Origin of the sequence: Nostoc sp., from assembly GCF_036917395.1 — a bacterium.
Lineage (GTDB): Bacteria > Cyanobacteriota > Cyanobacteriia > Cyanobacteriales > Nostocaceae > Nostoc.
Map to the genome: position 1 here is coordinate 57,672 of NZ_JBALDI010000070.1, position 57,671 is coordinate 115,342.

Consider the following 57,671-nt stretch of genomic DNA (forward strand, 5'->3'; position numbering starts at 1 on the left):
ACACTCCTCTGCGCGATATTCCCCAGTCGATTCAAGTTATCCCTCGACAGTTGATTGAAGAGCAACGGATAACCCGCGTCAGTGATGCGTTAAGAAACGTCAGTGGTATCCAAGAACCGGCTAGTACGACCCGTAATGTATTCGATGTACCGATCATCCGAGGCTTTACCCCTAACAGTGATGCCATTTTGAGGAATGGTCTGAGAGAAAGAACAAGTAGCCGTATTCCTTCTGAGACTGCCAACCTAGAGCGTATTGAAGTTCTCAAAGGGCCTGCTTCGGTTCTGTACGGTCAAGGTTCGCTCGGAGGCACTGTCAATTTAGTCACAAAACAGCCCCTAAGTTCGCCTTACTACTCAGTGGAAGCTTCAGTTGGCAGTTTTGATTTTTATCGGAGTTCTTTAGACTTATCTGGGCCATTAACTTCGGATAAAAAACTACTATATCGCCTGAACGCAGCTGCGGAAACTTCAGCAAGTTTCGTCGATTTTTTTGAAAGACAGCGCTACTTTGTTTCACCCGTCTTAACGTGGCAAATTGATCAGAATACAAAGATATCATTTGAATCTGAATACTTAGCAACTCAGCAACCAGATGATTCCGGTTTGCCAGCTAGAGGGACTGTGCTTTCTAATCCAAATGGTCAAATTCCCCGGAATCGCAATATTGGAGAACCTTTTGATGTCTCAGTGTCAGGGAACAACCGTAACGTCTTGCGAGTTGGCTATAATTTTGAGCATCGCTTCAACGAAGATTGGCAAGTCCGAAATGCCTTTCAAGCTTCGCTTTCTAACTACCCCAACAACCGGATATATATCCTTCCCACCTCTCTGTCAGAAGATGGGCGCTTGTTGTCAAGAACTGTGAGAACGTTCCCAGCAGGAGGTTACGATAACACTTATTCTTTAGATAATTACGTTGTTGGCAAGTTTAAGACGGGCAGCATTCAGCACCAAATAGTAGCTGGTTTTGATTTATTCAGGGAGGTTGCTGGGGGTCAACAAATTGATCGTTCCATTGCGCCACTTGATTTGTTCAATCCAATATATACTCAGACGCTAGGAGCGATTATTGATGGACCATCTGATGATGAAACGACATCGGACTCGTTAGGCTTTTATCTTCAAGACCAAATCGCGCTCTTCAATAATCTCAAGTTACTGCTAGGTGGTCGTTTCGATATTGTTAATCAAACATATGAAGACTTTATAGACTCGTCGAATAATGATTTTCAACAAAACGAAGCCTTCAGCCCTCGCGTTGGGATTGTCTACCAGCCCATCCCAGCAATTTCGCTCTACGCCAGCTATAGCCGCTCATTTCAACAAGTTATTGGTACAACCTTTGATAACAGTTTATTCCAGCCAGAAGAAGGCACTCAATACGAGGTAGGCATCAAGACAGATTTGAGTGATAAAGTCTCGGCAACACTAGCGTTTTACAATCTGACTCGTTCTAACGTGCTGACTGACGATTTAGACAATCCTGGCGAGTCTATTCAAACAGGCGAGCAAAAAAGTCGAGGAATTGAGCTAAATATTGGTGGGGAAATTTTGCCCGGATTGAGCATTATTGGGGGCTATGCCTACACTGATGCTAGCGTCACAAAAGATACCGATGCTGAGTTTGTTCACAACATCCTGAATAATGTACCGAAACACGCCTTTACCTTGTGGACGACCTATAAAATTACTCAAGGTGACTTGCAAGGTTTGGGGTTTGGTTTAGGACTATACTACGTTGGCGATCGTCAGGGAGACTTAGCAAATACGTTCGAGTTACCCAGCTATTTACGCACTGATGCTGCTGTTTTCTATGAGCGAAATAATTTACGAGTAGCGCTCAACATTAGAAATCTGTTTGATATTGATTATTATGCATCAGCTCAACGTGACCTCACCGTTTATCCAGGAGAGCCGCTGACTGTACAAGGAACGGTTTCCTGGGAGTTCTAATCAGATCAGGAATAGTGTGGGAGCATTATCCATAAGGTCACTCAAATTACATCAGATTGCTTTTAACCTACACAGTAATTGTTGCAGTCCTTGATCGGCAATTCCTCCGGGGAACTACCAAAAGCATTGCAACACTTGATGCGTGAGCCAGAGCAACCTTACCACTTTCGCTCCAACGTCATGACTCCGATGATGCAATATAATGTGCAGCGTATATTGCATTGTCCTTATCAGGGTATCATTAAGCGCACGTACTTGGAAGGCAAAGTGCTGGAACTGTTAGCACTGCTGCTGGAGCAAGAAGCAGAAATTCACATGGGAAGCCGGACACAGAAGCCGCTGAAGTCGGGAACATTAGAGCGGATTCTCTATGCCAGAGACTTGTTATTGCAACAGATGGACAATCCACCTTCTATTGCAGAACTGGCACGCTTAGTCAAACTCAATGAATATGCACTTAAGCGCGGATTTCTACAGGTATTCGGCAAACCATTGTTTGCTTATCTCCACGATTACCGCTTAGAACAGGCGCGTCAATTGCTGGAAACGGGGGAAATGAAGGTGAGTGAAGTTGCCCAAAAAATCGGCTTTGCCAGTCGGAATCACTTTGCTGCTGCTTTTAGGAAGAAATTTGGCATTAACCCTAAAGAGTACTTGATGCAACACAAACACTCCTTCTAACGACCAAAAAAAACTCCCGCTAGCGACCAAAACAGCTTTCTTATGGCACTAGATTACTGATAGTGTTTTGTTGACAAGAATTCCTGTTCTAGTTTGGTGTGGGGTAACAAGTGAAACAAAAGCAGTTAGTAAAGATTTTCTTACTGACGATTTCCGTTTGGCTTTGGGGTGCAATCAGCGCAACTGCAACTGGTGTACCCAAAAAAGAGGTACAGAGTAAATCTGTTGCATCAGTACTACGCAATTCCTTTTCTATTAAACAGATTCGCCAACTCAGTGATCTGGAGCGTCCCAGCACTAGCGCAACCATGCTAGTGCAGTCACCAACACCAAGCCCAGCACCTGTAACTCAAGTTGTACCAATAACATCCGTTAAAGCCAATCCCACCGACAAAGGTGTGGAGATAATTTTAAAGACACCATTTGGGACTCAACTGCAAGTCATAAATCGCAGTACGGCTAATAATTTTATTGCCGATGTATCTGGTGGACAGTTACGTTTAGCTGATGGCAATGCTTTCGCATTCCGTTCGGAGAAACCACTTGCGGGAATTACTGAAATAACAGTCACAAATATTGATGCAAATACTGTGCGAGTAACAGTCATAGGTGTTGCAGCTATGCCCACAGTTGAGTTATTTGATGATAATGCCGGGCTAGTTTTTGGGGTAACATCTACGGCAACGGCAACACAGCCACCGCAACAACCCCAAACCCCTGCTAGTGAGACTCCACAAGAGAAACCAGCAGCACAACAGGATGAGCCAATTGAGTTGGTAGTAACCGGAGAGCAGGATGGCTATAATGCGCCAAATACGACAACAGCCACAAAAACCGACACCCCACTACGGGATATTCCCCAATCGATTCAAGTTGTACCCCAAGAGGTGCTCGAAGATCGTAATGTGAGAACTTTAAACGAGTCAGTGGAAACGGTCAGTGGCGTTTCAAATAGTGGAGACTTGAACGGTGCGACTGGCGGAGGCAGATCCATCAGAGGATTTGCTTCGGAAACAAATTTACGCAATGGCTTTTCAGAAGGTAGCGCTTCTTTCGACAACCTCTTGGAACCAGTTGGAACCATTGAGCAAGTGGAAGTTCTCAAAGGACCCGCCTCGGTTCTCTTTGGTGCTCTAGAGCCTGGTGGAATTGTCAACGTGGTCACCAAACAACCCTTGAGTGAACCCTATTACAAGCTCGAATTTGAGGCAGGAAATTATGGCCTTTATCAGCCCCTGATTGATTTCTCAGGTCCGTTGAGTGCCGATAAAACTGTGCTTTACCGCTTGATCGCCAGCTATCAGGGTGCAAACGGTTTTCAAGATTTTGTCAACACCCAACTGACCACCCTTGCACCCTCAATCACAGTGAACTTGGGCGATCGGACAAGCCTGAATCTGTACTATGAATACACTCGCTTCTTTGCAGATCCTCCTAGAAGTTTTGTTCCGCTCTTGAGCGATGGTAGCTTGCCACCCAAGAGCTTCTACGCCACCTATCCTGATTTATACTTTAGCGATATCACGACGCAAAAATTTGGCTACACGCTAAAGCATAAATTTAGCGACAACTGGCAGTTTCGGAATAATGTTGCTGTAGTTCTTAATAGTAATACCCGAAACGAAGCTCTTCCTAGCGCAATAGTGGATGATCGCTTCCTAACGGGCTATTCTGCTGCTGAGGGCGACATTAAAATTGAAAACTATTTTGGACAAATCGACGTGCTGGGAAAATTCAATACCGGATCGATTTCACACCAAGTTTTAGTGGGCTTTGATATAAACCGCTTTTTCACGGATGTTGTATACATTGGTTCTAGTATTAATAATTTACCCGATCTCGATATCCTCAACCCAAATTACGATATTCCAAGACCCGAATTTGATTCAATAGGTGTTGATTATACGACCAGGACTCGATCATACGGGGTCTACCTTCAGGATCAGATTGCGTTTAGTGATAACCTGAAGCTCCTGCTTGGTGGTCGCTATGATTGGTTGTCCGATGAAAATGAATCACCACTTTTTGATCAGACGGAACAGAATGATAGTGCCTTCAGCCCCCGGATTGGCTTAGTGTATCAGCCCAGCAAAACGGTTTCTCTTTATACCAGCTACAGTCGCTCTTTTAGGTCTTCAGGATTTGACCAATTAGAGGGGAAAGCATTTGAGCCGAGCCGGGGAACCCAATATGAAGTCGGTGTCAAAGCAGATTTTCTAGACGGAAAGCTTTCGACAACGTTAGCTGCCTATCAAATCACCAAGACAAATGTGCTAACCCCCGATCCCGATCCCGAACGACGTTTACTAGGTTTCTCCGTTCAGACCGGGGAGCAGCAGAGTCGAGGAATTGAGTTGGATATTGCGGGTGAAATTTTGCCAGGGCTGAAGGTCATCGGTTCCTATACCTATACCGATGCAAAAGTCACTGAAGATAATTTCTTTGCTGTAGGCAATCGATTAAACGGTGTACCAGAAAATCAAGTCAGCCTTTGGACAACCTATGAGATTCAAGAGGGTGATTTGAAAGGGTTTGGAGTTGGTTTGGGGCTGTTTTATGTGGGTGAGCGGCAAGGCAATTTAGCTAACGAGTTTACACTCCGAGATTACTTACGGACTGATGCGGCACTTTTCTACAAAAGAAATGGTTTTAAGGCAGCGATTAATGTGCGTAATTTGTTTGATACGGACTATGTAGACTTATCTTACGAGAGATATCTTGTTCAAAGAGCTAATCCGTTAACAATCACGGGTTCCATTAGTTGGGAGTTTTAACTCGCTCGCTTTGTTTGGCAGAACAGCCGTCAGTTTAGTAATTTGATGTTTTTAGATAGTTAACAATTAGTTTCAGGAATCTTGAAATGAGCAAGCGATTTTCTCACGTTTGTTTAGCGGCATTGGCTATTTTTGCCTTCCCCTATCAATATACCCAAGCACTTGAAACTCAGATTGTTTCTCCGAATGCTTATAAAGTTCCTTATTTGGGATATGACGGCGTTTTTTATCTGAATACGGAAAGTAACAGTTCCATGAAAGACCTGCGTAATCCCAAACGAATTGTAATTAAAAAAATGGAGGAGTTTAGCTTCTACAAAGATACCGAGGGAAAAACACCTATTGCCCACAACTGTCGTTATGCTTACCTGGGGGCTGTACCTGATTCCAAGTTTTACCCAGAATACAAAACAGCTATCTGGGATTTATTTGAACTAAAAAAAGATGAAAGTAAAGACCCCGCTTGTAACCAGTTAAAGTATCTGAGTTTCCAAGCTCCTGAAGGTGAACCAATCCATAGTCACTTTCGCTATGGAGATGAAAAATCCAGCTTTCAAACGATGATAAACATGAGCAATGATGCAGAAGATAAGGTGAAATTCAATCCTTGGTGGCCTACTTATTGCGGTGGTGGTAAGACTAGTTGTGATAAGGACGAATAGCATCAATTTTTGTCAATAACACAAGCGCGATCGCTTGCTCATAAAATAGCGATCGCGCTTGTTAATCATTGATGTTTTAGTGTGACTAAGCAATTTTATTGAGTGTGAGGGGATAAATGAAGTTAGATAAATTTTTTCAAATGTATAGAAATTTGAACTAGTAATAGCTACAATAAAAATACTGAGGCATCTTCATAAGAAAATGACAGATTTAACTCCAAATAGCACATTTTTAATAGCAGGAATCGTTTTTATAACGATTGCTGTCATCGGGCAATCTAAATTAGGTTTTATTGAAATTAATCCCGGTTTTTTTGGGAGATTTTTGGCTCTATTTATTGGTATTTCGAGCCTATTATATGCTTTGGGATTACTTAATCTTTCAGCCGAAACCCTTGACTTATTAAGAACTTCTCTGACAGAAAAAATTAAACAAAGCATAGGTTCAATCAATGAACTTATACAAGGATCGTAACGGGTCTGACAAATTGATTTATGGGTGCATCTGAATACTTTTGGTTAAGGGGAAAAGCTTAAATTTCTCTCTTAACCTTTAATACGCATAACTCTCTATTATATGAATGCCTCGTTAGCTATATTTATTTTATTTGTTGCAGATTCTTAATTGTGAAGAATATTTCATCATCAGTTATTCGACTATCATAATCAATATTAATTTGCGTTGGGTAGCCGATTCTCGGATCATATTGTACAGTCAGATTTGCCGCTTTCCGAATCAGCGCATTTCTAATGATATTAAAGAGTTTAGGAATAGTATTGTATTTTAAAAATAATTGTGCATCTACTGCTTTACCAGTTTCTTTAGAAGTAATAGAAGTTGTGACACCGTTCCGTACTTCAATAATCACCAGTTCTGTGGCTTTGGGTAAACAATTGCAACTTCTAGTGAATTCATAGCGATAGTTAGGAATTATTTGCCGTCTCCATAATCGGTAATTAATCTTAAATTGTTCAAAGGTAAAACTAGTAAACGCTGGTGTTTGCGCTACCTGTATAGGAGGTTGAGGCATAACAGGTGCATTCAAACCCAAAGACACCAGTAAAAAGGCACTAATTGCGATTGGCAAGCGCATATAAATCGATCCTTAATTCCAATTGCTCATTTTAGTGTGCTTCAATGTGATTGCCAAAACAGTGAAATTATTTGTGACACTAAGTGACTATGCTAGTAAAGATTTCCCATTCGTTTCGCTACCGCCCCTATTGATGAAGAGGACAAATAAACGTGCTTTTGTGTCCCTAATCTGTATAGGTAAATCTATCTTATTACTGATAGACACGGCAACAAGTTTTCATCTAAATTTACACTGCCACTATCCTGAAGCAGACTACAGACTTACAACCATCGGCAAAGTTAACAGCAACTTGTCACTTGTAGCGATAGGCTAAATTCACTACCAATTTTAGATTTTAGATTTTAGATTTTAGATTAAAGAACAAAGAATTATTTGGTTCATGCCCCGTACTCATAGTGGGCGGAATAAATCCAAAATCCAAAATCCAAAATCTAAAATTGATTGACATAGTTGTAAACCCGGACATAGTATCACTCCTCGGTTATCAACTTTCTTCAGGAAGTAAGGTTGTTTCATCCTCAGGGCGTTCGCCATCTAGAGATTTGACTTTAGTTATATACGGTTTGATAATTAGACTGACGCCAATTGTCCAACCTAATGTAACCATCCAACCTGCGAGAATGTCACTAGGAAAATGAACCCCCAGATAGATACGACACCACGCAATAGCTATTACGTATAAGCTGCCGAAAATGAGAACCAACCAGCGCCAGGAGCTAGCCCAAGTTAAGAATAGCAAAATTGCTACCAGAGTTACACTCGTCATGGCATGAGCACTGGGAAATGCAAAACTAGACTCAGGTGCAATGGACTGCCACAATTGTGGACGCACTCGATGCATTAATTCCTTTGCTGTACGGTTGATAATCACACTTCCCAGTGAGGCGGTGAGTAAATAAGCTAGCGATCGCCAGCGTTTTTGAAGTAATAATATTAGTGCGATCGCACCCAAAATCGGTATCGCCGTCCAAGGCAACCCAATTATAGCTAGCGTCACTGCTAAAACATCTAACTGTGGGTTTTCTGTAGAATGAACTGCTAACAAAATAGGCACATCCCACGGGAAGCCAGCTTGATTCTCCCATATCTTCACTGTCAGGATTTCAAAGACTTGCAAAGGTAAATAGACTCCTATCAACAGGAGTAAGAGCGATCGCCAACGAGCAATCAACAGGTTTTTGAGAAAATCAAGAGGCGACTGACTCTCTTTATTGGCTTTTTTCACTTTTTCCATATTTAAATTAAAAAGACTGATAAACAACTTCACTGATTACAAATTATTGGAATCTTGAGAAGTTCCCCAATCTTTACAGTATGACAAATGTTTATAAGTAAGATTATACAGTTTTGGCATTCAATGTACTGATAATAACCGCAGTGCGGATAGTCAGTGTCACGAGAATTTTATTGACACAATTGACATAGCGTGATTTTTTAACTCTGCTAGCTGCTTGGACTTTAGCATTAAAGACAAATTTTTTAAAAAATTGGATAATTCCAAAACCAATAATTGGAATCACTAAGATATAAATATAATTGTTCAGGAAAAGTAAACCACCAAAAAGGGCACTAATGATATCAAATAGAAATTTAAATATTGCACCTATTTGAAGAAATTAAAATATTTTAACGATAGAGTGGCGGCGCTTGACCCATCCAAGGGCGATCGCCGCCTTTTTTCATAACAACCTGAAGTTGACACAGGTGACAGCTGTGTCAACCAACTGAAACCTATTTCGCTGTGAAGTAGGCTTCTAGTGCCTCAGAACCACCAATTAATTTACCATCGATAAACACTTGGGGAACTGTTGTCGCACCTGTAACTGCTTTTAACGACCGTGTGGTGATATCCTTACCCAAGGTAATTTCTTCGTAATTAATGTCATGTTCCTTAAGCATCGCCTTAGCACGGGCACAGAAGGGACAACCGACTTTCGCAAACAGGGAAACTACTTCGGGCTTCACTGCTTGGGGGTTGATGTATCTGAGCATTGTTTCGGCATCGGACACCTTAAAGGGATCTCCTGGCTCATCTGGCTCAATAAACATTTGATCAATTACACGATCTTTCACCAGCATAGAATAGCGCCACGATCGCTTACCAAACCCCAAGTCTGATTTATCTACCAGCATTCCCATGCCTTCAGTAAATTCACCATTTCCATCGGGAATTAGTGTGATATTTTCTGCTTCTTGATCCTTTGCCCATTCATTCATTACAAAGGTATCATTGACAGAAATACAGATAATGTCATCGACTCCATTTTGTTTGAAAACCCCAGCCAATTCGTTGTAACCAGGGAGATGAGTTGATGAACAAGTCGGAGTATAAGCACCCGGTAAAGAGAAGACAACCACTGTCTTATCAGCAAACAATTTATCGGTTGTCACATCCACCCACTGGTTGTCCAAGCGAGTATGAAAAGTGACATTGGGAACTTGTTGTCCACGGCGATCGGAGAACATAATTTTGCTTCCTGAAGTAATCAATACCAGTCATAACCTATCATAGGAAAACTAGTACGCCACGGCGGAAATAGAGCAACCATTTAAAAACCCTAAAGAGCTTATTCCGTAATACTTTTGAATGAGTGACTTTTTAATGACTGACTTCCGCCTTGCGGTACTAGTATCATGTAACTATCAATCAGCTAAAAAACTTCATTAATAAATGGAGCGATCGCTGCGACAAATTCAGCGGTTGACTCATATGGTAAAACATTACGCCCATTTATTTTTATACCTCGACCTTGAGGCAAACAGGACAGGTAGTCAGCCAAGCGTTCATCTGGCGTTTCTTTTTTGCCTTCTTGGCTAATACTTGATGCAGTTTCCCCCATAACCGTTAATGTTGCTTGCCCAATAGAGGCGATAGAATTAGTATAATCCTGTCGCCAAAACCCTGCTAAAAAAGAAAACACTGCATGGCGACTCGCAGGATTTTCTGCACCTGCAAGCAATGTATCCAACCACTCTGCATCCACAGCATTATCAGAAGCAAAGAGTTGACGAGTCGAGAAAGAATGTAAAAATTTTCGGGTGCGTGCATAGCGATAAAAAGCACTCCCTAAAGGTGAATCTAACAGATTCCAAAGGACTTTTTGCTGCCATTGTGGTGATTTATTTGTGATCAAAGCCCACGTTGGAGGCCCAGAGAGTACAAGTCTGGCAATTAAATTTGATTCTTTTTGAACTAATGCGATCGCCACTGGTAATAAAGCACCTTGTACTACTACAATGACAGGTTTTTGCACAACTGTTTGTAAAAAGTACTGCAACTGTTCTGCCCAATCACTAGGAGTGTAAGCTACATGAGGCATATCACTTTCACCACATCCTAGTAAATCAGGGTTGTAAATTGAATTACGCTCACCTGTATTATACCATTCGCGACAAAATCGCTGCCAAAATTGCCGTGACAATCCGACGCCAATAGGATGAATTAGCAGTAAGGGAATGCCCTCAGGTGTTGTATTAATTGGTTGATGAACTTCGTAAGCACAACGATAATTCTGCCAACTGTAAAACTGGCTAGGAGATGCTGTCAAATTGATTGTGTTAGCTACAGTAGATGGTTGCATAATTCCTAGTTTTTAATGCTTGCTAAAAAATCATCTGTGGATGAATTAACTGGTATCCAGCCTCTTTAAGTTTTTCATTCGATACCCAAGCATTATATGGGCGGGTACTCTTGATAGAAGTATCCCATTTAACTTTGGGTAAATTATGTTTTTCAAATAGGCGCTCTAGCAAGTCTTGGCTGCTGAGATGTGCATCATCTACCAGATTGTAAATTCCTTGCAAACGACGGTGACGAGCAAATTCTATCGCACCAACAATATCATCCAAATGAATCCAATTTGTGATATCCTCGCCATTGCCAGGACGGGTTGCACCAGAATATCTGCTAAATATTTTCAACAGTTCTCTACCAGTTCCATAAATGCCTCCTAAGCGAAAGATACAAACGCGAAGATTTTCACTAGATGCTGATAGCAATACATCCTCTGTTTTTCGGAGAATCTGTGCATTTTGATTAGCGGGTGCAAGCGGTGTTTCTTCATCTACCCATACACCATTTCTGTCACCATAAACGGCATAACTCCCTGTGTATATTAATTGTTTCACACTCGGAATCTGCTGCAAGGATGAAATTAAAGTTTGAGCAGTTTTTAGATAAGTTTCTTCATAAACTTCCCCATTTTTTGCACCAACACTCAAAAGTACAACATCTTGATTGTGCAAAACTGATTTGAGACTATCTAGGTCATTCCCGCAGGTAACTACAACTCTTTGGGATACTGATTGTAGTGCCGGGACACGCTCAGGGGAAGTTGTGGTTACACTGACAACAAAATTCATCTTTTGCTGCCAATATTGAGCAACTTTATAACCAACATAACCACAACCAATGATTGCAACATTCATGATAAATTAGATACAAATAAATTAAACTACTCATCGAGACTAGATTCTAAATTAAGGGACTGGATGTAAATAAATTTAACAGTCCAGAGCTAACACTCAATAGTACAGAAAGTTTTCCCTAATCACTAATGACTCTTTTGCTAATTATTTCTCAATTATGGCAATTATTTCTGGTGAATTTGGCTGTACACTACTATTAAATCGAGCTATCACTTCACCTTGTTTATTAACTAAAAATTTTTCAAAGTTCCAAGCAATTGTTCCCGTTGGCTTAACTGCTTTGGTAAGTCGCTCATAAAGTGGATGCTGTTGCGAGCCTTTGGCATGAACTTTATCGAATAGTTCAAAGGTAACACCATATTTACTCGTGCAAAATTGCACAATCTCCTGATTGCTTCCTGGTTCCTGCGCTCCAAAATCGTTACAGGGGAACCCCAAAATATGTAACCCTGCTTCCCCATACTTCTGGTTCAATTTTTCTAACCCTTCGTATTGAGAAATATAACCGCAGTAGGAAGCCACATTCACAATTAAGAGTACCTTTCCGGTGTAGTCGTTTAATTGCTTATCCTCACCGTTGATGGTCTTGACTGCGATGTCCGAAATTGTGTTACTCATCTTGAATCTGATTTATCGGGAATATTGCCAAGTTTCCCATATTACAGGTACTCTAAACCCGGTTTCTTTAAGGAAATTAGGTTTTGTTAGCCTTTCCCACTACGATTCTATTTAACTCAGGCTATAAGCTTGTATGGGAGTTTCGATAGATGTTTCCCTCACTAATTGCTGCTTAATGGGCAAGGCGATGTCTAACGATAAGCCAGGATGCGGAGCGTTTTTGCTCAACTGGTGCAGCTGATCAATTAAGATAGCGATCGCCTATGAATTGACACTGACAACCAGATTTAACTAAGTGATAACTCTTCTATAAATAGCTCGACAATCTCATATCTCAGGATAGGTCTTAGAAATATGCGTGGCTTTTGATACAAATTTTTGTCGCAGAGATAAATTATGAATCCTGACTATTGCGTATACAGACAAATCTAGAGACGAAATATGGCAGGATACTTGCGAGTATTGACCGAATAATGTCACGATCAATCTGCGTGATCTAAATCAAAGTGAAAACTTAATTTCAGCAAAACTTATTTTACCTTGTGACAATTTTATGGTTAGAGGATTAAGAGTTAGTATAGTGTTATTGACAGTTCTGGGAAATCTGGCATGGTCATTTAGTGCCAAGGCTAATTTTAACGGCAAACTCACCGTGGAAATTGATGGCTTGAAGAATAAACAAGGACAAGTGTGTGCCAGTCTATTTGCAAGCAGTGAAGGATTTCCTAGCGATCGCGATCGCGTCTTACAAAAGCAGTGTACCAAGATTACTGACACTCCCTTACCCATTACCTTTGAGAACTTGAAAGCGGGTAGTTATGCCGTTGCTGTCTTCCACGATCAAAATAATGACGGCACTCTCAATAGAAATGGACTTGGTATACCAACCGAAGGCTTTGGATTTTCCAGCAACCCAGAAATTCGCACAAGAGCGCCCAAATTTAGCGAAGCAGCATTTTTGGTTGCAGGCCCAAACACTAATATCCAAATCCAATTGAAATATTTTTAAGCTGACAACGGATTTAAACTTGGTGCAGTAGACGAACTAAAACTCAAAACCACAATATCATGTCTGTTTAATAAGTAATCAAGCGGACATGATATCAGACACTACGCACAGTCGCTGACACAATGCTTATCAGCGTCAGGGATTGAAGGAAAAATCTCAAATCTAAAATCGAATGACTTTTGCTCTATTCTTGTGAACCGTCGTGTGAATCTTCTGGTAAACCTTGTTGTTCCGGTAAGCCACGCATTCGATTCATCTGAGTTAAAGCATATCGTGCTGTTGCTTGCACTTCGGCATCTGGGTCATCTAACGCATGAAGTAACATCTGATTCATTTGACCCATCGTATCGTAAACGCGCGTCAAGTCACGGATGGCATTTTGCCGTACTTCTGGACTTTCATCTTGGATTGACATTGCTAAAGCCCGGTTCATCGGTTTGAGTGTGCGGGTTCCAATTTCTGCCAAAGCTGCCAAAATTAAGCTGTTTTCTTGAGAATCAGCATCAATCATCAGGTCAACCATAGGCTGAATTGCCCGCGAATCTCCCTGCTGACCCAAATCCCAAATAGCCTTGCGTCGCTTCGTTGGGTCAGGACTGCGTAAGTCTTGAATTAATTCGTCAACGATATTGAGTTTAGCAAGCCGGGAAGTTTTTTCTGGTAGCAGCAATTGTGTGGTCAGTGGTGGGGTAGCTGTTTGTAGACTAGTTACAGTCTCTGGTGAGGGTGGGGTCATTAGGTCTTTGTTAGCTTCACTCAAACTTTTAGTATTTGATATTTCGGACTTTTGCACTTGTTTCACTTGACGAAACCACCTCAGCAGGTAAACAAGTGCGCCAATACTTCCTAGAACTCCGATGGCAAATATTAACCACCAGACAAAACCTCTCTCAGTCGGCTTGGGTGTTGCAGATGGTTTGGAAGTCGGAGCAGGAGAGACAACAAATGGAGAGGTGACAATCTGATTTTTGGCAGCCAAAGCTGCTTGCAGTCTGCCCCTAGTCACCTGACCCGTAATCCCATCTACTTTTAAACCCTTTGCTTTCTGGAATTTAGCTACAGCGATTTCCGTACTGGCGTTGTACTCTCCATCTACCACGCCGCTATAGTACCCCAACTGCTTTAATTGGGTTTGTAGTCTCTGCACATCTGACCCTTGACTACCGGGTCTCAAAACAGCCGGACTAGCAGTAACTGTCGAACTAGCTTGTGCAAGTTCTAAAATTTCAGGTGCTAGGTTAGGTGTGGCTGTACTTGCGCGATTTGGGTAAAAACCCACGCAAGAAAAACAGGTAAATATCAAGATTGAGGAACGGCATAGCCTCATATTACAAGTTTCAGCCTGAACGTGCTTTTGAAGTCTTTGATCCCACAATAACTTCAAGATGACCAAATGTTAACTGTTATTTGTCATTTCTTCTACTGCTCCCCTACTCCCTCATCTCCCCTTTAACGAGTTAAGGTAAAATTTCTGGTTCCTATTCTCTGATTGCTAAGGTTAGGAGGTTCAATTTTTTAGCCAATGCTTCTAAAACTAGTTGCTGTATATTAGCTATTTAGCCGACAGTAACTGTGTCGTTTTACCCTCTAAAGCATCACGTTGGTTAATCAGATAGATGCTGATTAAAGTAAGGAAAACACCGACCCACTGCAATGGACTGAGGACTTCTGAGAGGAAGAGATTACCAAATACTAGGGCAAAGATGGGTGTGAAGAAGGTCAGGGAACTAAGACTGGTGAGACTGCCACTAGAGGCAAAGTAGAAGAATAACCCGTAGGCGATCGCACTGCCAAATACGGTAGCATAACCCAAAGCCACTAAATCAGATGCTCCTAGATTCTCCCACTGCTGAGATTCAACAACTAATGAAACTCCCCATAGTGGCAATCCACCCAAAATCATGTGCCATCCCGTAGCAGTTACTGGGTCAGCATGTCGGCACACAAACCGAATCAACACTGTTCCCACAGCCATTGATAGCGCTGCTAACAGCATCAACCACTCGCCACTAGCAAACAAATCTTGCCAGTTCCCAATTGTGATATTTGCGCCTGAGTCGAGAAAATGGAAAATCCACTCATCAGGTAAGCCAATTAGACCAATGCCTGTGATTCCCAAGCCTAGCCCCAACCATCCCCAAAAACCAATATGTTCCTGGAATAGCCACAACGACAGCAAGGCAACAGCCAAGGGTTGCGAGTCAATCATCACAGACCCTAATCCCGCACTGGTTCTGACTAATCCCTCTGCCAAAAAGCCTTGAAATAGCGTCCCATCTACTAGAGCAAATAAGGCAATCCACAGCCATGCAGCCCAACTCTTGGGCCAGGGTTTACCCATGAATGCAGCTGCTATTAAAATTAACACTCCAGCTGGTATCAGACGCACACCTGCCATGAATAGCGGTGTGGTGTGGGGTATAACTCCTTTCATGGCTACCATTGCCGTCCCCCATAGGAAAAAGGGGGTAATTAACAGGATGGGGGCGAAAGGAAGTTGAGATGCACTGAGTTTCAGTTGCATGGGTTTAGTGATGCTTTTGTTTAACAAGCGTAAAATTTGCTTCACCTAATTTTACCGAATTATGTAGTTTTGCGATCGCGTAGCCTCTGGGAGAAAAGGAATTAATACTCAGGTGTAGCTAAGATTACACGAGGTTGAAGATTGTAATCAGACGGATAGCTTTAAAAAGCTTTATCAGGGAACAAGCACAAACGCTTCAAATCAAGCAGATATACAGTAGGTTTTATATCTAAAAATCCTACCGATAAAGTGCTTGTTTAAACTAATAATGCAAGTGATTTATCTCTCAGAGCAGTTGACTCAATTTAGTTTTGTCACCTCAAGAAATGCAGTAAAAGAAATGCAGGTAGAGGTTATTTCCGAAAAACTCTTTTCTCACAGTGAAGTAACGACTCTGTACTTTATTGCTCTATAAATATGCATTATGGCTTTGCTAAGTTTAAATACAATTTTCTCCAGAATAGAGCGTTTAGGATGTGCAAGTTTTCCGTGATCCTGAAAATATGTCAACATTTCATCCATGTTTGACTGTCCCTTTTGAATTTTGATCAGTTCAGTTTTGTTATTGAAAAAGGAAATACCTGACATCTCGCTCCATCTCACTGGCAGCCCTGCTTTATAGGCAGCTAGACCTATGGCATTACCTTCGCCTTCATAAACTCCATTTAGCTCAAAATATTTGGCAAGGATTTCCCATGTTTCTAAAAATTCAATTTCTTTTCCTGTTGACTTAGTAACAGAAAACAAATACTCATGAACAAACGTAACATTTTCACATTCTGGATCTAAATTTAAAAACTGCGCTGCTTTTTTTATGACTTCAATTTCTCTAGAAAAATACTTGTCAGTTTTTGTCAAAGCTTTAGCAAATTTTTTCGGCATATCCATACAAGCTCTAGCACTTATCCCTGGCTCTAAAAGCCATTCTATATATTCTGGTACGGGTGCCAAGATTCGCATATCTGAATCAATGAATATACATGAATTAAATAGAGATAAAGCCTTAGCAATAGCAAATCTTTTATCGTGGTAACACTTAACACCCTGCTGCTGATGCTGAAATGCCAAAACTTGAGGATATTTGCTAAACTCTTGAGGGTTATCAGTGAGAACTATAAAAGCAGTGTTAGGTGAATATAGTTCTAGGTCTTTTGCTAATAAACTAGCCAGCCCCCGATACACTTTGCCTAATGCTAAAGTGCAAAAACAGAATTGTTGTTGACTCATATTTTTATGATTTGAGGGTAAAAGCTTAAAAATGTGAAAGTACTCAATTACTCATCACCCATTCGTACATAATTCCTCCTGAATTCTGACTTATGAGTTCTTCTTATCTAAAACCTTTTTTACTCCTGACCGGAGTCTGATTTGAAAAAAATCTCATGAGGTAAGAAAAACCGCCAGAGGAAACCAGGGGGAAGGACGGCACTCGATTCATCATCTATAGGTAAATATTGAGAACGGTAGATTTCAATAGCCTGCTTTTTCTTAGATTGCACTTGATGAATTGCGACCCGATGAGCGCCTGCTAATTCATCAAACTTCAGACTGCGAAACAATAAAGACTTCCAAAGCAACCAGATAGCATATTGCCACAGTTCTACTGTCACTTCTGCTTTAGAAATAGCAGCTTGAACCAATTGATAAGTAATTTCATGATCTCGACTGCGATCCTGTTTATGAGTAACGTATACCTCTTGTGGTTGAAAACTACTTAATAATTGCGCCATTTCTTCAATGGTTTGCTGTTGTTCAGTTTCTGTCATTTTGTATAATGCGCCATCACATTTATCAAGAAAGTGAACATCTGTTGATTCTACTCCTAAAATCTTCAAAGCTGCTATCGCTTCTTGTCTACGAATTTGAACAATTTCTGAACGGGTAATCTTGGTATGACCTCGATGAGAACCTCCTCCATCTGTAACAAAAACAACTTTAATCGGTATCCCTTGTTCTCGCTTGAGTGCAATCATACCCCCACAACCTAGTGCTTCATCATCTTGGTGAGGAGAAAATACAATTACCGACTTCTGGTTAATATTTAGTAGTTTACTGCCTTGATACAGAAGCCAGTAGAACTGTAGTTTAATCAGTAGTTCTCGAAATCGGTATTTCAATAACCACCACTTATTATGCAGCCCGAACCTTAAGCGATGAAGAAGATATCTTATTTTCATAGCACCAGATATGATTTGAAATTACTATCTGAAAAATTATTACCCAAATGGTATTAATATTTCATCGCAGACATAAACATTGCCAAACTGCTAACTAGCATCTGGATTGAATGACAAAGATTAATTTGTATTCGATTTAGATTTTTATCTTATTCGATATTTTATTAAATGTGTGTCAGTACTATGGAAATTTTATGTTATTTATAAAACTTAAGTGCGTACAGTGGTCAGGGCGGCTGCATCATGTCAACAAAAAGATTTTATTCTCAATAATTTCAAAATAATCGCATTAATCGCTGCTTATTGAGATAAACTTAGGCGTAGACGTTCTGTGGGCCGTACCCTTCCCTACGAGACGCCAGGGGCGAACGGAATCTTGCTATACACAGCGTCTTTGAAAAGAGAAGGCATCGGTTTGAGTCTGGGAAACTAAACCAAAGGAGAAATGCTAATTTTTTCGTTAAATGTGCTGTAAAACCTTACTTTTGTGCTTCTTTGATCGAGAGTAAAATTAGATGACAGTTCTCACCTGTGCTAGTACAGGTGGAAGAAAGTATTGTAAATAAACTAAAAATTAAAGAAAGTTTGTCCAGTATAACTCAATAAATATTAAACTACTTTGGCGATCAAACTCAGATTAAATTCTGAGGAGTACTAGATGACGCAGTTTTTTAGGTTATAAATTTTAAGATATATTCCAATCTTCTAAAAGCCAATTAGGCACTTTTTCAAAATCTTTGCAGTTACGAATAACTCAAATCCCATTCACTGACAATGTAATTGCTGCAATGGGTAAATCTTGAGTACCAATGCGGATTCTTTAACGAATCAAGTCTTCCTAATAATGAATAATAGCATACTGGTCAAATCCTAGCGATCGCACATTTTTTAAAAACTCTAAAGTAGCCTCGGTTTGGGGAGGTTCAATTTCCAAAGTCACTATTTCTGGTTTTCGTTCTAAAAGTTGAATGAGTTTCTCTAGCGCTTCTTCTTTCGTCGCACCAGAGCTTTTAATATCTGGCAAGCCTAGCACTCTAGTACTGTAGCACTAACCCTGCCATCTAGTTCATTTTCAATCAGTACATCGTAAGTCAACTTAGGTACAGTTTTAGTAAGGGAAGTTGTCACGGATAAATTCATCAGATTTTATCTCCAGCTTTGATATCGATCATAGTTTTCAAAGCTGAAGAATTCTCACAATCAATAAATGCAAGCTATATGCTGAAGCCTGAGTATTCTCCAATGCATAAAACTGAGCAATTTAGCCTGCTTAATTGAAATTTCATAAAAGGATATCTAAGTTTTCCCAGCTTAGATATCCTATAGCAACATAACCTACATTAAATAGATTGTTAACTCTAGTCTAATTATAATTCTAATTTTTATTTTTAAACTAAGTAAGTAAGCATAAATAATTAAAGGTTGATAATAATGACTGAAACCCTTGCTACAAGCCAATTAATTAAATTTACATTGTGTAACATAGTTTGATTTATTCTTACCCACTAGGTAGTTAATAAATTCACCCTTAAGTATGATGAAAAAGTATATGATAATTTCACTAGAATTTTGAAAGCATATGCGTAAATCACAAATAATTTGTATTAGCGCATATATGTGCGCTTATACTTTATTTAGCAGGTGCGTTACACAGCATTAACGCACCCTAATTTCTAGTTTCTAGGAGAAGCTAGCAACGCTAGACTTTTCTAAACTTGCTACTAATTTTACACCAAATTCTTCCTCAAACACTGCTTTTTTATATTCTAAACTCCAGAGTTCTAAGGCGCAGTCATCATTAGGTTGAGATGGGAATATTAGTAAATTACACTGCCTTAATTGTGGATAATACTCACATTGCACTTGAGCGATCGCACCAATTTGTCGTCTATCTAATGCCACTGCCAATCTCAGAATCGCACTCAGTTGACTGACCATTTGTCGCTGCTGTTTAGTCAGCAAATTCTGGTAATTTTCATGTTTTTTCTTAGGCGGCGATTTGCGATGATAACGCGCTAAATTGGCAATGATTTCAATCTCGGTTTCTGTATAACCGAGTAACTCACCATTGCGAATTAGATAGTAAGAGTGCTTGTGATGAGACGAATGACTGACATAATGACCGCAATTGTGTAAGATTGCAGCTGCCCACAGTAGTTGTCGCTCGTCAGATCCCCAGTGATGTAGTGTACCTTGAGTTTGGTCAAATAAACTCTGGGCAAATGCTGCCACGCGATCGCTGTATTCTAAATTGACGTGGTATTTATTAGCGAGTTTTACAACATTGCGTTCCCGAACTGAACTTTGGTAGCGCAGCTTATCTTCAATTAAACCGTGGGCTAACATCCAGTCTACAATTACGCCTTCCCTCAGAGAACGCTCACAGACTGTGACTGATTCACTACCCAAAAGGGTCATCACTTCCTGTAATATCACTGTACCAGCGAGTATAACTTCAGCCCGCTTATCTGGCATACCGGGAATCGCCGCTTTTTCTGAGTTACTCAGTTTCCGCAAGCGATTTACCCACTCTCGCAAGTCTTTAAGACTGAACTGGTAGCCATTTAGAGTGGAAGGAATAACACCTGATTTTTCTCTTGCATGAATCATCGCCAGGGTTTCAATTGTGCCAGATGTACCCACCAAACGCGCAGATTCCCCAAGCTGGAGATTTGCTAGCACCTCATCCACGGAACGTTCCAACATACCACGTGCATAGGCTTGCAGATGGTGAAACTCAGTGTTGCTGATGGGATCAGTGGTGATTAACTCGCTAGTGAGTCGTACAGCACCGACTTTGGTACTGGTGAGAGTGCGCGGTTCGTGACTGTCGCCCAAAATTAACTCTGTGGAACCACCGCCAATATCAACAATCATGTGGGGCTGGTTGTGAAATTCCATGCCCGACAGCACGCCAAGGTAGATGCGTCGCGCTTCTTCTTGACCAGAAATCAAGTCAACGCTTAAACCCAACTCTGTTTCTATTCTGTGCAAAAAATCTTTCCCATTGGGGGCTTCCCGCACAGCACTAGTTGCCACGGCAATGATTGTTTCAGCGTTGATAGTTTTGGCAGCTTCTTGGAAGCGTCCTAAAGCAGCGATCGCCTTTTTAATTATCTCTGGTTTAAGTTCCCCAGTGGTAAGATTGCGATCCCCAAGTCTTACAGTTTCTTTTTCTCTGGCAATAATACTGAAGGCTGGTAGTGTGGGATCAATTTTGACTACTACCATGTGTAGAGAATTTGTTCCCAAGTCAATGGCAGCAATAATCCGATCTTGCTTAGGTGGTTGAGTTGGAACACTCTCCCAGCTAGCCGAAACTAAATTCAGCATCTAGTTTTCTCTCTTTATAAGAAATGATGGCAAACGGTGATATGTCGGGGTAGCTGGCACTGATATTTGTTGCAACACACTTGCTCAAACTGAGTGCTGTTAGCGGATAGCTATGGTTTAGTCCGTACTCAGTAAATTAAAAAATACTCAGCACTCTTCATTTTTGGTCGAGGGGAACTAAGCTAAGTATATTCACCCTACTGTTTCTAACCGTAGTGACTATTTAAAGATATTTTAAGTTGCCACTTGGGGTTATGTTTTTACAAATAACAAATAACGTTATTCTTTAGATGTAAAGAGATGTAAAGATGTGTGAATTAAAGAATAGAAAATCGGAATAGAATGTTACCTGCTGCATTGATGCTGTATTATTGGTATAATTCGGCGAATAGAGGCATGTTTTTATAAATATCAAATAACGTTATTGTATAGATGTAAAGATGTGTGAATTCATCTATCTAAAGTTATTTGTTGATTTCTATGTTAACGACGCCAGAACGCCCTCAGCAACCAGTTTGGCTTGTAATTATCCGGCTTTTGCGCTGGCATAAACCAGAAGGACGCTTAATTTTAATGATTCCTGCCCTTTGGGCTGTGTTTTTGGCAGCTTCTGGGAAACCGCCTTTGCCTCTGGTTGGTGTGATTATATTGGGTACTCTCGCCACGAGTGCGGCTGGTTGCGTTGTCAATGATTTGTGGGATCGGGATATTGATCCACATGTGGAGAGAACACGCGATCGCCCCCTGGCTTCTCGCGCCCTGTCTGTGAAAGTTGGGATTGTAGTCGCGATCGTATCGTTAGCATGTGCAGCTATCCTGGCCTTTTATCTTAACCCCCTGAGTTTTTGGTTATGTGTGGCAGCAGTGCCTATAATTCTGCTGTATCCAGGCGCAAAGCGGGTGTTTCCTGTGCCGCAACTGGTGCTTTCCATCGCTTGGGGTTTTGGGGTATTGATTAGCTGGAGTGCAGTGACACAAACCATCTCCCAACCAACTTGGTTACTTTGGGGCGCGACTGTACTGTGGACATTAGGATTTGATACACTTTACGCCATGAGCGACAAGGAAGACGATCGCCGCATTGGTGTTAATTCTAGCGCTCTATTTTTTGGGAATTATGCCCCTGTAGTTATTGGAATTTTCTTTGCTGGCACAATCTTGTTATTGGCTTGGTTAGGTGTGCTTATACATCTACATTTAGCCTTCTGGATTAGTCTTGCAGTTGCTACTATCGGATGGATTTGGCAGTCTCTGCGATTAAGACAGCGAGACTTACCTAATCCTGTTTATGGTAAAATGTTCCGGCAAAACGTGTGGATTGGTTTTATTTTACTTGCTGGGATGATTGCTGGATCTTTTTAACAAGTAAAAAGTAATGTATAGAATCCCCTGGAAGAAGTATTTATGCGTATATTATTTGATTTGTTTAGTCCCTTGTTTAAGTATGTGCGTACTTGGACAGCAATAGGTCTGCTATGTTTAGTTGTTGTCACCTGGTCAATTACTGCACAAGCTGCTAGCCGCACTGATCCGCAACTGGAACAGCAAGTATTACAAATTATCCGCGAACATCCAGAGGCAATTATCGAATCTGTTCAAGCCTATCAGCAGCAACAACAACAGAAAACAAAGCAAGTACAGCAAGCATTTTTACAAGATTTAAAGACGAATCCTCAAACAGTAATTGGTGAGTCTCCCACCACAGGTTCAACTCAATCAAAAACTGTGCTAATAGAATTTTCAGATTTTCAATGTCCCTATTGTGCTGAGGCGCATAAAACATTGAAACAATTGTTAGTAAAGTATCCAGATAAAGTAAGATTAGTTTACAAGAATTTACCGCTGACTTCAATTCATGCTGAAGCATTGCCAGCTGCGACAGCGGCTTGGGCAGCATATCAGCAGGGCAAATTTTGGGAATATCATGATGCGCTATTTACTAATCAAAAGCAACTAGGTGAGGCATTATATTTAGATATTGCTAAAAAACTGAAGCTAGATTTGGGTAAATTTAAACGCGATCTTACTCTTGCTACTCCCGCCATTACAAAAGATATCCAATTAGCAGAGAAATTGGCTGTTTCTGGCACACCTTTCTTTGTAATTAATAGTCCAACTGTTTCAGGAGTGGTGCAGCTAGCAGATATCGAAAGTATATTGACTGGTGCTAAGTAAGTGGGCGTCAATCAATTTTTGATAATAGAAAAATACAATTTAAATTAACCCCAGCAATCAAGTCACTTGCAAGGCATAAAAGGTTTGGATAATGGAAAAATAGAATTATTCTCGCGTTTAAATTCGCAAGTCTTAAACATGCATTAATGCTACTCAATCACTCTTAAAATTGCTGGGAAAAGCCGTCTATGATTATTATCGTAATGGGTGTATCCGGTTCTGGCAAAACTACCATAGGAAAACTGCTAGCAGACTCGTTAGACTGGGAGTTTAGCGACGCTGATGCTTTCCACTCGCCAGAGAATGTTGAAAAAATGCGACGCGGTATGCCTCTGAGTGAAGCTGACAGGACGCCTTGGTTGCAAGATTTGCAAACAGCCATAAAACATTGGCTGGAAGAAAATAAAAATGTAGTGCTGGCGTGTTCGGCTTTAAAAGACAGCTATCGGCAATTTTTGGTATTGGATAGCGATGGCTTCGCCAACGCCAAGGGCGAACGCATCAAGCTAGTTTACCTCAAAGGGTCTTATGAGTTGATTCAAATGCGGTTGCAAGAGCGTCACAATCACTACATGACCGAAAAACTCCTCAATAGCCAGTTTATAACTCTTGAAGAACCATTAGACACTATATCTATGGATGTTGCACAGCCACCCCAGGTAATTGTCCAAAACATTAGAACCGCTTTGGGAATTTAGCTTATTGGTTACAACTGCATGATAAGAAACTTAACATGCATTTTATGCACACCTGTGCAAAAATAATCTTACTTGCACACGTGTGCAAAATATGGAGCGTGAAAGTACCATTTAACAAATCAATATCGACAACTCAAAAGATATGTCTCAAACTCTAAGTAATGCCATCGACCAAGCTCAAAATAATCCTTTACATTCGCTAGAAGAATGGGAAGAAGACTTACTTAATCGCTATCCCGATCCGGACAGCATAGTTAAAGAAGGTAAAACAACCGAAGAGTACAGGAATTACGAAGCACCTACTAGAGACACGGTGAAAGAGTTTTATCGGTTAAATCATATCAATCAAACCTATGATTTTGTATTAGAGAAAAAAGAACACTTTTTGAAGTTGGATAAGAAAGAAATATCTGTCTGGGATGCATTGGAATTTTTGAATCAATTGGTTGATGATTCAGATCCTGATACAGACTTAGATCAGTTACAGCATCTATTGCAAACATCAGAAGCCATTCGCGCCGATGGTCACCCAGACTGGATGGTACTTACTGGCTTATTTCACGATATGGGGAAGGTACTTTGTTTATTTGGTGAACCCCAATGGGCCACAGTAGGCGATACCTATCCTGTGGGTTGTGCATTTTCTGATAAAATTGTTTTCTCAGAATTTTTTAAAGAAAACCCTGATTACAATAACCCAATATATAACACTACATATGGTGTTTACGAGCCGAATTGTGGCTTGAGTAATGTACATATGTCATGGGGACATGATGAGTATGTATATTACATGATGAAAAACTATTTGCCCGAATCTGCATTGTACATCCTCCGCTATCACTCATTTTATCCTCAACATCGCGAAAATGCTTACGAACATTTGATGGATAAACATGATAAAGAAATGTTTAAATGGGTGAAGTTATTCAATCCCTACGATTTGTATTCAAAGAACCCTAATCCTCCTGATTGGCAAAACTTAAAGCCTTACTATGAAGATTTAATGGCTAAATATTTCCCCTCAACCTTAAAATTCTAAATTTCCGCTAATAGCAAAGGCAAATAATTTAAAAAATCCCCTACAGATATTATAACTGATTGGGGTTGTAGAGATTGCAATTTTTTTTCACTAATAGTGATTACGCTCGTTCTTTAACATCTTGACAACGGCGGTAATAGATTAATAATGACATGTTTGGTGTTCCTTCTGACTCTATCTAAAGAATTATTATGGTCTAGATATAACAAGACTAATTTTGGCTACTTAGTATAACAAATAAGTGCATTTGATAAGCATATTTGAGTCAACTCTGAAAATAAGGCAACAGGATTTTTATATATGGTGATAGTTTCTAACTTTCTACCCCTAAAAGATAGATTTAAAAGTAAATATTTTCCTTTTATAGTATTAATTTTTCTCAATTCAACTTGAGTAAAATATGTTAACTTTTTTAAAGCATAGCTCTGATGAAAGCTACTTGTTTTTGGCAAATACTCTGAAAAAAAAGCTTGCGTTAGATAGAGATGGAAGAGTTTTATTTGTTTTGTAAAGTTCGATAAACGGGGATCATATTTGTAATGATGCAGGTTAAACTAAAAGAATGTAAAACAAAATACAAATTCGCAGTCAAATAATATAAGGTGCTTAAAATTTTAGTTAGAAACTGTTTTTAGTCTACTTCCTTCAAATGTATTTTCACAAAAAAAATGTGATTTTTTGATGGAGTGTAGCGTTCATAGTTTTGCTTTAAAAAACAAAACATCTAATTTAGGGAAACTAATAGCATAAACTCCAATTACGTCACATTATAAGACGTTTGAGAGAAGTTTGAATTGCTAAAACTAGCAATAATGCTAGGTTAAATATGAAAATTTCAGACCTAGCTCATATTGTGATCAATTGGTAAATTTATATTATGCTAACCTTTTTAGAATTTAAATCCGTTATTAGAAATAGATGAATATCAAGAGAATTTCACTTATAGTTGGCATATTAAGTTTTGCTATTGTTGGTTGTACAAATGGCGCTCAAAATAACAAAACTGTTAATAACAGTATTACTAACACTGCTACCAACACTAGTTTGGAGAGTCAGGTTAGTAATCCAAATAGAAAATTGCAAACAATCGGCGTTGCTCTTGGTGACTTGGGTAACCCGTTCTATAATGCTGTGCAGAAGGGAGCTGAAAAAGAAGCTCAAAAAATTGGAGGTAATATCAAAGTTAACGCAGTTTCTAGTGCCTTTGATCTCAACCAACAAAGCAACCAAATCGAAAATTTTACGGCTGCGAATACCGATTTAATTATCCTCAGTGCTGTTGACAAAAAAGGAGTTAAACCAGTTATCGATCAAGCAAGGCTTGCAGGTAAAGTTGTTATTGCATTAGATTCAGCTGTTGATGCCGATGTGGATGCGATGATTAGTTCTAACAATACCCAAGCTGGTGAGATTGCTTGCCAATATATTAGCGATCGCCTCAAAGGTCAAGGCAGTGTAGTCATTCTCAACGGTACTCCGATGGACTCAATCAATCAGCGAGTGAGTGGTTGTGAGAAATCATTGTCTAAATATCCTAATATCAAACTCATCTCTAAAGAGCAGAACGCCGAAGGGACAAGGGATGGAGGACTGAGAGTCATGAGTGATTTGTTGACAACCTTTCCCAAAATTGATGCCGTTTTTGCTACGAACGATCAAAGCGGTGTTGGTGCAGATTTAGCAGCTAGACAAGCAAGACGCAATGAATTTTTTATTGTTGGGGTTGATGGATCGCCAGATGCAACCAAAGCAATGGAAGACAAAGATGGTGTATTTGCTGCAACTGCTGCTCAAAATCCCGCAGGGATGGCTCAAAAAGCGGTTCAGATTGGTAACGATATCATCCAAGGTAAAAAACCTGAGTCATCTGAGATTCTAATTCCAGTCAAGTTGGTTACTAGAGAGAACCTTAGCAGCTACAAAGGCTGGTAATTTGTAATTCGTAATTACAACACACAGAAAAGGCTTGATACAGGAGGGTTACAATACTTTACTCTATTTTTTGAACAATACGGTGTAAATAAGAATGACTTTTAGGAGATATATGAATGTGAAAAAGATTGTGTTTACCTCTAATGTGGCGCTTCGTGTAATCGCAGCTAGCATACTAGGTATCATCAGTAGTAACCTTGTCGGCTGTACAAGTGGTTCTCTCGATAGCAACACTGCTATTAACACTGATATTAAACCTGCTACCAATACTAGTGCAGAAATTAAAACTACCACTGAGAATAGAAAGTTGCGATCGGTTGCCTTTACCGTTGGCGATTTAAGTAACCCTTTCTTCGTCGTTATGGGACAAGCAGTTGAGGCAGAAGCGAAGAAAATTGGCGGAAAAGATGTCAATGTTATTATAGCTTCCAGTGCTTATGACCTTAACCAACAAGCCAATCAAATTGAAAATTTTACTGCTGCGAATACTGATATCATTGTTTTAAATGCTGCTGATAAAAGTGGAATTAGACCAATAGTTCAAAGAGCAAAACAAGCAGGTAGAATTGTCATTGCTGTAGATACAGGTGCAGAGGGAGGTGTGGATGCCACTATTACTACTAATAATATCCAAGCTGGAGAAGTTAGTTGCAAATATATTGCTGACCGTCTCAAAGGGAAAGGCAATGTAGTAATAGTTAATGGCCCGCCAGTGGACTCGGTGATTCAGCGAGTTAGTGGCTGCGAGAGTGTATTGTCTAAATATCCCGATATCAAAATCCTCTCTAAAAACCAGAATGCAGACGGTAGTCGGGATGGAGGACTCAGAGTTATGACTGATTTGCTGACAACCTTTCCAAAGATTGATGCTGTTTTTGCCATTAACGATCCGAGTGGAGTCGGCGCAGAACTAGCGGCTAACCAAGCACAACGTAAAGATTTCTTTATTGTCGGGGTTGATGGTGCGCCAGAAGCAATAACTGCGATCGCAGCTAAAGATGGTTTATATGCAGCAACTGCTACTCAAAATCCGCGAGGCATGGCCGAAAAAGCAGTTCAAGTTGGCAACGACATTTTAAATGGGAAAAAACCTAGCAGTTCCACCATTTTGATTCCAGTTAAGTTGATCACAAAAAATAATGTCAGCACAGAAAAAGGTTGGTAACTAAAAAAATTGTGAATTCCCATTTGAAAATTATGTCTTTTGATATAAATCCTTTGGTACATTTGTAAAGTTTTTGCACATACCTAAAATGTCTGGCAGTTTTCACTTAAATTAATACCAAACCTCATTTATATTCCGGTCTTTTCTTTAAGAAAAAGATGGGTTGAAAAAGAGGTTAAAACTCTGCTGCACTCAATTAATAACTGCTATATATGTGCATTAGGGAAAAATTTGAGTATCTATTTATAGCACTCAGACTTTTCCCAAACAACTCTATTAAATAACGTTAATAACCAAATATGAAAATATCTCTTCCCCATTCCCTATTTTCAAATTATTCGCCAACTTTTAAAACATGATTTTGCAATCAATCAAATATGAGTTTATTAGTTTCTAATTCCCAATCGCAAATTTTAAATAGTTTTACAGGTTTTGCTGATGACAACAAATATTGAAACCTCACTTTCTGATACACAAAGTAGCACCCCTGTGTTAGAAATGCAAGGAATTACAAAACGATTTCATGGTGTATCTGCGCTCCAAAATGTTAATCTCACGATTTATCCGGGAGAAGTTCACGCCCTGATGGGTGAAAACGGAGCAGGCAAAAGCACATTAATGAAAATCCTGGCTGGGGCTTATATTGCCGATGAAGGAGAAATTCGCATCAATGGTCAACCCTTGAAAATTACCGATCCGGCGACAGCACGCAAGGCGGGTATTAATCTCATTTATCAAGAACTGAATGTTGCACCGAATTTAACCGTTACCGAAAATATGTTTATGGGTAGCGAGTTGCGGCGAGGTCAGTTTTTAGACCGCAAAGCGATGCAACTGGAAGCAGAGCAAGTGCTGGAAAGCCTTGGAGCCAATTTTACCGCGCAGACTATAGTTGGTAGCTTATCGATCGCAGAACAGCAGCAAGTAGAAATTGCCAGGGCGCTGAAGGATAAAAGCCGTGTTTTGGTAATGGATGAACCAACAGCCGCCCTATCTGACCGCGAGAGTGACCATTTGTTTGAGGTAATTCGCAAACTACGGCGTGATGGCATTGCCATTATTTACATCAGCCATCGCATGGAAGAAATCTATGCTTTAGCTGACCGGATTAGCGTGTTGCGCGATGGTCAATATATTGGCAGTTTGACACGCAGTGAAATTTCTCCCCAGCGATTGGTGCAGATGATGGTCGGTCGCTCCATGCAAGACTTTTACGAACATCAACGGCAAATGAATCCGGGGCCTGTCGTGCTGTCAGTCAGAAATATGAGTGATGCGCGCCAGAAGATTGAGCCGGCGAGTTTTGAACTTCATGCTGGAGAAATTCTCGGTTTAGCAGGGCTGGTTGGTGCAGGACGCACAGAACTATCGCGGCTGATTTTTGGTGCTGACCGTAAAGCCAGTGGTGAAGTATTTTTGAATGGCAAAAAAGTGGAAATTAATACCCCCAGTGATGCCATCGCTGCGGGAATTGGCTATGTTCCAGAAGACCGCAAAGACCAAGGTTTATTTCTGGAGATGAGTTCCCGCAAGAATATTGCCATCAACACACTCAAGCAAGATGCAAAAGCTGGAATTGTTAACTGGCCTTCAGTGAATCGGCTGTCAACAGAGGCGGTGGAAAACTTTAATATCCGCCTAGCCAATTTGGAAATTAGAGCGCTCGATCTTTCTGGCGGTAATCAGCAGAAACTACTGCTAGCACGTTGGTTAGCCATTAAACCCAAAGTACTGATGTTAGATGAGCCGACACGTGGCGTAGATATCGGTGCTAAAAGCGAAATTTACCGAATTATGAGCGAATTAGTAGCACAAGGTGTTGCTATTTTAATGGTTTCCAGTGAACTATCGGAGATTGTCGGCATGAGCGATCGCGTCTTGGTGATGCGAGAAGGGCAGCTGGTAGGCGAACTGGATGGCAGTCTTGGCAAAGAAATCACCCAAGAAAAGATTATGCACTACGCAACTGGAGCATCGGAGGTATTAGCATCATGAGTCAGACAGTCAGACCGCCTATCAATAAATCAGCCAACAATCCCGTATCCCGCAACCGGAAATCAATCAGCACTCTGTTGGAAGTTGCGGGTATTCTGCCAATCTTAGTAATTATCTGCATCTTATTTGCATTCCTTTCTCCCAACTTCCTCACAGGCGGTAACATCGTTAATATCTTGCGTCAGGCATCAATCAATATTGTGCTGGCGACAGGAATGACCTTTGTAATTCTCACCGGCGGTATTGACCTTTCCGTTGGGTCAATCTTAGCTGTTTCTGCCGTAGTTGCCCTGCTAGTATCACTACTACCGGCTTTAAGTTGGGCGGCTGTACCTGCTGCCTTGCTAGCAGGATTACTTTTAGGCTTACTCAATGGCGCTCTCATTACCTTTTTGGATGTACCACCTTTTATTGTCACCTTGGGTTCACTTACAGCCTTGCGAGGTGTTGCCTTTTTAGTTGCCAAAGGGACAACGCTGATTAACCGTGACATAAATTTTGCTTGGGTGGGTAATACATATATTGGCCCCTTTCCTTGGCTAGTGATCATTGCGCTACTAACTGTGATAGCTAGCTGGTTTGTGCTGCGGCAAACTGTTTTAGGAGTGCAGATATATGCCGTCGGTGGTAACGAGCGGGCAGCCAGATTAACTGGGATTAAAGTTAATCGTGTCTTGTTATTCGTCTATGGTATTAGTGGATTACTGGCAGGTTTAGCAGGAATCATGAGTGCCAGCCGTCTTTATAGTGCTAGTGGCATCGTCGGTCAAGGTTACGAATTAGATGCGATCGCAGCTGTTATTCTTGGTGGAACCAGCTTCACAGGTGGTATTGGCACCATTGGCGGTACTCTTCTAGGTGCATTAATCATTGCTATTCTCAACAACGGTTTAACTCTGTTGAACCTATCTTACTTCTGGCAACTAGTCGTCAAAGGACTAGTAATTATTTTGGCAGTAACAATTGATCGGTTACGCAGACGTTCCAGACGGTAAAGAATTAATTTCTTTGGGAATTGGGCATTGGGCATTGGGCATTGAGAATAAAAGATGAGTCTTTAATAACTCGTGAATGAGTCTTTGAACTCCATTAATGAGCCTCTGAACTCCATTAATGAACCTCTGAACTCCGTTAATGAGCCTCTGAACTCCATTAATGAGTCTTTGAACTCCATTAATGAGCCTTTGAACTCCATTAATGAGCCTTTGAACTCCGTTAATGAGCCTTTTAACTCCATTAATGAGTCTTTGAACTCCATTAATGAGCCTCTGAACTCCATTAATGAGCCTCTGAACTCCATTAATGAGCCTTTTAACTCCATTAATGAGCCTCTGAACTCCATTAATGAGCCTTTGAACTCCATTAATGAGCCTTTGAACTCCGTGAATAAGTTTTTGCTTTCTACTTCTCCTGCTCCCTACTTTCTCATCCCCCCAATTCCCAATCCCCAATCCCAATCCCCAATCCCCAATCCCCAATTAAACTATGTCTTCCACTACTGTTCGTCGTAAAGCCAACACATTTTATGTAATTTTGATTGCTGGTGCCGCTGCCCTCGGCGGGTTTTTATTCGGTTTTGACACTGCTGTAATCAACGGCGCGGTTTTATCTTTAGCAAAAGCTTTTAATACCAGTAGTTGGGTAACAGGACTAGCAGTGTCCCTAGCGTTACTGGGTTCTGCGGTAGGAGCCTTCTTTGCCGGACAGATTGCAGACCGTTATGGTAGAGTCAACGCAATGGTCGTCGCTTCGGCGTTGTTTACTATCAGTGCCATTGGCTCTGGGTTTGCCTTCACTATCTGGGATTTTATCTTTTGGCGATTATTGGGTGGGATTGGCATCGGCGTTGCTAGCGTTATCGCGCCAGCTTACATCGCCGAATGTTCTCCCACCCATTTGCGAGGAAGGTTAGGATCTCTGCAACAATTAGCGATCGTAGTGGGAATTTTCGTCGCCTTATTGAGCGACTACTTTATCGCTGTGTCAGCAGGTTCAGCAGACTCGCCGTTTTTGTTTGGGGTTGCAGCTTGGCGCTGGATGTTTTGGACAGCAGTCCCACCAGCAGTATTCTATGGGATGGTAGCTTTGACAATTCCTGAATCCCCCCGTTATTTAGTTGCTAAAGGACGAGAACCAGAAGCTGCTAACGTTCTGACCAAGATTTTAGGGGGTGACGTACTGCCAAAAATCGAAGAAATTCGGCAGACAGTGCTTCGCGAACGCCAACCTAGCTTTTCTGACCTCTTAAGCAGAAGTGGCGGACTCCTCCCCATTGTTTGGATAGGAATAGGCTTATCTGTATTACAGCAATTTGTTGGGATTAATGTAATCTTCTATTACAGCAGCGTTTTGTGGCGTGCAGTCGGGTTTTCAGAACAAAGTTCCCTAAGCATCACGGTGATTACAGGAGCTGTCAACATTATTACAACACTGATTGCGATCGCCTTTGTGGATAAATTTGGCCGCAAACCCTTACTTATAATCGGGTCAATCGGCATGACCATTACCTTGGGGACGATGGCTTATCTTTTTGGCAATGCTCCCCTCGATGCTGCTGGGAACCCCAATCTTACCGGAAGCGCCGGGACTATAGCTCTGATTGCAGCCAACCTCTATGTGTTTTGCTTCGGTTTCTCCTGGGGGCCAGTGGTTTGGGTGCTGTTGGGAGAAATGTTTAATAACAAAATTCGAGCCGCCGCACTTTCGATTGCTGCTGCGATGCAATGGGTTGCCAATTTCCTCATTTCCACAACATTTCCTCCTATACTGCAATATTTCGGTCTAGGTTCTGCCTATGGACTTTATACAATTGCAGCAGCTACCTCATTCTTTTTCATTCTCTTTTTTATTAAAGAAACCAAAGGAATTGAGTTGGAAGATATGTAATTGGCATCCATCTAGTACCACTGTGCGTAATTCATAATTCGGATCTCTGTGTCCTCTGCGCCTCTGCGGTCTGTTAAAAATGACTTGGACAACATAGTTTTAGCCTTATACAGATTACCTGTGAGGTTCCATAGAACAAGGGGCTTAAACCCCTTGTCTAGCCAAGCCTGATTTTGTCCAGTTTCACAAAGAATTGGCTTGAAATTAGATGGGGTTGAAAACAACAGATAAATTCCAACCTCCAGCAATAACTGCCTTCTTCACAACTGATGACTGCAAAGTAATTGAAAAATATGCAGCAGCGTGTTTAGAAACGCAGTATTTTCCTAATTAGCCTAATGAATCTGTATTCCCATCTGTGATACTACATCCCGGAGAAAATATCAGACAACAACTAAATACAAACTCTCGCTTCAGTAAATCACTAAAAAGATGGAAACTATCAATACGGCTCTTTGTTCTTATGGTTTGTCCGGCATGGTATTTCATGCGCCGTTTATTGATTTGCATCCCGGATTTAAATTAGTTGGTTCTTGGGAAAGAAGCAAAAAGCTGATACAGCAACATTATCCTGGAGTAAAAAGCTATCCTTCTTTGGAAGCATTGTTAGCAGATGATCAAGTAATATTAGTGGTAGTAAATACACCCACTTATACTCATTACGATTATACTAAACAGGCTTTGCTTGCAGATAAACATGTAGTGGTAGAAAAAGCATTTACCACAACGGTGGCAGAAGCAGAAAACCTGAAAGAATTGGCACACAAACAGGGAAAGAAATTATCTGTATATCAAAATCGCAGATGGGATAGTGATTTTAAAACAGTTAAAAAAATTGTAGAGTCAGGCTTGCTAGGTGATATTATTGAAGCAGAATTTCAATTTCAAAAATATAAACCAACCCTCAGCCATAAACAACACGTAGAAGTTCCAAGTCCGGGGGCAGGAACATTAAACAATTTAGGCCCACACTTAATAGACCAGGCTTTGCATTTATTTGGGATGCCTGATGCTATTTTTGCAGACATCCGCATAACCAGGCAGCGATCGCAGGTAGATGATTATTTTGAATTGATATTATACTACGACAAACTGCGTGTCAAATTAAAAGCAAGTTTTCTTGTGCGTGAGCCTGCACCTGCCTATATCATACATGGCACTAAGGGTTCTTTTCTTAAAAGCAGAGCCGATAAACAAGAAGAGTATTTAGTAGCGGGTATGAAGCCTAACACACTTAATTGGTATACAGAACATAAAAGTGAATATGGCTTGCTTCATACAGAAAAAGGCACAAAAGTAATTCGGGAAAAAGTAATAAGTTCACAGAGTAGTTATTTAGGTTATTACGATGCTGTGTTCAAATCAATTGTTGATAATCAGCCAATTGCTGTTACTGCCGAAGACGGAATTAATGTAATGCGGATTATAGAAGGGGCTATTAAAAGCAGCAATGAGCAAAAAGTCATAGCGTTGCTTTAAAGAACCTAAAACTTAAACTCAAAATATGTAACTTTCATCTTGGTTAACTTATAACCTGGAAGCTTTCGTTCGAGTGTAATCTCTTTCGTTACAAAGTTTCAACCATTTTCAAGTAATAAGTCAATGATCAAAATTCTTGTTCATAGCTTTTTTATCCTATTTTTTGCAATTCCAGCCGTTTGGGCAGCACCTCCAGAAGATAATTCTAATGCAGCAGATGCTAATAGGAATTTGGAGGGACAAGTCAATTCTGTTTCCCAGTTTTCTGATATTAAACCGAGTGATTGGGCATTCCAGGCATTGCAATCACTGGTTGAACGTTATGGTTGTATTGCAGGTTATCCTGACGCAACCTATCGTGGCAACCGTGCTTTGAGCCGTTACGAGTTTGCAGCTGGTTTAAATGCCTGTTTAGATCGGGTGAATGAATTAATTGCTGCGGGTACCAATGATTTAGTCAAGAAAGAAGATTTGGTAGTGCTGCAAAAATTGCAAACAGAGTTTGCGGCAGAATTGACAACTCTCCGTGGGCGGGTGGATACGCTGGAGGCACATACAGCAACGCTGGAGAAACAGCAATTTTCTACCACTACTAAGCTGAATGCTCAAATTATTACCGCCGTTAGTGATACTTTTGGTAATAGGGTGGGTGGTAATCGCGATGAATCCCGTATCTACTTCGCAAACCGAGGTCGTCTCAACTTTGAGAGTAGCTTCACCGGCAAAGATTTATTGCGAGTCCGGTTAGAGTTTGGCAACTTTGCTAATTCCAATGGTGCAAGCCAAATTGCCGCAGCCACAGGCACTGGAATGACACGCCTGAACTTTGACAGCGACAGCAACGATACACTTTTTGTTCCCCACATCCGTTACTACTTCCAAGTCAGTGATTCTCTTAACTTTGTTGTTGGGCCTACAGGCATTGGTTACACTGACATTTCAACCACCGTCACTCCCGCCACAATCGCTGACGACGGCAATGGGGTTCCCTCACTATTTGGATCGTACAGTCCCTTATTCCGGCGAGGTGGCGGCGGTGCAGCCGCTAACTGGAACATTAGCAAAGACTTCGTTCTCACATTGGGCTATTTAGCAAGCAGTCCCAATGTCCCATCGGCTAGCAGCGGGTTATTTGATGGCGGCTACAATGCCCTGGCGCACTTAGCCTATTATGGTAAGCAAGGAGCGATCGGTGTTGCCTACTCTCATGGCTATAGCCCTGGTGGAGTAGTTGATATCGCAGCTGGGACGGGTAGCGCCCTGTCAAACGCTCCCTTTGGCAACAACATTGCTACTTCCAACAACATTGTAGGCGCACAGGGATTCTATCGCTTCTCCCCGAATTTCCAAATCCACGGTTGGGGTGGATATATTTGGGCAAATGCCAAGAACTCTGGTTTGAGTGATATTTCCAATGGTAGGGGTGGAACAGATTCTCTGTTTGTGAACAATGGTGACAATGCCAATGTCTGGTTTGGGGCGATTGGTATGTCGTTTCCCGATGTGGGGGGTAAGGGTAACTTGCCGGGAATTCTCTTTGGTATACCACCGCGTGTCTCTAACAGTGATGTCCGTGAAGACCGAGACAACGCTTATCATATCGAAGCATTCTATCGCTACCGACTGAACGATAATATCTCAGTGACTCCTGGTTTTTGGGTGATTCTCAACCCGGAAAACGATAGCAGAAATGATACCCAATATGTGGGTGTGATTCGCACAACCTTCGATTTTTAACTGAATGTGAGCGGTTTGCTTGATTAACAGAGTGCTGATTTGAAAAATCACATCTGTCGTAGGGGCACAGCATTGCTGTGCCCCAAAAGTGCAGTTTACTATCAAAGAATGATTAATAAAAGCCTGAAACGACCTATGCATGGTAAATGCATACCAAGATTAATTTGTACAGTGTGTAAGTCCTAACTTTATACAAAAATTTTCTGATAGTACAGATGCATTTACCTACTTTCATGGTATTTCCAGCTTTCATTTAGCAGTATAAGTACATAGGCCACTGTATTTTTTATATAAAGAAGCCTTCAAAATAGTAGTAATTTTTTGCTCATCCTAGTACCTTGTAAATACTGAAGTACCAAAGATTGTTTCCCAGCTACGACTTCTTGCTAGCCTATTTTCTGGCAGGAGTTAAAAGCAAACTTTCAATGTTGGGTGCAAGATTTAGAATTTCAAAAATTGTAGTAACTCGCACATTAACCTACCGAAAATATTTTATGAAGACAGGGTACAAATTAGCACTTGCAACCGCTAGCATTGCTTTGGGTTTTGGTGTAATCCAAGCTAAACCAGCAGAAGCTGCCACACTTTACATCTATGCTGCTGCCAGCTTGACCGACACCCTACCCCAGGTTGAGGCACTTTACAAGCAAAGCAACCCCGACGTCACCTTTGTGAATACCTTTGGGGCTTCTGGTACTCTCGCTAATCAAATCCTAATGGGAACAAATCCAAATCCAGTAGATATCTTCTTCTCAGTATCGCAAGCACCGTTAGATAATCTGCAAGCTGCCAACAAACTAATACCAGAAACCAGGAAAAATGTACTAAACAACACCTTGGCTGTAATCGCGCCGATAAATTCAACCATATCTATATCAAGCGTTCAAGACCTATTACAGCTGCGTCAAGTGGCTATTGGTAATCCTGCATTTGTTCCAGCAGGAGGATTCGCCCAGCAATTATTTACCAATTCCGGGATATCGCAGCAAATCCAACCCAAACTTGTCTTCGGCTCGGATGTGCGTGATGTACTAAATAAAGTGTCAAGCGACACTAATGATAGTATAGATGCGGGGATTGTTTACACCACAGACGCTTTAACATTACCTAACAAAGTAAAAATTGTATACACTCCGCCTATCAACCTTTACTCTCCGATTGTTTATGGCTCTGCTGTACTCAGACAAACTCAAAACATAGACGCAGCTACGGACTTCAACTCCTTTCTGGCCAGCTCTCAAGCGTCACCCGTGTTTCAGGCATCTGGATTCTCTACTATCCCCGAACCCATGACTACTGGTGGCTCAATAGCAGTAGGTATAGTCGGCCTGATGATGAAGCGAAAGGTAACGGCAAAAACCAAAGCCAAAGCTAAAGCAGCAGTGGATTAAAGGTTTTTGGCTGTATTCTCAATCAAAATTGAACTCACAACTGCAAATAGGAATCAACCCAGGTATAATCTTGACTTTTCACGGGATGTGGAAAGTCAGATTATGCTAAATCAATAGTTGCAATTCATTATCCCGGAATATTGGATTGTAGATTACGGTGCACTGGCAGGCGATTTATCGGCAATCCTAAACAGCCCACACTATGGATTTATTGGCTAGTTGAGGGTGAGTACCAATTAAGCCTGTTTCGTGGAAGCGATCGCTTCTAGCGGATGGGCTGCGATCGCAGTTCCAATTCCAGATTTTGAAGATCCCCCCTTAAAAAAGGCTTGCTGATGAATTTCTTTTACCCCCAATTTATCGGGGGTCGCCGCAGGCGGGGGGATCTTAACCGAACCGTATTAGATATACGGCAATCTGAAATTTACACAACAGGAGAAATATATGAGTCAACATTTCGTCCTCATTCATGGTGCATGGCATGGCGGTTGGTGTTGGGACGGCGTGATTCGATAACTCGAAAATGCAGGTCACACGGCGGTTGCTCCAACGCTCCCTAGAAACAATCCTGATGATAACTTGGCATCGGTAACGTTTGCTGACTACCTAGACGCGATCGCATAGTGTGCTAGCAACTCAGAGAGCATTCGGGAAATGGTTAATTTTTACAAGCCGATGCATTAGCATTGTCAGTCGATGCATTGGCATTACAAGCCGATACATTGGCATTGTAAGTTGATGCAATGCTATTGTAAGCCGATACATTGGCATTGTCAGTCGATACATTGGCATTGTCAGTCGATGCATTGGCATTGTCAGTCGATGCATTAGCATTGTCAATCGATGCATTAATATTGCAGGTCGATACATTGGCTGTGAGATCCTAAAAATGGCTTAGTATTTGTGTACAATTACATCCTGCTCATGGAAAACTCTACTTACCTGCTAATGTTAAATTAGCTTTGCTTTTAGAGTCAGGTGCTATTAAGCCATTTGAAGCCCAATATCAAAGGTTGCTGCGTAGCCAAGGTTTGTCTTAGTAAGCTTGAGCAACATTTGTTCGCCACCATTTTGAAAAATTCCGTCTCCAGCGTTCTTCAACTTGCCTTGTCCCTTGCTGACGTATGGTGTTTGGGTGTGTACTCGATCCGTGATCGAGTCATCAAAATATAGCTGCGACGTAAACTCATGACTCTGGGCTGATGCCGCATCTGTGCGAACCTTAAAGTGGATATGAACGGTTCTGCCTTGATACCAACCAGGATAATTAGTTGTGAACTGGACAGTTCCATTCGCGTCCGTCACTTGATAACCGCGCAGGAACTTTTTGCCGACAGTACTAAAACCTGGGTCTGTCACGTCCGAATAAACGCCTAGCGCATCACAGTGCCAAATATCCACAATCGCATCTGCGTGTGGCGTACAACCAGTATTGCCAATCTGCAAAACCCGCAGCGTCAGTTGGAGTGGTACGCCGTCTTTCACTGAACCGTCCCCCGGATCGGAACGGATGTCGGAGCGGTTGAGCTTTTCGTCCACGAAATAGGGCCCTTCGGTCTGCTCTGGAGTCACCACACATGCAGGCAATGTACCATTGGCTGAAGATGATGCTGGGACGGCTACACTCGATTTTACTTCTGTGGATCTAGACTTTATAGGTATGCATCCAACTACAAGTATTCCGGCTCCAACTGTTTTAAATAGAGCAAGTACCTTTCTTCGACTCAGAATGGCACTTATTTGACAATCATCTTTTTTCATACTGTGTTCACCATGCTTTTTTCAAGGTGATATTAAATACTTTCCCAGGAGTTCTAATCACTAAGAAACGTGGATTAAATAACCCGCCACTCTTCTAAGATACAAGAGTGCGTTACGGCAAGCTTAAGAATAAAATAGGACTTACGCAAAATATCTCTCAAACTCTCATTTCTCTGTGACCTCTGCGCCTCTGTGGTTCGATTTTCCGTTAGCTGTGCGTAAGTCCTGTAAAAAATCAAACCGCAAGCGTCCCAACCGGAAAAAGTCAGTTGCGATGGCTCAAGCGCCCGCAAGTTAATTAACACAACAGCGATCGCTGATTTTTCTCTAAGCTTGACTTTATCCATTTTTTCCCAACAGGCTCACTATCGCTAAAAGCTTTGTGAGACAGAAGTTTTACTTTTTTAACTTCATCGATAATCTGTGACGTGGAAAAAGTTTTTGCCGAAAAGCCAAGGTTTTGGCCGGATAAAGAAAACCGAGTTCTTAATTTTGGATGAAGTCGAGCTAAACGCGAGGGTCCATGTCCAAAATCTGTGAACTGTTTAATTCGATCCCTGATTTTCAGGGAAAAAATCTTTACTCAAAATTCAATCTATCAAAATAGTGAATTCGTCTAACCACTTATGACGCAAAAACCTCTATCTAAGGAAGGATATGGCTAATAAACTAAATGAAGTAGAAATAGGATACTAAATCAGATGAAAATTGTATTCTATGAAACTGAATTATTTCACAAAACAGCTTTCCACAGTAAAACGCTGGATGGCTACAACACTGTTTTGTATGTTAGCGATCACTTTCGTTTGGCAAGGGGCATTTTTCTCAAACACCTCAGCAATGGCTGCTCCTACTGCAACCTTGATTGCATCATCAGACGCAGGCGATAAAGTTCAAGAAAAAACCAGTAAAGATGCTGGACGAGCCAAAAATTTCATCGATGATACGGCAGATAAAGTTAAGGAAGCTGCAAAGAGCAATGCCAGTAAAGTTGATCAAGCAACAGACAATGGTAGTTCTGTAGAGCGCAAAGCCAAGAAAGATGCAGCTACAATTCAGAAAAGAGCAGACGAAGATGCATCTCGCACTAAAGAAGCAGTAGACAACACAAAGAATGTTGTTGAACGCGCTGTTGAAAACATCAAGGATGCTTTTGGTAAATAAAGAATAGATATAGCAATCCTATTTGATTTAATTCAAATCGAAAGGCTTAGATTCCCGACTTATTAGATAAGTCGGGAATATCGTTGTTTACAAATAATTTAGGAAAGTTTAAGGTTACGTAAATATTATTACAGCAATTTTCAAGTAATTAAACCATAGGGTAGGAGCAACAGCTAGCTGCACGCCCCTAAAGGCAATTGTGGTTGAAACTATAATGAAGAAGGCTGTAAGCAACAAGTCTATCAAGAGACGCGCACCATGTTATTTGCTAGTTATGCAAGAAGTCAAATAAAATTTTATAATTAATTTAGGAAGATTATTTTACTAAGCAAATACTGAATTTAGCTAAAATAATTTTGTATTTTTACATACATATTTGTTGTGCTTATATGAACTAGCGATAACTTCGTTAAGCTTCGCTAACGCTAATATAATTAGCTGCTGTTACCGAAGAAGAGAAAAAATAATTGTTAAAATTTTACCAGCAATTATGCTGAATATATAGTTAAAAATGAGATATTTAACTTTATTTTGTACTAGCTTGAAATCTCAAAGTGAATGTTCTACTTAAGGAATTTCCACAAACGGCTCCTGAACAACTTAGTTTTCTATACGAATTCCAAAGTTATTTTCAGTAGCATTACTTATTGACAAATGTGCTAGAGATTTAGCTAATTGCAACCTTATTTTGACGAATTGTTAATGGGTCACAAATTTTTCACCATTATCAATTACGAAGTTATACTTTCCACTACAACTTAGTAACAATATAAGAGTCTGATTATGTAGATAACCCGACCGTGGGAAAATCAAAATACCGAAAACCTAAATTTAGAGAGGAAAACCCTATAATATGCATCTGAGCGAAATCACCCATCCTAATCAGTTGCACGGTTTATCTGTTCGCCAACTGCAACAGATTGCCCGTCAGATTCGAGATAAGCATCTCCAAACCGTAGCAGTTAATGGTGGACACTTGGGGCCAGGGTTGGGTGTTGTAGAATTAACACTAGGACTTTACCAGACACTGGACTTAGATCGGGATAAAGTGATTTGGGATGTAGGACATCAGGCTTATCCCCACAAACTGCTTACAGGACGCTACGATCGCTTCCACACCCTTAGACAAAAAGACGGAGTTGCGGGTTATCTCAAACGCTGTGAAAACAAGTTTGACCACTTTGGGGCTGGACATGCTTCTACAAGTATTTCAGCAGCATTGGGCATGGCTTTAGCGCGAGACTTGAAAGGGGAAAAATTTAAAGCCGTTGCTGTTATTGGCGATGGGGCGCTGACTGGGGGTATGGCTTTAGAAGCGATCAACCATGCCGGACACTTGCCGAAAACTAACCTGTTGGTTGTTCTCAACGACAACGACATGTCTATATCTCCCAACGTCGGCGCGATTCCCCGCTATCTGAACAAAATGCGCCTCAGCCAACCGGTGCAATTTATTAAAGATAATCTTGAGGAACAGTTTAAGCAAATTCCCTTTGTTGGCGAATCCCTGTCTCCGGAACTCGGACGCATCAAAGAAGGTATGAAACGCTTGGCTGTTCCCAAGGTAGGTGCAGTTTTTGAAGAACTCGGCTTTACCTATATTGGACCAGTGGATGGGCATAATCTAGAAGAATTGATTGCCACTTTCCAACAGGCACATCAGATACCGGGCCCAGTTTTGGTACATGTAGCAACAGTTAAGGGCAAAGGCTATGAAATTGCCGAACTAGATCAAGTTGGCTACCACGCCCAAAGCCCCTTCACCGTAGCAACTGGCAAAGCCATTCCTTCCAGTAAACCCAAACCCCCGGCTTATGCCAAAGTCTTTTCTCACACTCTGGTGAAACTTGCCGAACAAAACCCCAAAATCATTGGGATTACTGCGGCTATGGCAACGGGGACAGGTTTAGATAAACTTCAAGCAAAACTACCCAATCAATATATTGATGTCGGGATTGCTGAACAACACGCTATTACTCTAGCTGCGGGACTAGCAACCGAAGGGATGCGCCCCATCGCCGCCATTTATTCTACCTTCCTGCAACGCGCCTATGACCAGATAATTCACGATGTCTGCATCCAAAACCTTCCAGTCTTTTTCTGCTTAGATAGGGCAGGAATTGTCGGATCTGATGGCCCCACCCACCAGGGTATGTATGATATCGCTTATCTGCGTTGCATTCCCAACATGGTAATGATGGCACCTAAAGACGAAGCAGAACTCCAACGTATGGTAGTTACTGGTGTTAACCATACTAGTGGCCCGATCGCTATGCGCTACCCTCGTGGCAATGGCTATGGTGTCCCCCTGATGGAGGAAGGTTGGGAACCGTTGGAAATTGGTAAAGGCGAAATTCTCCGCACTGGGGATGACGTGTTAATCGTCGGCTATGGCACAATGGTTTATCCAGGAATGCAAGCTGCTGAAATTCTCAGTGAACACGGCATTGAAGCAACTGTAATCAATGCCCGTTTCGTTAAACCCTTGGATACCGAGTTGATTTTGCCTTTGGCTAAGAAAATTGGGCGCGTCATCACCTTGGAGGAAGGCTGTGTGATGGGTGGCTTTGGTTCTGCGATCGCTGAAGCTTTACTAGATGCAGATATTCTAGTTCCTGTCAAGCGATTCGGTGTGCCAGATGTGTTAGTAGATCATGCTGAACCCAATGAATCTAAGACAGAATTAGGTTTAACTAGTCATCAAATAGCAGAGAGAGTGTTGCAAGCTTTCTTTAAGCAGCAAGTATCTGCTGTTGTTTAGTTAATTCTTTGTAGAATGAATCGCCCACACTTGTGACTCAGGTGTGGGCGATCGCTTATGAAAACGGCAAGTCTAATATTAGTAGATTGTGAAAAATTTATAATTAATAATTCGTGTGAAAAGTCAGACAGTTGGTTCCTGGTATTTAACTCCTCGTTTTTCGTGACGGTTATCAGCAACGATATGATAAACAATGCTGCGTAATCGATTGATTGCACCAACCGGACGATGCACTGCTAAACCATTCCCAGGAGAAAAACTGAGATTTTCCCCAAAGTCACTTTCTTTAGGAGAATTAACCTTTTGATGCTTAACTGTTAGGCGGCCAACTGTAAAGAAGGGTGATTCTTTTTCATTCCAAACAATGGTGGTATCATCAATAGACATTTCTGGGCTAGTTTGAAATTGAATTTGAAAGTCCCAACAATATTCAGCATCAGGCTTTGCTAAAGCTTGAATGATATCCTCTCGGTAGTAATTGTCCTCTGAACCTGAAGCTTTGGCACGCTGAAGCTCACTTTCTGATCTGGACTCCAGAGGAAGTTGTTGATGAGGTGGTTGACTGGAAACTGGAGTAAATCCATATTTAATCACAACCGGATATTCCACAGGAACTCGACCTGGTTGTGATGGGTCAAAATCAGATTTTAGTCCCAAAGAATATGCTGAAGCACTCCAATAGCGTTCTGTGAGCAAACTCTTGGGAAACCGTTTAAAACTGTTTTTTAGAAGTGTAGCTTCGTAGGGATGCGACTTTAGCCATAAAAGCACCAACAGCTTAAAAAGCGGAAACAGCCCTGCTCGATAAACCGTCAAGAAAAAGCTATGGAAGTCTTTGATGGTTCTAACAAAAAAGAATTCGGTATTGTGGGTAATAATATCTTGGGTTTTTAGCTCGTGACTTTGTGGTAGTCGTTCTCCTTCTACCCCGATCACTTTTACGGACATCGAGCGCGTATCTCCTTCATAATCATTCTTTACTGAAAACGCGCCATTTGCAAATCGTAGCCACACTGGATATTGTTTCGGTTTTGCAAATAAACCTTGTTTTAAGGAAATGGCTTGAAGTTGAGCTTCAGTTAATGAGGTGCGTTTGCTCAATTCCTGCTTAATTGCTGCTTCATCAAAGTCAAAGATTTCTAGAGTTCCTTGTACAGCAGCGTTGGTTTTAGAGTGGGTATCTCTCTTTGCAGTTTCTTTCTTCTCACCTCCGTAAAGATTATCCATGTTCTTTTTGACTAGCTCACTCATGCGATCGCAATATTTGGCTTCGTCTTTTTCTGGATATTCGGTAAATAGTTTCATTTTTTTAAAGGTAGGATTAATTAGAAAATACTTTATGTGTCTTTAACAAGTAGGGTGTGTTTTATTATTCGTAACACACCCAAATTCATTAGTTAATCAGGCAGGTTGCCAATCTTCGCGATAAAAAGAAATTCTATAGTTTTTACCTTGAGGAATATTGCGATGCACCACTTGGGAGAGGGTTTTTGTATTCTGTATTTCCTCCCAACCTACTGGTGAAAAAGTTTCTGGATTAAAGACATTTTCCGCTAGTAGAGGATTGGTGAACGCTTGAGAAAAAGCATCAATTCCTATTAATCGTCCGACTAAAGGTGGTAAGGCTGAATTTGGACGCAAATCTTCTGCATAGAGTCCGACATACAGCTCAATATTATCTACATGACCGTACAATCGTTGTAGTTCTTTTTGAACTTTTTCATTACTACTAATCTGATCGAAGTCGGTGACGCGGGGATAGCTGCATAAGTCACGGTAGTCGTTATAGCTTCTTAATTTTGCCGTCCGACCTAAATGAATACTAGCTATTTCGGTGGGAATTAGAAATTCAGGTGTGTTGAATAAACTCAGTTGCGCTGCGGGTTGGGAACAGCTTTCCTCAAAGATGGCTCCTAATCCCTTGTTGATAATCATGTCGTTGTTCCACATCGAGGCAGGCATGGGAAGCTTTTGTCCGTTATACATTAAAGTATCGGGTAGCATACTATGCCAACGATAAACTAAACTAAATTCCACTGACATCCAATTATGGCGATACCACTTTTCATTAGTGAACGCGGGGGGATCGGTGAAAAATTGAAAGTGATAGGGAGTTATGTGGTTGATGTAATCTTCTAAAACAATCTTGAGAAATTCAGCCATGACAATATTTCTTGCCGTTTGGAAAAGGCGTTCATCGTCCCAAGTTGGATAATTTTTTGTCAAGAGATCGCACACGCGATTATGTTCCCTTAAGGAAAGAACATTCAGCATGACATAGCCGATTTGTACGTTTGCTCGTTCTACTTCCAACCCCATCGCAAACAACTTCTGTTTCTTTTCTGGAGGGAACGTTTCTGCTCTTGGGGTGGACTCGTCGGTGTAAAGATGCGGCAACCCTCTAAATTCTTCTTTTGGTTTTCCATCTTCGTCATAATAAAAGGGAGGATATTCTTCCCCATTAATAATTTGGCTTTTTAGCTTACCGCCTTTATATGATCGCAGCAAATGTGTAATCTTTGGATTTAACCCATAGACATTGCACATATCGATATGGTGGTTAGAACTATTTCTGCGTGGTTCGTGGCGGTCGGTTCTCAGAAAGCTATCTGTAAACCATTGAACAAAATAGGGGAAAATTAGAGAGGATTTGGGCGAGTATTTCGTCTCCCCAGTTTTGCGATACAAAATCTCCAAATCTTGAATCGGCGGCAGATTTTTCTCAAACTTTTCAGCAGGCGTTAAATTAATGCCGATATAGTTTTCATTGGTCAAGGATTTCCAATCTAGCGGTGGTAGTTGGAGTCCCGAATATGTTCGATCAATCAACGAATCCCAGGATGTATAGGGAGACATTGTACTAAACGGATATGGACGAGTCGGAATTTTTAAGATGGCATTGTTAGTGAGAGTTTTGTTTACTTTTCTAGCAAGACCTGGATTACTTTGAATAAAGTTCCAAATTGGTTTAAAGCCGGTTAAAACAGCCGTCTCAAGTTTGTTTTTAAACCCATCTCTTGATGTGTCTCTTTTTGCAGTCATAATTTCTCCTTTAGAATTGCTTATTTATTTAATCGTTTGCTTTTGTTTGAAAATAACGCTTATTTTTGCTTATGTTTTGGTAAGACTAAAACATTAGTAGGCACTCATTGAAACAACATTATTAAGAAATTAATTCAGTTTATCGATAATCTTTTGTAGATTCTTAGGTCGATAGTCTTTGCGGCTTTTCAAACGGTTGATCGTGCTTTCATGAATATCTTCAATGACATCGCCGACCTCACGAAACTTGATTCCAGCCAATTTAAAGAATCCAACATCGTTCTTAAAGTCACATTCATAATTGGGGTTAATGCCTGTCGGAATCACACTTGGATCTAAGTCAAGCCCCAATCTTAAGACACCGACCGAATCAATCATCCACTGTAAGGCAGCATCTGATAACCCGCTGTATTCTTCGGTTCCACCACCAACGCAACCATGCCCACCTGGAAACCACTTTTGAATCACCCGCTGCTTTTCAGCCTCAGGATGCTTTTTCATGGGAGTGACATCAAAGATTTCGCGGATTTCGTCGATCGCCACAGCGTGCAATGCATTCTCAACGCATCTATTTAAAGTAGTGTCATGGAATCTATAGCGCTTATTCAGCTGCTCGTTCAACTTGCTGAATGCGGGCATCCCAGGAATCCCAAGGGCACCAACGGTGTCAAAACAACCGATCAAGATGATAGGAACGCGCTCCCCGTACTCTTTACGGTATTCTACTGCTGTCTTATCCTTGGGTTTAATACCTCGGTTACGGTAAAGCTCGTAAGCTTCATGTGCTTTGGTGACATGGGGGCGGTCTAGAAGACCAGAGCAATAGATCATCCCCGCAAGACTTCTAACTGTGTAAGCACCGCGACTGAAGCCGAACAGATAGATTTCGTCACCAGGAACATAATTGAGACTAAGAAATCGGTAACAATCCTCTATATTTCTATCGATTCCTAGTCCGGTAGCTCCCCCTAAAATCTTTTGACTCTCGGTTCCAATGCCCGCGTCATAAAATATGATCTGTGTAATCCCGTCACTGGCGATCGGTTTCACGGATTGAGCTAACTTAACCACATTGCTTGGGTAAGGACTTATTAATTGTTGCCAGGTTCCATCACAGCAGATAACAAGACGTTTCATAGTTCTATTTCAAAGGCTTTGAGTAATTAAAAAAACAATGTTTTGGCTTTTATAACACTTTTTACTAACTAAGTAAAATCAACTTTTATGACAGCGATCGCAGCATAAAGTTAAGATAAATTAAGGCGATCGCACTAGCAGCATTACTCAAAGCCTGGGCTTCATCCTTCATCGAAGGACTAATATCATTAACCATAACTAAATCAACAGTAGTTATAGAGCTTGCTTGCTTAATCATGCTTTTTTGCTTTTGGTTAAAACTGAAGACTTTTATTTTTGAAAAGGATAATAAGTTTCAATCTAATCAAAAAATCAAAACCTAGTTTTGGATAAAATTTACTTATTTTAGTGATTTATTAAAGCACCTTCACTTTAAATAAAACAAGAACATAAATGTCATATATTTAACCTGTAATTAAAATTTTTTACATAAAAGATACATATATTTTTGTTTTTGTCAATATATAAATGTCATAAATAGCCCTTTCTAGGTGAGTAAAAATTTTAGTTAAGGAATTTCTCTTTAATCTTTTTACTATATACTATACGTATATTTTTAGTTAAATAAATCACTTAACAAAGACTAATTAAATAGAAATACTGAAATTAATTAATTTTGGTTTTTAAAATAAAATTATCAGTGTGCATTAAAGTAAAAAATATTGCTTATCTACTAATTACTATTGCTATGACACCTTCCACAAACCAGGTTTATCCCGTTATTTGGCATAATGACTCAGTGTCACTAATTGATCAAACCCGCTTACCCAACGAGTATACATTTGTAGAAATTCACCGCAGTGAAGATATGGCACGGGCGATTAAAACTATGATTGTCCGAGGTGCGCCTGCAATTGGTGTGGCTGCAGGGTATGGAATGTATCTTGGTGCAAGGGAAATTGAGACTAGCGATCGCCACGAATTTTTGCAACACTTAGATAAAGTTGCCCAGTTGTTGCGTTCTACTCGTCCAACGGCAGTAAACTTATTTTGGGCAATTAGCCGGATGATGAAAGCCGCTTACGAAACGCTGGGAACGGTGGAAGACATCAAGCAAACCCTTTTCCAAATAGCCCAAGCAATCAACGCTGAAGATTTGCAAACCTGTCAAGCGATCGGCGACAATGGTTTGGCAGTTTTGCCCACTACCCCAGAAAAGCTGACGCTACTTACCCACTGTAATGCTGGGGCGCTAGCTACTGCTGGTTATGGCACTGCCTTGGGTGTTGTGCGTTCCGCTTGGAGAGAAGGACGTTTAGAACGTTTATTTGCCGACGAAACCCGTCCCCGTTTGCAAGGTGCAAAACTCACTACTTGGGAATGCGTGCAAGAAGGTATTCCAGTCACATTAATTACTGATAATATGGCAGCCCATTGCATGAAACAGGGTTTGATTCATGCTGTAGTTGTGGGTGCTGATCGAATTGCTGCTAACGGTGACACTGCCAATAAAATTGGTACATATAGTGTAGCGATCGCAGCTAAAGCCCATAATATCCCCTTCTTTGTAGCTGCACCCCTTTCTACCGTTGATTTTGAATTAGCCGATGGCAGCAAAATTCCCATTGAGGAACGTGAACCAACAGAAATCTATCAAGTTGGTGATACTATTCTTACACCTGATGGTGTAGATTTTTACAACCCAGCTTTTGATGTGACTCCGGCTGAGTTGATTACAGCAATCATCACAGAGAATGGAGCGATCGCACCTCATAAATTAGCAAAATCACAGCTAAAGCAAGTAGTGTAAATCATTAAGGGACTTTACTAGTCAAGATAAAGATATGCCCAAAGACGGACTTTCTTTCTCTAAGCCAGAACAGGCGATCATTTATAGGTGGCTTAAAGATAATAAACCTCTCTAAGAATGAGCCTGAAACCCTTATAAAATCGTGGTTGATTCTCAGTTTCTGGAGATGTCTAGTAACGACAACTTCAGCAATTATAATCACAGCTTCAGCCGTAGTAACAACAACTTAAGCGTTGCTTATACCACTTTCAACGTTTATAACTACAATTTTAGCATCTATAACTACAGCTTCAGTAGTAGTAACAACGACTTAAGCATTAGTTATAACACCTTCAGTAATGATAAGTAACGCTTCAGTAGTAGTAACAAAAAATTAAGCGTTACTTATTACAATTGAAGCGTTATTAACTACAGAAGAAGTTGTTCTTACTACAGCTTTAATTTTATGAGTGACAGTGTTTAATGTGGTAAGGAACCTTAAAATGAATTCTCTTGCTAATAGCTAAAATCTTCTAAAGATGGCTAACAAAAGGTTTGAGTCCACTTTAATGAACTTTAGCTACTAGCCCAGAAATTTATTTCTGGGCGGGCTAAGGAGCTAATTGACAATGCTACAATATCTCAGGTTAAAAGACTTGAAGCTAGTCTGCGAATAAAATTCGCCAAAACTTAAGTTGACATTAGTGCATTTAACCAAAATGTTGAATAATTGCCTCGGCAAATTCAGAACATTTTAAGGGTTCAACTGGCGGTTCTAGTAACCGGGCTAAATCGTAGGTGACTTGACTACTCGCGATCGCATCGCTTAAACCTTTCTTAACTAGGTCTGCGGCTTCTTGCCAACCCAGAAACTCCAGCATCATCACACCAGACAAAATCACTGAACCAGGATTAATCCGATCTAAGCCGGCGTGTTTGGGTGCGGTGCCGTGGGTAGCTTCAAATATCGCACTAGCATCACCAATATTTGCCCCTGGTCCCATTCCCAATCCCCCAACAATGGCGGCGGCGGCATCAGACAAGTAATCGCCGTTTAAGTTCATTGTCGCCAAAATCGAATACTCATCCGGTCTGGTTTGAATTTGTTGAAAAATACTGTCAGCAATCCGGTCATTTACTAAAATTTTATCTTTCCATTTGCCATCGCCGTGGGTTGCCCAAATTGTGTTAAGAACAGTTTCAACTTCCTTGACAACTTGCGCTTTCTTGTCTGGAGTGAGAGCATCAAACCCAGGCTCAATCTGGCGGGCGTTTTCTTCCAAGGAAATATTGGGGTTATTTTCCTTGTTACTCAAAATCCAAGATTCCTGTTCTGTGACAGTTTCTTGGCGAAATTCACTGGTTGCTAGTTCATAACCCCAATCGCGAAAAGCCCCTTCGGTGTACTTCATGATGTTGCCTTTATGCACCAAAGTCACCTGTTGCTTATCTTTGGGCAATAGCAAGGCGTGTTTGATCGCACGTCTGACTAGGCGCTGGGAACCAGTTTTGCTGATGGGTTTGATGCCAATACCAGAATCAAGAGGAATTCGTTTTTTCCCATGTTCTGGGGTGGCGGGGATCAGTTCTTCATTGAGAATCTTAATTAAGCGATCGCCGATTTCGCTACCTTGTCGCCACTCAATGCCTAAATAAATATCTTCCGTATTCTCTCGATAAACAATTACATCCAGCTTTTCAGGATTTTTGTGCGGTGAGGGCGTACCTGCATAGTAACGGCAAGGACGCACACAGGCATACAAGTCAAAAATTTGCCGCAGCGCCACATTTAAAGAACGAATTCCCCCCCCAATGGGAGTAGTCAAAGGCCCTTTAATAGCTACACCATATTCTTCAATAGCCGTGAGAGTGTCTTGAGGTAAATATTGATAAGTACCGTATAAATCGCAGGCTTCGTCCCCAGCGTAAACCTTGAACCAACTAATTTGACGCTGACCCTTGTATGCTTTAGTTACCGCAGCATCTAGGACTTTTTGGGTAGCAGGCCAGATGTCTATACCTGTACCATCGCCTCGAATAAAGGGGATAATTGGATTTTCTGGTACGATTGGTTCACCATTTTTGAAGGTGATTTTTTCTCCAGTTGTGGGGGGGGTAATCTTGTCGTACATAGTTCACACACTCCTAATCGATACGCTGCTAGTTAAAAAAACCTTATCTGGCAGGCTTGTATATTTTGCTGTATCTTTTGTTTACCAAGCCATAAGGCGCAGATTTTCCCCCTATTCCCCTTGTACATTATTTGGGGATTAAGTGTGGGATTCAGTGAAGCGATCGCAATTTTGTACGATCAAAAATAGTAAACTACTTTTCGCTATCAGTGCTTCGCCTTAAAGAAGCCTAATAGCTTACCACTCTTTCACTGACCGCTAAAACGAGAATGGCATGACAGACCCAATGATTTTATCAGGCCCTGCTAATGACATCGATTCCCTGCGACGACCATTAATCACTGGGTCTGAAAAAGTCCAACAACAGATAATCCCACAGTTAGCTGAGTTGGGTAATGAGGGATTAGACGTGTTGATGGAATTTTTACTGAAACGACGTGAGAACCCAGCGACTTGGGTTGATGGCAAAGCTTACCAAGTCCTCTATAACTCTGATGCACCTCAAGCTAAAGAATTTTTGCGCTCCTGTTTTCCTGAGGGAATTGTACCTCTAAAATCAGAGTGCGGCATTAATTATAATTCTTTGCAACAACTACTAGCTGTTCAAGACTTCCAAGCAGCCGATCGCGTCACCATAGAAAAAATGTGTGAACTATCAGGGCCAACAGCTGTACAACGAAAATGGTTGTATTTTAGTGAGGTAGAAAATTCCTCCCCTGTTGACTTGCAAACTATTAACAACCTATGGTTAGTCCACTCCGAAGGTAAATTTGGCTTTTCAGTGCAGCGAGAAATCTGGTTGAGTTTAGGAAAAAATTGGGAGAATTTCTGGCCGAAAATTGGCTGGAAACAAGGTAACAATTGGACGCGATACCCTAACGAGTTTACCTGGGATTTGAGTGCGCCTAGAGGTCACTTACCCCTCTCTAATCAACTTCGGGGAGTACGAGTCTTTGCTTCTTTACTCTCTCACCCTGCTTGGTCGAAGAATCCAGAAAAATGATTTTGAGCCTACGTACAAATAGATTATGATAAATCCCACCAACCGAGAATTCTACGTCATCATTGAACGAGATGAAGATGGCTACTATGTCGGAGAAGTCCCTCAGCTAAAAGCCTGTTACAGTCAGGGAGAAACAATTGATGAGTTGATGGCTAATATGAAAGAAGTAATTGAACTTTGTTTAGAAACAAAAAGTGATGAAGAAATACCAGAATTTATAGGTATTCAAAAGGTAATAATTTAATGCCAAAACTACCAGTTTTAACAGGTAAAACAGTTATTAACGCCCTTGATAAAATAGGATTTCAGGCGGTGCGTCAAAAAGGCTCTCATGTACAAATGGAACATGAGAATGGACGCCTAGTAACTATTCCTGTTCATGCTGGTAAAACAATAGGTAAAGGATTACTACGCAAAATACTACGCGATGCTGAACTGACGAGGGAAGAGTTTATCGCATTGCTGGAATCATAGAGTTAGGAAGTTTTCTACCAATTCCAAACCCACTATCTCAAATTGGATAATGGCAAACGTTCGTCTAGAAGATATTAAGCGTAGATTTAATAACGTCACTGCGATCGAGGATATTACCTTTGAAATTCCTGATGGCGAGTTTTGGGTTTTAGTCGGGCCATCGGGTTGTGGTAAGTCTACAATTTTGCGAACGATCGCTGGTTTAGAAACCGCCACATCTGGTAAACTCTTTATTGGCGATCGCTTGGTAAATAATATCCCAGCCAGACAAAGGGATGTGGCGATGGTATTTCAGAACTACGCTCTCTATCCTCACATGAGTGTGGCGGAAAACATCGGCTTTGGCTTGCAGATGCGGAAGGTTGACCGGAAAATTATTCAAGAACGGGTGATGAATGTGGCGCGATCACTTTCTCTGGATCACCTGCTGGATCGTAAACCCAAACAACTTTCTGGAGGACAGCAACAACGGGTAGCATTAGGAAGAGCGATCGCTCGTGAACCACAAGTGTTTTTACTTGATGAACCTTTATCTAATTTAGATGCCCAATTGCGCGATGATACAAGGGCAGAATTGAAACAGCTACATCAAGAATTAGGCATTACAACAATCTACGTCACCCATGATCAAGTTGAAGCGATGACTTTGGCTGATAAAATTGTCGTCCTAAATCGAGGGCGGATTCAACAAATCGGCGATCCCCAAACTATTTATGCAAGTCCTGCTAATCAGATGGTGGCAAGTTTTTTAGGCAGTCCGCCAATGAATATTTTGCCTGCAATCTATGAAAATAACGGTTTTGATGTAAGTGGGCAGTTATTAGCGATTCCAGCAGTTGTGAAAGAAAAATTACAGTCGCGTCAAGGACACAGTTTTGATTTGGGGATTCGTCCAGAGCATATAAAAATTAGCACTGACTCAGGGGCTGAACAAGAGCTATCCGCTAACAAAACTCAAAACTCAGGACAGTTATCAGTAGAAGTTAAAGTGGTGGAACCCTTGGGAAGGGAAACTTTGATTCGTGCTGGTTTACCTGGTTCGGCGGTGGTGTTGAATATTCAGGTGGGTGGGGATGTGCGTCCGCGTCCAGGCGATCGCCTTTCTCTACAACTCGATTTAAATCAATTGTTTGTGTTTGATCCCAAAACTGGGGACAGAATCTTATAAATAGTTTTTTAAGCTGCCAAAAATAATCACCAATTCCTAATTTTTTGTAGCCATAATCTAAGAAAATAAAAACTGCAATACAGACTTAATCGATTAGCTGCAAAAACTTATATGACTATTAATCGACGCCATTTCTTGTTTTTACTCACAGCAGGTGCGGGTGCTTTTGCATTAGATGCTTGTACATTGGCAGAGAAATCTTCTGAAGGAAACACTGCAATACCAAATACAACACCAAATACAACACCAAATACAACACCAAATATAACACTAAATACAACAGGAGCTATCCAAGTACCACCTTTAGCTTACGCCTACGAAGCGCTGGAACCACACATCGATGCCAAAACGATGCAATTTCACCACGATAAACACCACGCAACTTATGTGAAAAACTTGAATGCGGCCTTAGACAAACACCCAGAACTTAAAGGTAAAACTGTTGAAGAACTGTTGCAGAAGCTTGACAGTGTACCACAAGATATTCGCAAAACAGTACGCAATAACGGCGGTGGTCATGTGAACCACTCAATGTTCTGGAAAATTATGAAGCCGAAAGGTGGGGGAGAACCAACAGGAAATATAGCCTCCGCGATTAATCAAAATTTTGGCTCTTTTGCAGCTTTCAAAAAACAGTTTAACGAAGCTGGTGCTGGTCGTTTTGGTAGTGGTTGGGTTTGGCTAGTGCGTAACAAAGGTGGTAAGTTAGAAGTGACAACTACAGCTAACCAAGATAGTCCTCTAAGTGAAGGCAAATATCCCATCCTGGGTAATGACGTATGGGAACATGCATATTATCTAAATTACCAGAATCGCCGCGCTGATTATTTAGATGCTTGGTGGAACGTGCTTAATTGGGATGAGATTAACAATCGGTTCGCAGCAGCAAGTAAATTTGCCTGAAACAGGCAATAATTTAGAGCAATAGGCACTTAAAAACTGGCTACAGAAACAACATTCTGCTGCCAGTTTTTTAATGAAGAACGCAGTGCAAGTGTTCGCAATCCTCAGCCCAAAAACGTCGGCTCAAACCCTGACTACTTCGTCAACTGACAAAAGTTTTCAATCTCCTGAAATTGTTTTTGTGAACTCTGTTCACACGTTGTCACTACAAGCTGATCTCCAGCACTGTAAACTGCTACTTTTACCAATTTATAAAATTATGTAACTTTGTACGAAATTTCTAGCTAGCAAGTTGATAGCTACTATACAAGCAGTTTTTGGCTGAAAAAAAATGGCAGTTACCCACGGCACTACAGACCTTAGCACAAAAAATAGTACTAGAGGAAATGACACAGGTATGCAATTGATCCAACAGTTCGGAAAACTTTTAACTTTTGTAGTCTTAATAGGTTCCTCAATGGTTTCAGCATCCTCAGTTAGCGCAAAACAAGTACCAATAGACCAAGACCCTGGACCAATATGGAATCCACCATCTACTAAGAAAGCCATGACTTGGATTATCAACACTGTTATATATACCAATGTATACAACAGTGGCAAAACCTACGCCCAAGTTAGATATGATAGTCAAACCGATCCCTATTCTGGTGATACTTCTGTAAATCAAGCCTTGTCACTACTTTGCATTCGGAAACCACCGGAACTCGCCGTTGATCCGATTCCAAATCAGACTCAATCCGTCATTACGCCTGGTGGTGCATCTAAAAACTCTTGGTCTGGTGGAGAAATCTTCGCTATTCCTAACGTTCTAGGTAGCTCGTTGGTGTCTCCAGAAGTAGCAGATGGTAAATGTGAACAAGCTGGTCAAGAACGTTATCATCTATCTGGGTTCAGGATGGCAGAGTTTCATGATGGTAGCGCTCCAAATGCAGGTTGGGGTTTTTGGGCACAATCCGACGATCCTAATCTGAGTAGCCCAGGTATTCGCTATTGGGTGAAAATTAACGATCAAAATGCGAATCCTTGGTAAGTAGTGGTTGAGCTGAAATATGGGGTGCGATTCGTTCTGGAGAAACCCATTTCTACAGTTGCAAGAATCGATTAATGAATGCTAGCAAGAGATTCTAGAAAGCTTACGACAAAACCCTTAGAGTCCTTATCCATCGCTCAACTTCTGTTTACTTCTTGCATAAATCAAAAATAAGAACTCCACTCCTAAGAATTTCCTTTTAGAAGTGGGGATGTTAAGGACTTTTGCAAGAAGTCTAATATCTTTATTAACCCTGCTCTGACAAAGTTTGATTTTTGCTCACCTCTTCCCCCCTTGCGGGGAGGAGTCATTTTATGTAGCTAATTCATCCTTTCACTCAGCAACACCCTCTTTCTCGCACGGACTCCTACTCAAAGCGGTTTTTGAGAAGGTACACCTACAGCACGAGGAAAATTAAGTGCTGTGTTTGCTACCTTACGCACATAAAGGCAATGACGGATGCTATCACTTAGAGGAGTGGTAAATTTTTCAATTAACTCAATCACACCACCTAGCTGGCTAACAGCATTTTGTAAATCCCTGGTTTCTTCCTTTGTCCAATTACCGCGATAAATTATGGCTAAACCTCCCTGTTTGAGCAGTGGTAAGGTATATTCTGCACAGACAGAGGCTGCCCCTACAGCACGGATCAATGCAATATCGTAAGCTTGTCGATGCTGGGGGTGCTGACCGATTTCTTCAGCCCTACCAACAAGAGTTTTGGCATTGGTAAGGGCAAGTTCAGTTAGTATATTGTCGATAAAAGTAATTTTTTTCCGAGTGGAATCGAGAAGAGTAATTGTGCAATTAGGTATAGTAATTGTCACTGGAACACCCGGAAAACCTGCGCCTGTACCAATATCGATGAGAGCGGAGGGAGCAGAGGGAACAGGGGAGCAGGGAAGTAGAGGAGTAGGGGAGAAATTTGCTGAGAACAGAGGTGCAATTCCTCGCAGAGAATCCCAGAGATGTTTTTCCCAAAACTCTTGGGGATCAGTGATCCGAGTTAAATTTAGTTGGCGGTTACCTTCTAAAATTAACTCATAAAGCCTTTGGAATTGCGCTTGCTGTTGGGCTGTTGGTTGCCAATTGAGAGTTTGCTGCCAAATTTCTGCCATCTCAGGCAATAAGTAAGTCATTAGTTAGAAGTTATTTTCTTTATCTACTTATCTACCCATCTCCATGATCTCCCTTATCTGTATCATTTTCCCTGCTTTCCTTTCATACTGCTGGTAGGGGTTCTTTTACTTTGCCTTCCAGTGTCTTTGGGTCTACTGATTGTAGTTCACCGTGGTTGAGTGTCCAGCAACGATCTGCGATCGCTAACAGATCCCCAGCATCGTGTGTCACTACTAACAGTGTCCAATCTTGTTTCAGTTTTGCCAATAAACTTACTAGTTGCCGACGCATTGACCAATCTAACCCAGCTGTGGGTTCATCCAATAACAGTAAATTTGGCTGGCGAATCAATTGTACTGCCAAAGCTAAACGCCGTTGCTGACCACCACTTAAGGCATGAGGGGCAGCGGAAAGCGATAAATGCTCTAATCCTACCTCACTCAGCGCCTGTCTAACTCGTTCTGACCCTAACTCAGGATGTCCTAAACGCAAT

Annotated in this window: 48 protein-coding genes and 2 pseudogenes (2 of these 50 cut by a window edge); 28 read left to right on the forward strand and 22 right to left on the reverse strand. The window is 41.1% G+C overall.

From position 1 onward, the window contains the following. From V7K46_RS23560 to V7K46_RS23580, 5 genes are all read left to right on the forward strand, one after another. Positions 1-1,955: the 3' portion of a TonB-dependent siderophore receptor gene (locus V7K46_RS23560; RefSeq protein ID WP_335117358.1), read on the forward strand. It extends 745 nt beyond the left edge of the window; only the last 1,955 of its 2,700 coding nucleotides appear in the window; the start codon falls outside the window, past its left edge; it ends in the stop codon at positions 1,953-1,955. A gap of 78 nt (positions 1,956-2,033) precedes the next feature. Then, positions 2,034-2,636 carry a helix-turn-helix transcriptional regulator gene (locus V7K46_RS23565; RefSeq protein ID WP_335117360.1) on the forward strand — a complete coding sequence of 201 codons (603 nt, stop codon included), beginning with the start codon at positions 2,034-2,036 and terminating at the stop codon, positions 2,634-2,636. Between the two features lie 110 nt (positions 2,637-2,746). After that, positions 2,747-5,410 carry a TonB-dependent siderophore receptor gene (locus tag V7K46_RS23570; protein ID WP_335117362.1) on the forward strand — a complete coding sequence of 888 codons (2,664 nt, stop codon included), beginning with the start codon at positions 2,747-2,749 and terminating at the stop codon, positions 5,408-5,410. 86 nt (positions 5,411-5,496) lie between these two features. Continuing rightward, complete coding sequence (locus tag V7K46_RS23575) at positions 5,497-6,072, forward strand: hypothetical protein (protein WP_335117364.1); 576 nt, start codon at positions 5,497-5,499, stop codon at positions 6,070-6,072. 202 nt (positions 6,073-6,274) lie between these two features. Next, positions 6,275-6,547: a hypothetical protein gene (locus V7K46_RS23580; protein ID WP_335117366.1), complete on the forward strand. Its 273-nt coding sequence runs from the start codon at positions 6,275-6,277 to the stop codon at positions 6,545-6,547. 124 nt (positions 6,548-6,671) lie between these two features. On the opposite strand, the gene V7K46_RS23585 is transcribed toward V7K46_RS23580, so the two are convergent. The 6 genes from V7K46_RS23585 to V7K46_RS23615 all read right to left on the reverse strand — a co-directional run bounded on the left by V7K46_RS23585 (position 6,672) and on the right by V7K46_RS23615 (position 12,215). Further along, on the reverse strand, positions 6,672-7,166 hold the full coding sequence (locus V7K46_RS23585; RefSeq protein ID WP_335117368.1) for a DUF6174 domain-containing protein: 495 nt from the start codon (positions 7,164-7,166) through the stop codon (positions 6,672-6,674). 487 nt (positions 7,167-7,653) lie between these two features. Continuing rightward, entirely contained in the window at positions 7,654-8,403 is a 750-nt protein-coding gene (locus tag V7K46_RS23590; RefSeq protein ID WP_335117370.1) for a phosphatase PAP2 family protein, read from the reverse strand. Positions 8,404-8,900: 497 nt separating this feature from the next. Beyond that, positions 8,901-9,635, reverse strand: coding sequence for a glutathione peroxidase (locus V7K46_RS23600; RefSeq protein ID WP_335117372.1), 735 nt, complete (start codon positions 9,633-9,635; stop codon positions 8,901-8,903). Positions 9,636-9,820: 185 nt separating this feature from the next. Next, positions 9,821-10,750, reverse strand: a complete 930-nt coding sequence (locus V7K46_RS23605) for an alpha/beta fold hydrolase (protein ID WP_335117374.1) — start codon at positions 10,748-10,750, stop codon at positions 9,821-9,823. A 22-nt stretch (positions 10,751-10,772) separates the two neighbouring features. After that, complete coding sequence (locus V7K46_RS23610) at positions 10,773-11,597, reverse strand: SDR family oxidoreductase (protein WP_335117377.1); 825 nt, start codon at positions 11,595-11,597, stop codon at positions 10,773-10,775. Positions 11,598-11,741: 144 nt separating this feature from the next. Beyond that, a complete protein-coding gene (locus tag V7K46_RS23615) occupies positions 11,742-12,215 on the reverse strand; it encodes a glutathione peroxidase (protein WP_335117379.1) in 474 nt (157 codons plus the stop codon). A gap of 553 nt (positions 12,216-12,768) precedes the next feature. Here V7K46_RS23615 and V7K46_RS23620 point away from each other — a divergent pair. Then, positions 12,769-13,224, forward strand: coding sequence for a DUF2141 domain-containing protein (locus V7K46_RS23620; protein WP_335117381.1), 456 nt, complete (start codon positions 12,769-12,771; stop codon positions 13,222-13,224). 184 nt (positions 13,225-13,408) lie between these two features. Here the strand turns inward: V7K46_RS23620 and V7K46_RS23625 are convergent, their stop codons facing one another. The 6 genes and pseudogenes from V7K46_RS23625 to V7K46_RS23650 form a co-directional block, all read right to left on the reverse strand. Beyond that, complete coding sequence (locus V7K46_RS23625) at positions 13,409-14,551, reverse strand: peptidoglycan-binding protein (RefSeq protein WP_335117383.1); 1,143 nt, start codon at positions 14,549-14,551, stop codon at positions 13,409-13,411. A gap of 151 nt (positions 14,552-14,702) precedes the next feature. Beyond that, positions 14,703-15,748 (reverse strand): annotated as a pseudogene (locus tag V7K46_RS23630) (DMT family transporter). A gap of 375 nt (positions 15,749-16,123) precedes the next feature. Further along, positions 16,124-16,975, reverse strand: coding sequence for a hypothetical protein (locus tag V7K46_RS23635; RefSeq protein ID WP_335117387.1), 852 nt, complete (start codon positions 16,973-16,975; stop codon positions 16,124-16,126). A gap of 119 nt (positions 16,976-17,094) precedes the next feature. Next, on the reverse strand, positions 17,095-17,865 hold the full coding sequence (locus tag V7K46_RS23640; RefSeq protein WP_335117389.1) for a PIG-L deacetylase family protein: 771 nt from the start codon (positions 17,863-17,865) through the stop codon (positions 17,095-17,097). Positions 17,866-18,763: 898 nt separating this feature from the next. Further along, complete coding sequence (locus V7K46_RS23645) at positions 18,764-18,949, reverse strand: hypothetical protein (protein ID WP_335117391.1); 186 nt, start codon at positions 18,947-18,949, stop codon at positions 18,764-18,766. A gap of 656 nt (positions 18,950-19,605) precedes the next feature. After that, positions 19,606-21,258, reverse strand: a complete 1,653-nt coding sequence (locus V7K46_RS23650; protein WP_335117393.1) for a Ppx/GppA phosphatase family protein — start codon at positions 21,256-21,258, stop codon at positions 19,606-19,608. A gap of 480 nt (positions 21,259-21,738) precedes the next feature. Between V7K46_RS23650 and V7K46_RS23655 the strand changes: the two genes are divergently transcribed. The 8 genes from V7K46_RS23655 to V7K46_RS23690 all read left to right on the forward strand — a co-directional run bounded on the left by V7K46_RS23655 (position 21,739) and on the right by V7K46_RS23690 (position 31,257). Next, positions 21,739-22,620 carry a 4-hydroxybenzoate solanesyltransferase gene (locus tag V7K46_RS23655; protein WP_335117395.1) on the forward strand — a complete coding sequence of 294 codons (882 nt, stop codon included), beginning with the start codon at positions 21,739-21,741 and terminating at the stop codon, positions 22,618-22,620. A gap of 42 nt (positions 22,621-22,662) precedes the next feature. Continuing rightward, positions 22,663-23,433: a DsbA family protein gene (locus tag V7K46_RS23660; RefSeq protein ID WP_335117397.1), complete on the forward strand. Its 771-nt coding sequence runs from the start codon at positions 22,663-22,665 to the stop codon at positions 23,431-23,433. Positions 23,434-23,621: 188 nt separating this feature from the next. Continuing rightward, the gene (locus tag V7K46_RS23665) at positions 23,622-24,131 is read left to right on the forward strand and encodes a gluconokinase (protein WP_335117399.1); all 510 of its coding nucleotides are present in this window, start codon (positions 23,622-23,624) and stop codon (positions 24,129-24,131) included. A gap of 142 nt (positions 24,132-24,273) precedes the next feature. Beyond that, positions 24,274-25,170 (forward strand): inositol oxygenase family protein, encoded by an 897-nt coding sequence (locus tag V7K46_RS23670; RefSeq protein ID WP_335117401.1) that lies wholly within the window; start codon positions 24,274-24,276, stop codon positions 25,168-25,170. 918 nt (positions 25,171-26,088) lie between these two features. Then, a complete protein-coding gene (locus V7K46_RS23675) occupies positions 26,089-27,102 on the forward strand; it encodes an ABC transporter substrate-binding protein (RefSeq protein ID WP_335117404.1) in 1,014 nt (337 codons plus the stop codon). Positions 27,103-27,214: 112 nt separating this feature from the next. Next, positions 27,215-28,267, forward strand: coding sequence for an ABC transporter substrate-binding protein (locus V7K46_RS23680; protein ID WP_335117406.1), 1,053 nt, complete (start codon positions 27,215-27,217; stop codon positions 28,265-28,267). A 438-nt stretch (positions 28,268-28,705) separates the two neighbouring features. Continuing rightward, entirely contained in the window at positions 28,706-30,262 is a 1,557-nt protein-coding gene (locus V7K46_RS23685) for a sugar ABC transporter ATP-binding protein (RefSeq protein WP_335117408.1), read from the forward strand. Beyond that, positions 30,259-31,257: an ABC transporter permease subunit gene (locus V7K46_RS23690; RefSeq protein ID WP_335117410.1), complete on the forward strand. Its 999-nt coding sequence runs from the start codon at positions 30,259-30,261 to the stop codon at positions 31,255-31,257. Before V7K46_RS23685 ends, V7K46_RS23690 begins: the two co-directional genes overlap by 4 nt. On the opposite strand, the gene V7K46_RS23695 is transcribed toward V7K46_RS23690, so the two are convergent. Continuing rightward, positions 31,234-31,740 (reverse strand): hypothetical protein, encoded by a 507-nt coding sequence (locus tag V7K46_RS23695; protein ID WP_335117413.1) that lies wholly within the window; start codon positions 31,738-31,740, stop codon positions 31,234-31,236. The two genes, V7K46_RS23690 and V7K46_RS23695, sit on opposite strands and share 24 nt — an antisense overlap. Before the next feature lie 7 nt (positions 31,741-31,747). Here V7K46_RS23695 and V7K46_RS23700 point away from each other — a divergent pair, with 7 nt between their 5' ends. The 5 genes and pseudogenes from V7K46_RS23700 to V7K46_RS23720 all read left to right on the forward strand — a co-directional run. Beyond that, complete coding sequence (locus V7K46_RS23700) at positions 31,748-33,148, forward strand: sugar porter family MFS transporter (RefSeq protein WP_335117415.1); 1,401 nt, start codon at positions 31,748-31,750, stop codon at positions 33,146-33,148. 432 nt (positions 33,149-33,580) lie between these two features. Further along, positions 33,581-34,627, forward strand: a complete 1,047-nt coding sequence (locus V7K46_RS23705; protein WP_335117417.1) for a Gfo/Idh/MocA family oxidoreductase — start codon at positions 33,581-33,583, stop codon at positions 34,625-34,627. Positions 34,628-34,750: 123 nt separating this feature from the next. After that, positions 34,751-36,364 carry an iron uptake porin gene (locus V7K46_RS23710; RefSeq protein WP_335117419.1) on the forward strand — a complete coding sequence of 538 codons (1,614 nt, stop codon included), beginning with the start codon at positions 34,751-34,753 and terminating at the stop codon, positions 36,362-36,364. A gap of 494 nt (positions 36,365-36,858) precedes the next feature. After that, positions 36,859-37,755 carry a molybdate ABC transporter substrate-binding protein gene (gene modA, locus V7K46_RS23715; RefSeq protein ID WP_335117421.1) on the forward strand — a complete coding sequence of 299 codons (897 nt, stop codon included), beginning with the start codon at positions 36,859-36,861 and terminating at the stop codon, positions 37,753-37,755. Positions 37,756-37,884: 129 nt separating this feature from the next. Continuing rightward, positions 37,885-38,024, forward strand: a pseudogene (locus V7K46_RS23720) (Uma2 family endonuclease); the annotation flags it as partial. 715 nt (positions 38,025-38,739) lie between these two features. Here the strand turns inward: V7K46_RS23720 and V7K46_RS23725 are convergent. Together V7K46_RS23725 and V7K46_RS23730 are read right to left on the reverse strand one after the other, a co-directional pair. Next, entirely contained in the window at positions 38,740-39,516 is a 777-nt protein-coding gene (locus tag V7K46_RS23725; protein ID WP_335117423.1) for an intradiol ring-cleavage dioxygenase, read from the reverse strand. A gap of 74 nt (positions 39,517-39,590) precedes the next feature. Continuing rightward, complete coding sequence (locus tag V7K46_RS23730) at positions 39,591-39,863, reverse strand: hypothetical protein (RefSeq protein WP_335117425.1); 273 nt, start codon at positions 39,861-39,863, stop codon at positions 39,591-39,593. Positions 39,864-40,233: 370 nt separating this feature from the next. On the opposite strand from V7K46_RS23730, the gene V7K46_RS23735 reads away from it, so the two are divergent. Both V7K46_RS23735 and dxs read left to right on the forward strand, forming a co-directional pair. Next, on the forward strand, positions 40,234-40,680 hold the full coding sequence (locus V7K46_RS23735; protein WP_335117428.1) for a hypothetical protein: 447 nt from the start codon (positions 40,234-40,236) through the stop codon (positions 40,678-40,680). A gap of 853 nt (positions 40,681-41,533) precedes the next feature. Beyond that, positions 41,534-43,441: a 1-deoxy-D-xylulose-5-phosphate synthase gene (gene dxs / locus V7K46_RS23740; protein ID WP_335117430.1), complete on the forward strand. Its 1,908-nt coding sequence runs from the start codon at positions 41,534-41,536 to the stop codon at positions 43,439-43,441. Positions 43,442-43,564: 123 nt separating this feature from the next. On the opposite strand, the gene V7K46_RS23745 is transcribed toward dxs, so the two are convergent. The 4 genes from V7K46_RS23745 to V7K46_RS23760 form a co-directional block, all read right to left on the reverse strand. Further along, positions 43,565-44,746 (reverse strand): catalase, encoded by a 1,182-nt coding sequence (locus V7K46_RS23745; RefSeq protein ID WP_335117431.1) that lies wholly within the window; start codon positions 44,744-44,746, stop codon positions 43,565-43,567. 96 nt (positions 44,747-44,842) lie between these two features. Further along, positions 44,843-46,483 carry a peroxidase family protein gene (locus V7K46_RS23750; protein ID WP_335117433.1) on the reverse strand — a complete coding sequence of 547 codons (1,641 nt, stop codon included), beginning with the start codon at positions 46,481-46,483 and terminating at the stop codon, positions 44,843-44,845. Positions 46,484-46,612: 129 nt separating this feature from the next. Then, positions 46,613-47,620: a DUF2235 domain-containing protein gene (locus tag V7K46_RS23755; RefSeq protein WP_335117435.1), complete on the reverse strand. Its 1,008-nt coding sequence runs from the start codon at positions 47,618-47,620 to the stop codon at positions 46,613-46,615. 85 nt (positions 47,621-47,705) lie between these two features. Beyond that, positions 47,706-47,858 carry a hypothetical protein gene (locus tag V7K46_RS23760; RefSeq protein ID WP_335117437.1) on the reverse strand — a complete coding sequence of 51 codons (153 nt, stop codon included), beginning with the start codon at positions 47,856-47,858 and terminating at the stop codon, positions 47,706-47,708. 450 nt (positions 47,859-48,308) lie between these two features. Between V7K46_RS23760 and mtnA the strand changes: the two genes are divergently transcribed. Next, positions 48,309-49,370 (forward strand): S-methyl-5-thioribose-1-phosphate isomerase, encoded by a 1,062-nt coding sequence (gene mtnA / locus V7K46_RS23765; protein ID WP_335117439.1) that lies wholly within the window; start codon positions 48,309-48,311, stop codon positions 49,368-49,370. A gap of 689 nt (positions 49,371-50,059) precedes the next feature. On the opposite strand, the gene V7K46_RS23770 is transcribed toward mtnA, so the two are convergent. After that, entirely contained in the window at positions 50,060-51,481 is a 1,422-nt protein-coding gene (locus V7K46_RS23770) for an NADP-dependent isocitrate dehydrogenase (RefSeq protein ID WP_335117441.1), read from the reverse strand. Positions 51,482-51,755: 274 nt separating this feature from the next. Between V7K46_RS23770 and V7K46_RS23775 the strand changes: the two genes are divergently transcribed. The 6 genes from V7K46_RS23775 to V7K46_RS23800 all read left to right on the forward strand — a co-directional run bounded on the left by V7K46_RS23775 (position 51,756) and on the right by V7K46_RS23800 (position 56,059). After that, entirely contained in the window at positions 51,756-52,484 is a 729-nt protein-coding gene (locus V7K46_RS23775) for a GUN4 domain-containing protein (RefSeq protein WP_335117443.1), read from the forward strand. Between the two features lie 25 nt (positions 52,485-52,509). After that, entirely contained in the window at positions 52,510-52,728 is a 219-nt protein-coding gene (locus tag V7K46_RS23780) for a type II toxin-antitoxin system HicB family antitoxin (protein ID WP_335117445.1), read from the forward strand. After that, positions 52,728-52,958: a type II toxin-antitoxin system HicA family toxin gene (locus V7K46_RS23785; RefSeq protein WP_335117447.1), complete on the forward strand. Its 231-nt coding sequence runs from the start codon at positions 52,728-52,730 to the stop codon at positions 52,956-52,958. Before V7K46_RS23780 ends, V7K46_RS23785 begins: the two co-directional genes overlap by 1 nt. A gap of 49 nt (positions 52,959-53,007) precedes the next feature. Beyond that, positions 53,008-54,126: an ABC transporter ATP-binding protein gene (locus V7K46_RS23790; protein WP_335117449.1), complete on the forward strand. Its 1,119-nt coding sequence runs from the start codon at positions 53,008-53,010 to the stop codon at positions 54,124-54,126. A 111-nt stretch (positions 54,127-54,237) separates the two neighbouring features. Further along, a complete protein-coding gene (locus tag V7K46_RS23795; protein ID WP_335117452.1) occupies positions 54,238-55,029 on the forward strand; it encodes a superoxide dismutase in 792 nt (263 codons plus the stop codon). Positions 55,030-55,360: 331 nt separating this feature from the next. Continuing rightward, positions 55,361-56,059, forward strand: coding sequence for a hypothetical protein (locus tag V7K46_RS23800; protein ID WP_335117455.1), 699 nt, complete (start codon positions 55,361-55,363; stop codon positions 56,057-56,059). Positions 56,060-56,430: 371 nt separating this feature from the next. Here the strand turns inward: V7K46_RS23800 and rsmG are convergent, their stop codons facing one another. Together rsmG and V7K46_RS23810 are read right to left on the reverse strand one after the other, a co-directional pair. Continuing rightward, positions 56,431-57,198: a 16S rRNA (guanine(527)-N(7))-methyltransferase RsmG gene (gene rsmG, locus V7K46_RS23805; RefSeq protein ID WP_335117457.1), complete on the reverse strand. Its 768-nt coding sequence runs from the start codon at positions 57,196-57,198 to the stop codon at positions 56,431-56,433. A gap of 82 nt (positions 57,199-57,280) precedes the next feature. Next, positions 57,281-57,671, reverse strand: the 3' portion of a protein-coding gene (locus tag V7K46_RS23810) for an ABC transporter ATP-binding protein (RefSeq protein WP_335117459.1). Its footprint extends 284 nt past the window's final position; only the last 391 of its 675 coding nucleotides appear in the window; its start codon lies off the right edge, out of view; its stop codon occupies positions 57,281-57,283.

Coding starts and splice junctions, on each gene's coding strand:
- V7K46_RS23725 (WP_335117423.1), bottom strand. CDS start 39,516: ATGAAAAAAGATGATTGTCAAATAAGTGCCATTCTGAGTCGAAGAAAG.
- V7K46_RS23650 (WP_335117393.1), bottom strand. CDS start 21,258: ATGCTGAATTTAGTTTCGGCTAGCTGGGAGAGTGTTCCAACTCAACCA.
- V7K46_RS23760 (WP_335117437.1), bottom strand. CDS start 47,858: ATGATTAAGCAAGCAAGCTCTATAACTACTGTTGATTTAGTTATGGTT.
- V7K46_RS23790 (WP_335117449.1), top strand. CDS start 53,008: ATGGCAAACGTTCGTCTAGAAGATATTAAGCGTAGATTTAATAACGTC.
- V7K46_RS23600 (WP_335117372.1), bottom strand. CDS start 9,635: ATGTTCTCCGATCGCCGTGGACAACAAGTTCCCAATGTCACTTTTCAT.
- V7K46_RS23680 (WP_335117406.1), top strand. CDS start 27,215: ATGAATGTGAAAAAGATTGTGTTTACCTCTAATGTGGCGCTTCGTGTA.
- V7K46_RS23585 (WP_335117368.1), bottom strand. CDS start 7,166: ATGCGCTTGCCAATCGCAATTAGTGCCTTTTTACTGGTGTCTTTGGGT.
- V7K46_RS23685 (WP_335117408.1), top strand. CDS start 28,706: ATGACAACAAATATTGAAACCTCACTTTCTGATACACAAAGTAGCACC.
- V7K46_RS23620 (WP_335117381.1), top strand. CDS start 12,769: ATGGTTAGAGGATTAAGAGTTAGTATAGTGTTATTGACAGTTCTGGGA.
- V7K46_RS23800 (WP_335117455.1), top strand. CDS start 55,361: ATGGCAGTTACCCACGGCACTACAGACCTTAGCACAAAAAATAGTACT.
- V7K46_RS23700 (WP_335117415.1), top strand. CDS start 31,748: ATGTCTTCCACTACTGTTCGTCGTAAAGCCAACACATTTTATGTAATT.
- mtnA (WP_335117439.1), top strand. CDS start 48,309: ATGACACCTTCCACAAACCAGGTTTATCCCGTTATTTGGCATAATGAC.
- modA (WP_335117421.1), top strand. CDS start 36,859: ATGAAGACAGGGTACAAATTAGCACTTGCAACCGCTAGCATTGCTTTG.
- V7K46_RS23590 (WP_335117370.1), bottom strand. CDS start 8,403: ATGGAAAAAGTGAAAAAAGCCAATAAAGAGAGTCAGTCGCCTCTTGAT.
- V7K46_RS23625 (WP_335117383.1), bottom strand. CDS start 14,551: ATGAGGCTATGCCGTTCCTCAATCTTGATATTTACCTGTTTTTCTTGC.
- V7K46_RS23670 (WP_335117401.1), top strand. CDS start 24,274: ATGTCTCAAACTCTAAGTAATGCCATCGACCAAGCTCAAAATAATCCT.
- V7K46_RS23755 (WP_335117435.1), bottom strand. CDS start 47,620: ATGAAACGTCTTGTTATCTGCTGTGATGGAACCTGGCAACAATTAATA.
- V7K46_RS23795 (WP_335117452.1), top strand. CDS start 54,238: ATGACTATTAATCGACGCCATTTCTTGTTTTTACTCACAGCAGGTGCG.
- V7K46_RS23655 (WP_335117395.1), top strand. CDS start 21,739: ATGTTAACGACGCCAGAACGCCCTCAGCAACCAGTTTGGCTTGTAATT.
- V7K46_RS23735 (WP_335117428.1), top strand. CDS start 40,234: ATGAAACTGAATTATTTCACAAAACAGCTTTCCACAGTAAAACGCTGG.
- V7K46_RS23690 (WP_335117410.1), top strand. CDS start 30,259: ATGAGTCAGACAGTCAGACCGCCTATCAATAAATCAGCCAACAATCCC.
- V7K46_RS23730 (WP_335117425.1), bottom strand. CDS start 39,863: ATGGATAAAGTCAAGCTTAGAGAAAAATCAGCGATCGCTGTTGTGTTA.
- V7K46_RS23635 (WP_335117387.1), bottom strand. CDS start 16,975: ATGAGTCAACAACAATTCTGTTTTTGCACTTTAGCATTAGGCAAAGTG.
- V7K46_RS23785 (WP_335117447.1), top strand. CDS start 52,728: ATGCCAAAACTACCAGTTTTAACAGGTAAAACAGTTATTAACGCCCTT.
- V7K46_RS23605 (WP_335117374.1), bottom strand. CDS start 10,750: ATGCAACCATCTACTGTAGCTAACACAATCAATTTGACAGCATCTCCT.
- V7K46_RS23580 (WP_335117366.1), top strand. CDS start 6,275: ATGACAGATTTAACTCCAAATAGCACATTTTTAATAGCAGGAATCGTT.
- V7K46_RS23745 (WP_335117431.1), bottom strand. CDS start 44,746: ATGAAACTATTTACCGAATATCCAGAAAAAGACGAAGCCAAATATTGC.
- V7K46_RS23770 (WP_335117441.1), bottom strand. CDS start 51,481: ATGTACGACAAGATTACCCCCCCCACAACTGGAGAAAAAATCACCTTC.
- V7K46_RS23750 (WP_335117433.1), bottom strand. CDS start 46,483: ATGACTGCAAAAAGAGACACATCAAGAGATGGGTTTAAAAACAAACTT.
- V7K46_RS23615 (WP_335117379.1), bottom strand. CDS start 12,215: ATGAGTAACACAATTTCGGACATCGCAGTCAAGACCATCAACGGTGAG.
- V7K46_RS23780 (WP_335117445.1), top strand. CDS start 52,510: ATGATAAATCCCACCAACCGAGAATTCTACGTCATCATTGAACGAGAT.
- dxs (WP_335117430.1), top strand. CDS start 41,534: ATGCATCTGAGCGAAATCACCCATCCTAATCAGTTGCACGGTTTATCT.
- V7K46_RS23660 (WP_335117397.1), top strand. CDS start 22,663: ATGCGTATATTATTTGATTTGTTTAGTCCCTTGTTTAAGTATGTGCGT.
- V7K46_RS23705 (WP_335117417.1), top strand. CDS start 33,581: ATGGAAACTATCAATACGGCTCTTTGTTCTTATGGTTTGTCCGGCATG.
- V7K46_RS23675 (WP_335117404.1), top strand. CDS start 26,089: ATGAATATCAAGAGAATTTCACTTATAGTTGGCATATTAAGTTTTGCT.
- V7K46_RS23665 (WP_335117399.1), top strand. CDS start 23,622: ATGATTATTATCGTAATGGGTGTATCCGGTTCTGGCAAAACTACCATA.
- V7K46_RS23610 (WP_335117377.1), bottom strand. CDS start 11,597: ATGAATGTTGCAATCATTGGTTGTGGTTATGTTGGTTATAAAGTTGCT.
- V7K46_RS23710 (WP_335117419.1), top strand. CDS start 34,751: ATGATCAAAATTCTTGTTCATAGCTTTTTTATCCTATTTTTTGCAATT.
- V7K46_RS23775 (WP_335117443.1), top strand. CDS start 51,756: ATGACAGACCCAATGATTTTATCAGGCCCTGCTAATGACATCGATTCC.
- rsmG (WP_335117457.1), bottom strand. CDS start 57,198: ATGACTTACTTATTGCCTGAGATGGCAGAAATTTGGCAGCAAACTCTC.
- V7K46_RS23575 (WP_335117364.1), top strand. CDS start 5,497: ATGAGCAAGCGATTTTCTCACGTTTGTTTAGCGGCATTGGCTATTTTT.